Origin of the sequence: Streptomyces sp. NPDC038707, assembly GCF_040636485.1 — a bacterium.
Lineage (GTDB): Bacteria > Actinomycetota > Actinomycetes > Streptomycetales > Streptomycetaceae > Streptomyces.
In genome coordinates, this window is record NZ_JBEZUP010000007.1 from 1 (window position 1) to 57,671 (window position 57,671).

42 protein-coding genes and 2 pseudogenes are annotated in these 57,671 nt (G+C 72.8%); 23 read left to right on the forward strand and 21 right to left on the reverse strand.

Annotation, left to right across the window (positions count from 1 at the left end; genetic code table 11):
- The 4 genes and pseudogenes from AB0E62_RS11920 to AB0E62_RS11935 form a co-directional block, all read left to right on the forward strand.
- Positions 1-735 (forward strand): annotated as a pseudogene (locus tag AB0E62_RS11920) (glucose-6-phosphate isomerase); the annotation flags it as partial.
- 2 nt (positions 736-737) lie between these two features.
- A complete protein-coding gene (gene gnd / locus AB0E62_RS11925) occupies positions 738-1,616 on the forward strand; it encodes a phosphogluconate dehydrogenase (NAD(+)-dependent, decarboxylating) (RefSeq protein WP_362191343.1) in 879 nt (292 codons plus the stop codon).
- A gap of 6 nt (positions 1,617-1,622) precedes the next feature.
- Positions 1,623-2,210, forward strand: coding sequence for a histidine phosphatase family protein (locus AB0E62_RS11930; RefSeq protein ID WP_362191345.1), 588 nt, complete (start codon positions 1,623-1,625; stop codon positions 2,208-2,210).
- Between the two features lie 202 nt (positions 2,211-2,412).
- On the forward strand, positions 2,413-3,876 hold the full coding sequence (locus AB0E62_RS11935) for a membrane-associated oxidoreductase (RefSeq protein WP_362191347.1): 1,464 nt from the start codon (positions 2,413-2,415) through the stop codon (positions 3,874-3,876).
- Here AB0E62_RS11935 and AB0E62_RS11940 read toward each other — a convergent pair.
- The 4 genes from AB0E62_RS11940 to wecB are packed head-to-tail and all read right to left on the reverse strand — an operon-like array spanning position 3,863 to position 9,567.
- Complete coding sequence (locus tag AB0E62_RS11940; RefSeq protein WP_362191349.1) at positions 3,863-6,070, reverse strand: glycosyltransferase; 2,208 nt, start codon at positions 6,068-6,070, stop codon at positions 3,863-3,865. The genes AB0E62_RS11935 and AB0E62_RS11940 overlap by 14 nt on opposite strands.
- On the reverse strand, positions 6,067-7,881 hold the full coding sequence (locus tag AB0E62_RS11945) for a hypothetical protein (RefSeq protein ID WP_362191351.1): 1,815 nt from the start codon (positions 7,879-7,881) through the stop codon (positions 6,067-6,069). Before AB0E62_RS11945 ends, AB0E62_RS11940 begins: the two co-directional genes overlap by 4 nt.
- Positions 7,881-8,486 (reverse strand): class I SAM-dependent methyltransferase, encoded by a 606-nt coding sequence (locus AB0E62_RS11950; protein ID WP_362191352.1) that lies wholly within the window; start codon positions 8,484-8,486, stop codon positions 7,881-7,883. The genes AB0E62_RS11945 and AB0E62_RS11950 overlap by 1 nt, the downstream gene beginning before the upstream one ends.
- The gene (gene wecB, locus AB0E62_RS11955; RefSeq protein ID WP_362191353.1) at positions 8,479-9,567 is read right to left on the reverse strand and encodes a UDP-N-acetylglucosamine 2-epimerase (non-hydrolyzing); all 1,089 of its coding nucleotides are present in this window, start codon (positions 9,565-9,567) and stop codon (positions 8,479-8,481) included. Before wecB ends, AB0E62_RS11950 begins: the two co-directional genes overlap by 8 nt.
- Before the next feature lie 143 nt (positions 9,568-9,710).
- On the opposite strand from wecB, the gene AB0E62_RS11960 reads away from it, so the two are divergent.
- The 3 genes from AB0E62_RS11960 (at position 9,711) to AB0E62_RS11970 (ending at position 13,702) form a co-directional block, all read left to right on the forward strand.
- On the forward strand, positions 9,711-11,165 hold the full coding sequence (locus AB0E62_RS11960; RefSeq protein ID WP_362191355.1) for a glycosyltransferase family 4 protein: 1,455 nt from the start codon (positions 9,711-9,713) through the stop codon (positions 11,163-11,165).
- Between the two features lie 81 nt (positions 11,166-11,246).
- Positions 11,247-12,527 (forward strand): nucleotide sugar dehydrogenase, encoded by a 1,281-nt coding sequence (locus AB0E62_RS11965; protein WP_362191769.1) that lies wholly within the window; start codon positions 11,247-11,249, stop codon positions 12,525-12,527.
- Between the two features lie 47 nt (positions 12,528-12,574).
- A complete protein-coding gene (locus AB0E62_RS11970; RefSeq protein WP_362191357.1) occupies positions 12,575-13,702 on the forward strand; it encodes a glycosyltransferase in 1,128 nt (375 codons plus the stop codon).
- A gap of 378 nt (positions 13,703-14,080) precedes the next feature.
- On the opposite strand, the gene AB0E62_RS11975 is transcribed toward AB0E62_RS11970, so the two are convergent.
- Positions 14,081-14,671 carry a TetR/AcrR family transcriptional regulator gene (locus tag AB0E62_RS11975; RefSeq protein WP_362191359.1) on the reverse strand — a complete coding sequence of 197 codons (591 nt, stop codon included), beginning with the start codon at positions 14,669-14,671 and terminating at the stop codon, positions 14,081-14,083.
- Positions 14,672-14,790: 119 nt separating this feature from the next.
- Between AB0E62_RS11975 and AB0E62_RS11980 the strand changes: the two genes are divergently transcribed.
- The gene (locus tag AB0E62_RS11980) at positions 14,791-15,669 is read left to right on the forward strand and encodes an NAD(P)-dependent oxidoreductase (RefSeq protein WP_362191361.1); all 879 of its coding nucleotides are present in this window, start codon (positions 14,791-14,793) and stop codon (positions 15,667-15,669) included.
- A 37-nt stretch (positions 15,670-15,706) separates the two neighbouring features.
- Here the strand turns inward: AB0E62_RS11980 and AB0E62_RS11985 are convergent, their stop codons facing one another.
- Positions 15,707-16,147 carry a PPOX class F420-dependent oxidoreductase gene (locus AB0E62_RS11985; RefSeq protein ID WP_362191363.1) on the reverse strand — a complete coding sequence of 147 codons (441 nt, stop codon included), beginning with the start codon at positions 16,145-16,147 and terminating at the stop codon, positions 15,707-15,709.
- Positions 16,148-16,259: 112 nt separating this feature from the next.
- On the opposite strand from AB0E62_RS11985, the gene AB0E62_RS11990 reads away from it, so the two are divergent.
- The 3 genes from AB0E62_RS11990 to AB0E62_RS12000 are packed head-to-tail and all read left to right on the forward strand — an operon-like array spanning position 16,260 to position 19,442.
- Positions 16,260-16,841, forward strand: a complete 582-nt coding sequence (locus AB0E62_RS11990; RefSeq protein WP_362191365.1) for a TetR/AcrR family transcriptional regulator — start codon at positions 16,260-16,262, stop codon at positions 16,839-16,841.
- Positions 16,838-18,187, forward strand: a complete 1,350-nt coding sequence (locus AB0E62_RS11995) for an MFS transporter (RefSeq protein ID WP_362191367.1) — start codon at positions 16,838-16,840, stop codon at positions 18,185-18,187. Before AB0E62_RS11990 ends, AB0E62_RS11995 begins: the two co-directional genes overlap by 4 nt.
- A gap of 31 nt (positions 18,188-18,218) precedes the next feature.
- Entirely contained in the window at positions 18,219-19,442 is a 1,224-nt protein-coding gene (locus tag AB0E62_RS12000; RefSeq protein ID WP_362191369.1) for a serine hydrolase domain-containing protein, read from the forward strand.
- Positions 19,443-19,454: 12 nt separating this feature from the next.
- Here the strand turns inward: AB0E62_RS12000 and AB0E62_RS12005 are convergent, their stop codons facing one another.
- The 7 genes from AB0E62_RS12005 to AB0E62_RS12035 all read right to left on the reverse strand — a co-directional run bounded on the left by AB0E62_RS12005 (position 19,455) and on the right by AB0E62_RS12035 (position 28,103).
- On the reverse strand, positions 19,455-20,609 hold the full coding sequence (locus tag AB0E62_RS12005) for a saccharopine dehydrogenase family protein (RefSeq protein ID WP_362191371.1): 1,155 nt from the start codon (positions 20,607-20,609) through the stop codon (positions 19,455-19,457).
- Positions 20,606-21,661 carry a saccharopine dehydrogenase gene (locus tag AB0E62_RS12010; RefSeq protein WP_362191373.1) on the reverse strand — a complete coding sequence of 352 codons (1,056 nt, stop codon included), beginning with the start codon at positions 21,659-21,661 and terminating at the stop codon, positions 20,606-20,608. The genes AB0E62_RS12005 and AB0E62_RS12010 overlap by 4 nt, the downstream gene beginning before the upstream one ends.
- Complete coding sequence (locus AB0E62_RS12015) at positions 21,658-22,803, reverse strand: FAD-binding oxidoreductase (RefSeq protein WP_362191375.1); 1,146 nt, start codon at positions 22,801-22,803, stop codon at positions 21,658-21,660. The genes AB0E62_RS12010 and AB0E62_RS12015 overlap by 4 nt, the downstream gene beginning before the upstream one ends.
- 143 nt (positions 22,804-22,946) lie before the next feature.
- Entirely contained in the window at positions 22,947-24,236 is a 1,290-nt protein-coding gene (locus AB0E62_RS12020) for an MFS transporter (RefSeq protein WP_362191377.1), read from the reverse strand.
- Entirely contained in the window at positions 24,233-25,963 is a 1,731-nt protein-coding gene (locus AB0E62_RS12025; RefSeq protein ID WP_362191379.1) for an ABC transporter permease subunit, read from the reverse strand. Before AB0E62_RS12025 ends, AB0E62_RS12020 begins: the two co-directional genes overlap by 4 nt.
- Positions 25,964-25,966: 3 nt before the next feature.
- Positions 25,967-27,460, reverse strand: coding sequence for an ABC transporter substrate-binding protein (locus AB0E62_RS12030; RefSeq protein WP_362191381.1), 1,494 nt, complete (start codon positions 27,458-27,460; stop codon positions 25,967-25,969).
- Positions 27,461-27,524: 64 nt separating this feature from the next.
- Positions 27,525-28,103, reverse strand: a complete 579-nt coding sequence (locus tag AB0E62_RS12035; RefSeq protein WP_362191383.1) for a GNAT family N-acetyltransferase — start codon at positions 28,101-28,103, stop codon at positions 27,525-27,527.
- Between the two features lie 125 nt (positions 28,104-28,228).
- Here AB0E62_RS12035 and AB0E62_RS12040 point away from each other — a divergent pair, with 125 nt between their 5' ends.
- On the forward strand, positions 28,229-29,644 hold the full coding sequence (locus tag AB0E62_RS12040; protein ID WP_362191385.1) for a hypothetical protein: 1,416 nt from the start codon (positions 28,229-28,231) through the stop codon (positions 29,642-29,644).
- A 50-nt stretch (positions 29,645-29,694) separates the two neighbouring features.
- Here AB0E62_RS12040 and AB0E62_RS12045 read toward each other — a convergent pair whose 3' ends face one another.
- The 8 genes from AB0E62_RS12045 to AB0E62_RS12080 all read right to left on the reverse strand — a co-directional run bounded on the left by AB0E62_RS12045 (position 29,695) and on the right by AB0E62_RS12080 (position 40,766).
- Complete coding sequence (locus tag AB0E62_RS12045; RefSeq protein WP_362191387.1) at positions 29,695-31,560, reverse strand: discoidin domain-containing protein; 1,866 nt, start codon at positions 31,558-31,560, stop codon at positions 29,695-29,697.
- 114 nt (positions 31,561-31,674) lie between these two features.
- Complete coding sequence (locus tag AB0E62_RS12050; protein ID WP_362191389.1) at positions 31,675-33,039, reverse strand: GH1 family beta-glucosidase; 1,365 nt, start codon at positions 33,037-33,039, stop codon at positions 31,675-31,677.
- A 29-nt stretch (positions 33,040-33,068) separates the two neighbouring features.
- On the reverse strand, positions 33,069-33,908 hold the full coding sequence (locus tag AB0E62_RS12055) for a carbohydrate ABC transporter permease (protein WP_362191771.1): 840 nt from the start codon (positions 33,906-33,908) through the stop codon (positions 33,069-33,071).
- 13 nt (positions 33,909-33,921) lie between these two features.
- On the reverse strand, positions 33,922-34,908 hold the full coding sequence (locus AB0E62_RS12060; RefSeq protein WP_362191391.1) for a sugar ABC transporter permease: 987 nt from the start codon (positions 34,906-34,908) through the stop codon (positions 33,922-33,924).
- Positions 34,909-34,915: 7 nt separating this feature from the next.
- The gene (locus AB0E62_RS12065) at positions 34,916-36,232 is read right to left on the reverse strand and encodes a sugar ABC transporter substrate-binding protein (protein ID WP_362191393.1); all 1,317 of its coding nucleotides are present in this window, start codon (positions 36,230-36,232) and stop codon (positions 34,916-34,918) included.
- Positions 36,233-36,994: 762 nt separating this feature from the next.
- Positions 36,995-38,212, reverse strand: a complete 1,218-nt coding sequence (locus AB0E62_RS12070) for an MFS transporter (protein ID WP_362191395.1) — start codon at positions 38,210-38,212, stop codon at positions 36,995-36,997.
- A 219-nt stretch (positions 38,213-38,431) separates the two neighbouring features.
- Positions 38,432-39,031, reverse strand: coding sequence for a helix-turn-helix domain-containing protein (locus tag AB0E62_RS12075; RefSeq protein WP_362191397.1), 600 nt, complete (start codon positions 39,029-39,031; stop codon positions 38,432-38,434).
- A gap of 100 nt (positions 39,032-39,131) precedes the next feature.
- Positions 39,132-40,766 (reverse strand): RNase H family protein, encoded by a 1,635-nt coding sequence (locus AB0E62_RS12080; protein ID WP_362191399.1) that lies wholly within the window; start codon positions 40,764-40,766, stop codon positions 39,132-39,134.
- A 198-nt stretch (positions 40,767-40,964) separates the two neighbouring features.
- On the opposite strand from AB0E62_RS12080, the gene AB0E62_RS12085 reads away from it, so the two are divergent.
- From AB0E62_RS12085 to AB0E62_RS12135, 11 genes and pseudogenes are all read left to right on the forward strand, one after another.
- Positions 40,965-43,100, forward strand: coding sequence for an N-6 DNA methylase (locus AB0E62_RS12085; protein WP_362191401.1), 2,136 nt, complete (start codon positions 40,965-40,967; stop codon positions 43,098-43,100).
- 102 nt (positions 43,101-43,202) lie between these two features.
- Entirely contained in the window at positions 43,203-45,194 is a 1,992-nt protein-coding gene (locus AB0E62_RS12090) for a class I SAM-dependent DNA methyltransferase (RefSeq protein ID WP_362191403.1), read from the forward strand.
- Positions 45,191-46,408, forward strand: a complete 1,218-nt coding sequence (locus AB0E62_RS12095) for a restriction endonuclease subunit S (protein WP_362191405.1) — start codon at positions 45,191-45,193, stop codon at positions 46,406-46,408. Before AB0E62_RS12090 ends, AB0E62_RS12095 begins: the two co-directional genes overlap by 4 nt.
- Complete coding sequence (locus AB0E62_RS12100) at positions 46,405-49,587, forward strand: type I restriction endonuclease (RefSeq protein WP_362191407.1); 3,183 nt, start codon at positions 46,405-46,407, stop codon at positions 49,585-49,587. Before AB0E62_RS12095 ends, AB0E62_RS12100 begins: the two co-directional genes overlap by 4 nt.
- A gap of 251 nt (positions 49,588-49,838) precedes the next feature.
- Positions 49,839-51,992 carry an AIPR family protein gene (locus AB0E62_RS12105; protein WP_362191409.1) on the forward strand — a complete coding sequence of 718 codons (2,154 nt, stop codon included), beginning with the start codon at positions 49,839-49,841 and terminating at the stop codon, positions 51,990-51,992.
- Between the two features lie 332 nt (positions 51,993-52,324).
- Entirely contained in the window at positions 52,325-53,917 is a 1,593-nt protein-coding gene (locus AB0E62_RS12110; RefSeq protein ID WP_362191411.1) for a serine/threonine-protein kinase, read from the forward strand.
- A 34-nt stretch (positions 53,918-53,951) separates the two neighbouring features.
- Positions 53,952-54,167: pseudogene (locus AB0E62_RS12115) on the forward strand (3'-5' exonuclease); the annotation flags it as partial.
- Positions 54,168-54,327: 160 nt separating this feature from the next.
- Positions 54,328-55,059 carry an EcsC family protein gene (locus tag AB0E62_RS12120; RefSeq protein WP_362191413.1) on the forward strand — a complete coding sequence of 244 codons (732 nt, stop codon included), beginning with the start codon at positions 54,328-54,330 and terminating at the stop codon, positions 55,057-55,059.
- Between the two features lie 800 nt (positions 55,060-55,859).
- The gene (locus tag AB0E62_RS12125) at positions 55,860-56,069 is read left to right on the forward strand and encodes a hypothetical protein (protein WP_362191415.1); all 210 of its coding nucleotides are present in this window, start codon (positions 55,860-55,862) and stop codon (positions 56,067-56,069) included.
- The gene (locus AB0E62_RS12130) at positions 56,053-56,565 is read left to right on the forward strand and encodes a DUF6879 family protein (protein WP_362191417.1); all 513 of its coding nucleotides are present in this window, start codon (positions 56,053-56,055) and stop codon (positions 56,563-56,565) included. The genes AB0E62_RS12125 and AB0E62_RS12130 overlap by 17 nt, the downstream gene beginning before the upstream one ends.
- The gene (locus AB0E62_RS12135) at positions 56,562-57,395 is read left to right on the forward strand and encodes a helix-turn-helix transcriptional regulator (protein ID WP_362191419.1); all 834 of its coding nucleotides are present in this window, start codon (positions 56,562-56,564) and stop codon (positions 57,393-57,395) included. The genes AB0E62_RS12130 and AB0E62_RS12135 overlap by 4 nt, the downstream gene beginning before the upstream one ends.
- The last annotated feature ends 276 nt before the right edge of the window (positions 57,396-57,671 follow it).

Below are 57,671 nucleotides of genomic sequence, written 5' to 3' on the forward strand. Positions count from 1 at the left end.
ACCGCGCCCGCCGAGGCCAACGCCCCGCTGCTGCTGGGCCTGCTGGGCATCTGGTACGGCAACTTCCACGACGCCCAGTCCCACGCGGTGCTGCCCTACTCGCACTACCTGTCCAAGTTCACCGCCTACCTCCAGCAGCTCGACATGGAGTCCAACGGCAAGTCGGTGCAGCGCGACGGCAGGCCCGTGGACTGGCAGACCGGACCGGTGGTCTGGGGCACGCCCGGCACCAACGGGCAGCACGCCTACTACCAGTTGATCCACCAGGGCACCAAGCTGATCCCGGCCGACTTCATCGGCTTCGCCCGGCCCGTCGGCGAGCTGAGCGGCGAACTCAAGGCCCAGCACGACCTGTTGATGGCCAACTTCTTCGCCCAGACCCAGGCGCTCGCCTTCGGCAAGACCCCGGAGGAGGTCCGCGCCGAGGGCGTCACCGAGGAGCAGGTGACGCACCGCACCTTCCGCGGCGACCACCCCACCACCACGATCCTGGCCACCGAGCTGACTCCGTCCGTGCTCGGCCAGCTCATCGCGCTGTACGAGCACAAGGTGTTCGTGCAGGGCGCGGTGTGGAACATCGACTCCTTCGACCAGTGGGGCGTGGAGCTGGGCAAGGTCCTCGCCAAGCGGGTCGAACCCGCGCTCACCGAGGGCGCCGACGTCCCCGGTCTCGACCCGTCCAGCACGGCCCTCGTCGCCGCCTACCGCACTCTCAAGAACGCATCGGAGAACTGATCATGCAGCTCGGTCTCATCGGCCTCGGCAAGATGGGCGGCAACATGCGCGAGCGCATCCGCCGCGCCGGCCACACCGTCATCGGCTACGACCGCAACCCGGAGGTCTCCGACGTCAAGAGCCTCGCCGAACTGGTCGAGAAGCTCGACGCGCCCCGCCATGTGTGGGTGATGGTCCCGGCCGGCACCGCCACCCAGACCGTCATCGACGAACTCGGCGACCTGCTCTCCCCCGGCGACACCGTCATCGACGGCGGCAACTCCCGCTGGACCGACGACGAGAAGCACGCCGCCGCGCTCGGCATCAAGGGCATCGGCTTCGTCGACGCCGGTGTCTCCGGCGGCGTGTGGGGCCTGAAGAACGGCTACGCGCTCATGGTCGGCGGCGAGAAGGAGAACGTGGAGCGGCTGCAGCCGATCTTCGACGCGCTCAAGCCGGAGGGCCCGTACGGCTATGTGCACGCGGGCCGGGTCGGCGCCGGGCACTTCTCCAAGATGGTCCACAACGGCATCGAGTACGCCATGATGCAGGCCTACGCCGAGGGCTGGGAGCTGCTGGAGAAGGTGACTTCCGTGGAGAACGTCCGCGAGGTCTTCCGCTCCTGGCAGGAGGGCACGGTCATCCGTTCCTGGCTGCTGGACCTCGCGGTCAACGCCCTCGACGAGGACGAGCACCTGGAGGGCCTGCGCGGCTACGCGGAGGACTCCGGCGAGGGCCGCTGGACGGTGGAGGCGGCCATCGACAACGCCGTGCCGCTGCCCGCCATCACCGCCTCGCTGTTCGCGCGGTTCGCCTCCCGGCAGGACGACTCCCCGCAGATGAAGATGATCGCCGCGCTGCGCAACCAGTTCGGCGGCCACGCGGTCGAGAAGAAGGGCTGACCCGCCGTGGGGGACCTGCTGCTGGTCCGCCACGGTGAGACGGAGTGGAGCAGGTCGGGACAGCACACCAGCTGGACCGACCTGCCGCTGACCGGACAGGGCGAGGAACAGGCCAAGTCCCTCGCCCCGCTCCTCACCGGCCGGACCTACGCCCGCGCGCTGTCCAGCCCGCTGGGCCGCGCGCTGCGCACCGCCGAACTGGCCGGCATACCCGGGATCGAGCCCGATCCCGACCTGCACGAATGGGACTACGGCGGCTACGAGGGCGTCACCACCGCCGAGATCCACCGCACCCGCCCCGGGTGGGACCTGTGGACCGACGGCGTCCCGCCCGGCCCCGAAGGACACCCCGGGGAGAGCCCGGCCGAGATCGGCGCCCGCGCCGACCGGGTACTGGCCCGCCTGGCGGCGGACCTGACCGAGGGAGACGTGGTCCTCGTCGCCCACGCCCACTTCCTGCGGGTGCTCACCGCCCGCCGCCTCGGCCTGCCGCCCGCCGACGGCCGGCTGTTCCAGTTGGCCACGGCCACGGTGAGTCGCCTGTCCACGGAACACGGCCACCCGGTCATCGCGGAGTGGAACGTCCGCCCGTAGCCGCCGCACGTCCGTGCGCCCCCGGTCCGCCCCCGGTCCCCAGGGACCGGGGGCTCCCGTGTCCCTGGGGACCGGCGGCCGGCCAGGCAGCGTCGGGCGGTGGCGAACCGTCCCGCGCGCTTCGCCGGGTCCCCTCTCCTGAAGTGACCGGCGCGGAAGGCGTGTTTGACAGGCGCTCCGTCCGCGGGTGAAAGTCACGCCGGTGGAGATCGACGATCTGACGGCGGCCGAGGAGCGGGTGTGGCGGGCGTTCGCCCGGGGGGAGTTCACGGACTTCCGGGAGTCACCCGGCGAGGACCCCGCCGACGCCGGTGCGTGGGGACCGGAACGGACCGTGCGCGCCGGGGTGTTGCGGGCGCTGCTGCTCGACGGGGAGCGCGAGGACGGGGAGATACCGTCGCTGAGCGTGGCGGGCGCCCGGATCACCGGGCGGCTCGATCTGCAGTACGCGACGATCGACCACCCGGTGCGGCTGCGTCACTGCCACTTCGACGAGGCCCCGCGCTGCTACGCCGCCCGGCTGCGGGAGCTGAACCTCAGCGAGTCCGTGCTGCCCGGCCTGGTCGCGCACGCCGTGCACGTGGACGGGCTGGTGCGGCTGACCCGCGCCCGCTGCCACGGCCTGCTGCGCCTCGGCGGCGCCCGGATCACCGGCAGCCTGTACCTGGAGGGCGCCGAGGTGTCCGCGCCCGGCGCCGAGGAGCCGGTGCTCCAGCTCAACCAGGCGGTGCTCGGCGCCGACCTGTGGGCGCCGGGACTGCGCACGCACGGGCAGACACGGCTCAACGGCGCGAGCGTCGCCGGATCGCTGAACCTCAACGAGGCCCGGCTCGGCAACCCCGGGCACGCCGCGCTCGACGCGGAGACGCTCACCGTCGCGGGGGACATGCTGCTGCGGGCCGCCGAGGTGCGCGGCTGGACGGGGCTGCGCGGCGCCCGGATCGCGGGGCGGCTCGACCTGTCGTACACCCTGCTGTCGCACCCGGACGGTACGGCGCTGCGGGCCGGCAGCTCCGCCATCGGCGAGCTGTGGCTGCGCAAGGGCCCGCCCATGGAGGGCGCCCTGAATCTGCGCCGCGCCCAGCTCGACGTCCTGCTGCTGGAGCCGGGTTCGGTGCCGGAGACGGTGCTGCTCGGCGACCTGACGTACACCTCGCTCGTCCCGCACGAGCCGGCCGAGCGCCGGCTGCCCATGCTGCTGCGCGAGCGGGACGGCTATGTGCCGCACGCCTACGAGCAGTTGACGGCCGCGTACCGCCGGGTCGGCGACGATCACGCGGCCCGGCTGGTGCAGCTCGCCAAGCAGCGCCGGCACCGGCACACACTGCCCTGGTACGGGCGGCTGTGGGGCCTGGTCCAGGATGTCACCGTGGGCTACGGCTTCCGTCCGCTGCGCGCCGCCGGCTGGCTGCTGTCGCTGCTCGCGCTCGGCTCGCTCGCCTTCGCGCTGCACCCTCCCCGCCCGCTGAAGGCGGGCGAGGCACCGCCGTTCCACCCGGTGTTCTACACGCTGGACCTGCTGCTGCCGGTGATCTCCTTCGGGCAGGACTCCGCGTTCGCGCCGCGCGGCGGCCTTCAGGTGCTGGCCTACGTCCTGGTGCTCACCGGGTGGATCCTGGCGACGACGGTGGTCGCCGGTGTCACCCGTACGGTCAGCCGTCAGTGACCCGGCCGGTGACCAGGAGGTCCGTCCAGGCCGCCGCCACCCGGTCCAGCGCGTAGGTGCGCCGCACCTGGGCGCGGGCCGTCTCGCCGGCGGCCCGCCAGGTCTCCTGGCCGGCGCCGAGTCCGGCGACCGCCTCGGCCATCGCCCGCGGGCCGGCGTGGATCCACCGCCGGTCGTAGATCTCGTCGGCGCCGGGCCACGGCAGCAGCGCGGGCACGGCGCCGGAGGCCATGCCCTCGGCCGGGGCGAGGTGGAAGGACTCGTCGTCGCTGGTGGACAGCACATGCCCGACGCGGCGCAGCCAGTTGGGCACGTCGGCGCCGAAGTCGTCGAAGACTACGGCTCCTTCGAGCAGCGGGGAGGTCTGGACGCGGCGCAGGATCGCCTCGTAGTGGGCGCGTTCCTCCGCCTTGTTCCAGATCCACCAGTACTCCCACGGCGGCTTGGACTTGACCGACAGCTGCCAGCGCCGGTCCTCGGCCCGCAGCAGTTCCAGGACGTCCAGGCCGAGGTCGAGGCGCTTGCGGCTGGGCGCGATGCCGATCATGCCGAGGCGGAACCGGGCGCCGGGCGCCTTGGGCCGGTCGAGCTGGTCGGCGTCCACCCAGTTGGGCACGACGACGACCTTGTGCGCGGGCCAGCCGGTGTGTTCCAGGGTGCGGCGGGCGTAGTAGGGGCTGACGCAGACGACCCGGTCGACGGCGTCGATGTCGACCTGGCGCGGCCATGCGGCGTCGAGTTCGAAGCGGTGCAGGCGGATCACCAGCCGGCTGCCGCGCCGCTTGTGGCGGCTGTACCAGACGGCGGCCGGCCCGCACCACTCGACGACCACCACATCGGCCCAGTCGGCGAGTTCGCGGCTCGCGGCCTGGTCGTGCCGGGCCAGTGCGGGCCAGGCGTCCACCCGGACGTCGAGTCCGGGCGTCGCGCGGAAGTGGTCCAGCAGCCGGGTGAGGAACTTCAGGTCGTGGCCGGCGACGCCGACCCGCAGCGGGCGGGCGCGGTGGGCGACGGCGGGGGGCGCGGGCGGGAACACCCGGTCGAGGTGGCCGCGCCAGCGGCCGGCGGCGGCCTTCAGGGTGTGACGGCTCGCGGCCCGGCGGCAGCGGTCGGCGGCGAGCCGGCGGGCCTCGGGGTCGCGGGCGGCGCGGGCCACGGCCTCGGCGGCGTCCTCGGTCTCGGCCCGCCCGGGGACGTAGAGGGGGTAGTCGGGGCCCAGCAGGGCCTCGTGGGCGGGGGTGCGGTTGAGCACGACGGGCAGGCCGAGGGCACCGAACTCCAGTACCTTCGTGGACAGTTCGAGGCTGGCGTCGAGCCGGGGGTCGCGCCAGCCCAGGCCGATGTCGCAGCCGGCGGCGATGCGCATCGCCTCCTCGCGGGGCCGGCCGCCGTGGTGCCGGACGCCGGGGGTGCCCCCGTGCAGGGCCTGGTGCATGGCCTCCTGGAACTCCGGGTGGCCGGGGTCGTCGTGGATCTTGTCGCCGACGGTGTGGAGTTCGGCCCGGATGCCCCGTTCGGCCAGCAGGGCGGGCAGCCGGGTCATGGGCAGGGTGTTCCACAGCGGGGCGAACTTGCCGGTGTAGACGAGCCGCAGCGGATCGTGCGGCCGGTCGTGGTCCGGCACCGGGAAGCCGGGTTCGGGCACGGCGGGCGGGCAGAGCACGCTGCGGCCGCAGGCCTGGGGCACCCAGGTCTCCAGGAAGCAGCGCAGTTCCTCGGTCTGGCACAGCAGCAGCCGGGAGGCGGCGGCGATGCGGCCGAGTTCGGTGCGGGCCCGCTCGGTCATCGCGGCGGCGGACTGCGGGATGTCGGTGAGGTAGGCCCAGATCCGCCCGTCGAAGTGGCCGTCGGCGACGACCTGGCCGACGATCCGGCGCCCGCGCAGCACGAGCAGGTCGCAGGGCTCCTCCCCGTCGAGCCGGGTGAGCAGGCGCGAGGCCTGCACCGGGGACAGCGGCCGGCCCGCCTGCCCGTGGACCAGCCGCTCCTCGGCGGGCCGGACCACGCTCACCCCGGGCAGCCCGGCCAGCGGGTCGGTCAGCCGGCCGGTGAGCACCGGTGACTTGAGCACCAGCCGGGTCGCGCACCCGGCCAGGGACAGCGCCTGCACGGTCGACTGGGCCCAGACGGCGGAGCCGTCGATGAGGTTGAGGTCCACGTCGCCGTAGACCAGGGCCCGTATCACTCGGCTCATGACGGTTCCTTCCCGCGCACGGCGAACAGTCGGTACCCGCGGCCGCACCAGCTCTCCGCCGGGGCGCCCGTCAGGTGCAGGGAGCGGCGGACGAGCAACGGCCGGCGCAGCTCGGGGACGAAGGTGTAGTCGGCGCCGCCGGCCGCGTGGCCGAGCGCGTCGGCGCCCGAGTACTCCTGGGCGCACAGCAGGTCCAGCAGCAGGGTGTCCGGGCGGTCCTCGGTGAGGTCGCTCCAGTCGGAGACCCAGGCCGCGGTGGGCGGCCCGGTGCGTACGGCGACGCCCGCGGCGTCGAGTTCGTCCAGGGCCGCCGGGTCGGGGACGACCACCTCGGCGGGGCGGTGCTGCTGGCCCAGCACCTGGGCGGTCAGCCGGGCCGCCTCGTGCCGGTCCCGGGGGGCGGCGAGCACGGCGACCCGGCGTCCGGCCAGCGGGTCGGGGGCGCCGGCCAGCCGGGCCAGCTCGGCCAGCCGGACCCGGGTGCTGTCCCACTGGAACGCCTCCCGCAGCCGTTCCCGGGTGTCCTCGCCCGGGTCCAGCCGGGACAGCCGTACGCCGGTGCCGGCGTCCAGGACGGCGTCCCAGGCCAGCTGGGCGAGGCCGGGCGCGGCGGAGGCCGGGGCGTCCCGCCACAGCACGGCCCGCCGGCCCAGGGCCCGTGCCTCGGTGAGGAGTGCGGCGAGCCGGCGGTCGAGGTCGGGGGCCGTGCCGGTGCCGGTGAGGGCCCAGGGGCCGTGCCCGGTGCAGGCGCTCAGCTGGACCACGAGCGCGTCGGGGTCGGTGCGCCGTACGAGCAGGGGCCCGTCGTGCGGGAGCGGCCGGTTCACCACGGCGTCCGCCGCGAAGTCCTCGGCGGTCTCGTCGGTGAGGATTCCGGCGATCACCAGCCGGTCGCGGGGGGTGGCGGCGAACGCCCGGTGGACGAGGTGGAGGCGGTCGTCGGCGGCCCCGGGGGCGGTGCGGGCGGCGGACCGGGCGGCGGGCGCGGGGCCCCGCGCGGAGCGCGCCCGCCACAGCCCGTACAGCTCGCGGGGCAGGCCGGGCATCCCGCGCCGGGGCGAGCGGGCCGCCGACACCAGGGCCCGGCCCACCTTCAGGGAGGTGGAGCCCTCCAGCATGGCCACCCGTGCCTGGAGCACCTGGACCCGGTCACGGGCCTGGCACAGGGCGGAGGCCAGCTCCTCCTTCTCCCGCACGGTGGCGGCCAGCCGGTCGGCGAGGCCGTCCTCGCGGACGGCGTCCCGGGCGCGTTCGGCCTCCTCGGCGCGGCGTTCCAGGTCCTGGTGGCGGGCGCGCAGGGTGCGGGCGGCCAGGTCGGCGAGGACGTACTCGCCGGCCATCCGCAGCGAGGTGGCGAAGCCGTCGGAGGGCACCGGGCGGCCGGACCAGTCGTGCGGGGGCAGGAGTTCGGCGGTGGTGAGGCGGGTGAACACCGCGCCGGAGCGCAGATGGGCGTAGTCGAGCGGGGCGGCGCGCAGTACCTGGCAGCGCTGGGTCACCAGGTCGTCCAGGAGCCGGTGGTACGGGGGTGCGGGGTCGGGGTGGGCGGACAGCAGCAGGCCGCGGGCGCCGGGCCGCAGCCGGCGCAGTACGGCGCGCAGGGCGTCCTCGGTGCCGTGCACGGCGGGGTCGGGGCCGTCCGACAGGAGCACCAGGTCGCCCGCGTCGATGCTCTGTTGGCCGTCGTCGCGGTGCGGGGTCACCCCGTCGGGGAGGTGGAGGAAGGGTGCGAGGCGCAGGCCGGGGCCGGTGGCGTCGACGACCCTGGTGACGCCGTCCAGGTGCGGGTGGAGCAGATCGGTCAGACGCATCAGCGGATCCTCGTGAAGACGTGGAAGCCGGCCTCGACCTCGCGGAAGCCGTACGGACGGGACTCGGTGTGCCGCAGACCGAGGGGTTCGAGGGCGGCACGGCAGCAGGCCGCGGGCCGGTGCCGCACCCGGTCCCCACGGGTCCGGGGTACGGGCGTCTCCGTGTCGGTGACGATCAGCCGGCCGGTGAGCCGGACCTGGGAGGCCAGGTTGCGCAGGGCGGCCGTCCGCTCGGTGTCGTCCCGCAGCCGGCCCAGCACGTCGGCGCAGAGCACGACGTCGTACGGCCACGGGCCGCGCCACTCGTCGGGCCGGGCCCGGCTGTAGCGGGGGCCGTCGCCGGCGGCGCGGGCCCGTTCGACCGCCTCCTCGTCGGCGTCGACGGCGTCCACGCGGTGGCCGCAGCGGTCCAGGGCGCGGGCGAAGTACCCGGTGCCGCAGCCCGCGTCGAGCACGAACAGCGGGGCGGCCCGGTCGCTGAGGTCTCCGAGGAGGGTGAGCAGGGTGCCGAGCCGGAGGGCGTGGAACAGTTCGTTGCCGGCCCGGTCGAGGCCGGCCGGAGCGCCGCCGGGAGGGCCGGGGAGGTCGAGGGCGGCGTCAGTCATGGTGCTCCAGCCACTGGGTGATCAGGCGGGCTATCCGGGGGCCGGCCTTGCCGTCCCACAGCGGTGGTCCCTCCGCGGGCGCGGCCGGGGCGCCGTCGAGTGCCTTGCACAGGGCGGGGACCAGTTCGCCGGGGCCGACCAGGCGGTTGGTGCCGTGGGTGACGGTGACGGGGCGTTCGGTGGTGGTGCGCAGCGTCAGACAGGGCACGCCGAGCACGGTGGTCTCCTCCTGCACCCCGCCGGAGTCGGTGATCACGGCGGCGGCGCCGCACACCAGGCTCATGAACTCCAGGTAGCCGAGCGGTTCGAGGAGGTGCACGCCGGGCGCGCCGTCCAGTCCGGCCGCACGCAGCGCGTCCCGGCCGCGCGGGTGCAGCGGGACGGCCAGGTCGAGGTGGCGGGCCGCCTCGGTGAGCGCGCGGGCGGCGGCGCGGGCGGCGTCGGGGTCGTCGACGTTGGCGGGGCGGTGCAGGGTGACGACGCCGTAGCGCTCGGGCAGCCGGTGCGCGGCGCGGGCGGCGGCCGGGTCGAACAGGTCCAGGTGGGTGAGCAGGGTGTCGATCATCGGGTTGCCGACGAAGTGCACCCGGGCGGGGTCGGCGCCCTCGCGGGCGAGGTGGCCGACGGCCTCCGGGCTGGTGGCGAACAGCAGCCCGGCGAGCTGGTCGACCAGGCGCCGGTTGACCTCCTCCGGCATCGCCATGTCGAAGCTGCGCAGCCCCGCCTCGACATGGGCGACGGGGAGGCCCAGTTTGGCGGCGGCCAGGGCGGCTGCCAGCGTGGAGTTCACGTCGCCGTAGACCACGACGAGGGCCGGTGCGCGGGCGGTCAGCTCGGCCTCCAGGGCGACCAGCAGGTCGGCGGTCTGCCCGGCCTGGCTGCCGGAGCCGACGCCGAGGTCGGTGTCCGGCCGGGGCAGCCCCAGTTGGCGGAAGAACACGTCCGACATCCGGGCGTCGTAGTGCTGTCCGGTGTGCACCAGGGTCTGGTCGCAGCCGGCCGAGCGGAGCGCGGCGACGACGGGAGCCGCCTTCACGAAGTTGGGCCGGGTGCCGACCACATGGAGTACTGGGCCGTTCATGACGCCGTTCATGTCGTCGCCTTCCGCGGGCGGTCGGACGAGGGGCAGCGCACGGGGAGACGAGGGGAGCGTCGTGCCCCGGCCGGCGCCGGCGCGCGGTCGCGTCCGAGGCGCCGCGCGCCGCGTCGGCCTACCGTGGCGGCATGTCCCGTCGTATCCCCCGCGCTGTCAGTCTGGCCGCATCCGTGGCCTGGGGCGAGTTGCGCCAGGACCCCGCCCGGGCCGCGCTGCTGGCCCTGCGGCTGCTGCCGGCGCGGTTGCGGCGCCGGACGCGGCCGGTGGAACGGTGGCTGGACGGCCGGGCCCGGCCGGCCGGACCGGGCGCGCTGCCGTCGGCCGTTCGGGTGAGCGCGCCCGCCGGGCGGCCGGTGCGGCCGGTGCCCGGCCGGGTGCTGCACCTGGTGACCAACTCGCTGCCGTACGCCCACGCGGGTTACACCGTGCGCACCCAGAAGCTGGCCGAGGCGCAGCGGGCCGCCGGGCTCGATCCGCACGTGGTGACCCGGATCGGGTTCCCGGTGGCGCGGGGTGTGCTGGACGCCGGTGCGCTCCAGCTGGTGGGCGGGGTGCCGCAGCACCGGCTGCTGCCCTGGTGGCTGCCGTACGGGCAGGGGCCCGCGCTGGTCCGCAACGCCGAGCTGGCGGGGCGGCTGGTGGAGCTGCTGCGGCCCGCCGTGCTGCACGCGGCCACCGACCACGGCAACGGCCGGGTGGCCCTGGCCCTGCGCGAGGTCTACGGCCTGCCGGTGGTCTACGAGGTGCGGGGCTTCCTGGAGGAGACCTGGCTGAGCCAGGACCCGGCGCGCACTCCGGCGGACGCGGTCTACCGCGGGCGGCGGGAGCTGGAGACGGACTGCATGCGCCGGGCCGATCTGGTGCTGACGCTGGGTGCCGCGATGAAGGCCGAGATCGTGGCGCGCGGGGTGCCCGGGGAGCGGGTGCTGATCGTGCCGAACGCCGTGGACGGGACGTTCCTCGCGCCGCCGCCGGACGGGGCCGCGGTGCGCGCCCGGCTCGGCATCGCCCCGGAGGCGTATGTGGTGGGCACGGTCGGCAGCCTCACCCCGCACGAGGGGATCGGCACATTGCTCCATGCGGGTGCAGAGCTGCGGCGGCGCGGGGTGCCGCTGCGGCTGCTGATCGTCGGGGACGGCCCTCAGCGGGCGCGCCTGGAGCGGCTGGCGGCCCGTCTGGGCCTGGCGGACGACGGCACCGCGGTGTTCACCGGCCGCGTGCCGCACACCCAAGTCCGGGACTTCTACGCGGCGTTGGACGTGTTCGCGGTGCCGCGTGCGGACGCCCGGGTGTGCCGTCTGGTGACCCCGCTCAAGCCGGTCGAGGCGATGGCGAGCGGGCTCCCCGTGCTCGCCAGTGATCTTCCCGCGCTGCGGGAGCTGGTCGAACCGGAGGTGAACGGACGGCTTATTCCGGCTGAATCCCCACAAGCTTGGGCGGATGAACTCGAAAAGGTGCTTTACAGTCAAAAGCAGCGGCTCGAATGGGGAGCCGCCGCCCGCGCGAGAGTCGCGCGGGACCGCACCTGGGACCGGGTCGCCGCGACGACCCGCGAGGCATACCGCTCGCTGGGCTGCGTCTGACGCCCCGCGAGCCCCACCAGCGCAGCCGCGAAGGCCGGGTGAATCCCTATGCAGGTCGAACAGACCCCCTTCCTCGGGGACATGCAAGAGCCGCAGCCCTACGGAGAGGTGGAACTCGCCGTGATCGGGCTCGGCTACGTCGGACTGCCGCTGGCCCGCGAGGCGGCCTCGGTCGGCCTGCGCGTCGTGGGCCTGGACCGCGACCCGCGGGTGGTCGCGGGGCTCAACTCCGGGCGCTCGCACGTCGGTGACGTCCCCGACGAGGAGGTGCGCCGGATGCGGGCGGCCGGTTTCGCCGCGACCACCGACGACGCCTGCCTGGCGCGCGCGCAGACCGTGGTGATCTGTGTGCCGACCCCGCTCGGCGAGGACGGCGGACCCGATCTGGGTGCGGTCGTCTCGGCCACCCGCGCGGTGGCCGGCCGGCTGCGCCCCGGGCAGCTGGTGGTGCTGGAGTCGACCACGTACCCGGGCACCACCGAGGAGGTCGTACGGCCGCTGCTGGAGGAGTCCGGGCTGCGGGCCGGCGAGGACTTCGCGCTCGCCTTCTCGCCCGAGCGGATCGACCCGGGCAACACCCAGCACGGGCTGCGCGACACCCCCAAGGTGGTCGGCGGCTGCACCGCGTCCTGCGCGGTGCGCGCGGTCGCCTTCTACGCCAAGTTCGTGAACATGGTGGTCCAGGCGAAGGGCACCCGCGAGGCCGAGATGGCCAAGCTGCTGGAGAACACGTACCGGCATGTGAACATCGCGCTGGTCAACGAACTCGCCATCATCAGCCGCGAGTTGCGGGTGGACGTGTGGGACGCGATCCGCTGCGCCGGCACCAAGCCCTTCGGCTTCCAGGCCTTCCGGCCGAGCCCCGGGGTGGGCGGCCACTGCATCCCGATCGACCCCAACTACCTTTCCTACAAGGTGCGTTCCTCGCTGGGGTACGACTTCCGGTTCGTCGGGCTGGCCCAGGAGATCAACCGGCGGATGCCGGAGTACGTGGTGCGCCGTGCCCAGGACCTGCTCAACTCGGCCGGCCGCCCGCTGCACGGCTCCCGGGTGCTGCTGCTCGGCGTCACCTACAAGCCGGACGTCGCCGACCTGCGCGAGACCCCGGCGGAGCCGGTGGCGCGGCTGCTGCGGGAACGGCAGGCCGCCGTCGCCTTCCACGACCCGCAGGTGCCGCGGTGGTCGGTGGACGGGGTGGCCGTGCCCCGCGTCGACGACCTGACGGCCGCGGCGCGCGAGTACGACCTGACGATCCTGCTCCAGGACCACTCCGCCTACGACCTGACGGCCCTCGCGGACACCGCGCGGCTGCTGTTCGACACCCGCGGGCGGATCCACCGGCCCGGTGTCGAAGTCCTGTAGGCCCCTCACCCCCTCCGCGCGTCCTCGGGGAGTCGGAAGGCACCACCATGCGGATACTCGTCGTCACCGTCGTCCACCACCCCGAGGACGCGCGCATACTGCACCGGCAGATCGCCGCGCTGTGCGAGCGCGGCCACGAGGTGGTGTACGCGGCGCCGTACGCGGCCCGGGACGTCCTCCCCCGGCCCTGTGTCGAGGGCGTGGACCTGCCCCGGGCGGCCGGCCGGGACCGGCGCGCGGCGCTGCGCGCGGCCCGGACGCTGCTGGCCGAACGCGGCCCGGCGGCGGACGTGATACTGCTGCACGATCCGGAGCTGCTGCTCGCCCTGCCCGGCACCCTGCGCCGGCTGCGCCGGGCCGGGGCGGCGCCGGTCACCGTGTGGGACGTGCACGAGGACACGGCGGCGGCCCTGGCGATGAAGGGCTGGGTGCCCCGGCCGCTCAGGCCGCCGCTGCGGGCCGCGGTGCGGGCGGCCGAGCGGCTGGCCGAGCGCCGGCTGCGGCTGCTGCTCGCCGAGGACGCCTACCAGGACCGGTTCCGGCGCCGCCACCCCGTCATACCCAACCTCGCCGCCCCGCCGCCCGGTCCGCCCCCGCCGCCGGGTCACGACCGGGTGGTCTACCTGGGCCAGCTGTCCCGGGCGCGCGGCGCGCTCGAACTGATCGACCTGGCGCGGCTGCTGGCCCCCGCGGTGCGGGTCGAGGCGATCGGCACGGCGGACCCGGAGGTGCGGGACGCGCTGGCGGCGGCCGACCGGGAGGGGGTGCTGCGCTGGTACGGCTTCCTGCCCAACGACCGCGCGCTGGCCCGGCTGTCCGGCGCCCTGGCCGGCCTGTCCCTGCTGCACGACCAGGCCAACTACCGGCACTCCCGGCCCACCAAGGTCGTGGAGTACATGGCCCACGGCATACCCGTCGTCACCACGCCCACCCCCCTGGCGGCGGAACTGGTCGAACGGCACGGCTGCGGACTGGTGGTGCCCTACCGTGACCCACCGGCTGCGGCGCGCGCGATACGCCGCCTGGCCGACGACGCCGGGCTGCGCCTGCACACCGCCCGGCAGGGTCGCCAGGCAGCCATGACGGAACTGAACTGGCGTCACCGGGCGGCCGACTTCGTGGACCTGCTGGAGATGTGGGTCAAGGAGGAGACCGCCGGAGCGGGCACGGCCTGACCCGGCCGCCCGGGGACTCAGGTCGGGCGGCACGCCGCGGGCACCGGACGGCGGCACACCGGAAGCCGGGCCGGAACCGGTCGGGCCGGGCCGGGCCGGACGCCGTGGGCCGGGCGGCGGATCGGACCGTCGGCCGCCGGGCCACGCACCGGGCAGCGGGCCCGGGGGCGCGCGGGGCCCACCGAGCGGCAAACCCGTTCACGGACGCGCGACGGCACGCCGGCCAGCCGGCCCAACCAGCGCCGTGCAGGCGACGTACGCGCACACACCACCCAGCCACCGACGTACGCGCACACCCCACCCAGCCACCGGCGTACGCCCCCCGGACGGCAGGCCCAGCCAGCGGCGGGCAGCGGCACGCCGGGCAGCAAGGATCGGTCAGTGGTGGGCGGCGGCGTCGAGCAGGGGGCCGAGTTCGCGTACCGCGGTGGTGAGGGGGGCGGTGCTCCGCTCGGCCCGGGCCAGCAGGATCGCGCCCTCGATGGTGCTGATCATGAGCGTGGCCAGCGACTCGGCCCGGGCGGCCGGCACGCCCAGGTCGGTCAGCGCCGCGGCGAGCGGCCCGCGCCAGGCCGTGAACGCGGCAGCCGCCGCCCGGCGGGTCGCCTCGGCCGAGCCGGCGCGGTCGACCGTCGCGGCGGCGACCGGGCAGCCCGCCGCGAAGCCGTCCGCCGCGTACTCGTCGGTCCACTGCGCGGCCATCGCCGCGAACAGGCCGCTCGGCGTCGGCTCGTCCAGCCCCGCGAGAAAGCGGGCGATCCGCTTGCCCGCGTACCGCCCGGCCCACTGGACCGCCTCGTTGACCAGCTGTTCCTTGCCGCCCGGGAAGTAGTGCTGGAGCGAGCCGCGCGGTGCCCCGGCGTGCGCGGCGACCTCGCGCATACCGGTCCCGGCCACCCCGTGCCGCCGGATGAGCTGGGCCGCGCTGAAGACCATCCGCTCCCGCGGTCCGGGCCCCTCCTCGGTCATGCGCCACCTCCGTTCCTCACCCACCGCCTCACCCGCCACCTCACCCTATGACCGCCGTCATGACGCCCGCTACTATGACCGTTGTCATAAACGACGCGCGGCGCGAAGGGCGGCCGGCCATGAACGTCGGATTCATCGGTCTCGGAGTGATGGGCGGGCCCATGGCCCTGCGCCTGGCGCACGCCGGCGTCCCGCTCGTGGTCTGGAACCGGACCCCGCACCGGACGGAGCCGCTGCGCGCGGCCGGCGCCGAGGTCGCGGCGGACGCCGCCGAGGTGTTCGCACGGGCCGGCGTGGTGCTGCTGATGCTCGCCGACGAGGCCGCGGTGGACGCGGTCCTCGGCCGGGGCACACCGGAGCTGGCCGCGCGCGTCGCGGGCCGGACCGTCGTCCACATGGGCACGACCGCCCCGGAGTACTCCCGTGCGCTGGAGGCCGACATCCGCGCGGCCGGCGGCCGGTACGCCGAGGCACCCGTCTCCGGGTCCCGGGTGCCGGCGGAGCAGGGGCAGCTGGTCGCGATGCTGGCCGGCGAGGAGGACGCCGTGGCCGCCGTACGGCCGCTGCTCGCGCCGCTGTGCCGGGAGACGTTCGCGTGCGGGGCGGTGCCGGGCGCGCTGCTGATGAAGCTGTCGGTGAACCTCTTCCTGATCACCCAGGTCACCGGGCTGGCGGAGGCGTTCCACTTCGCCGAGCGGCAGGGGCTGGACCGCCGGCTGTTCCTGGAGGTGCTGGACGCGGGCCCGATGGCGAGCGCGGTGTCCCGGATGAAGGCGCCCAAGCTGCGCGAGCGGGACTTCGCGGTGCAGGCGGCGGCGCTGGACGTGCTGAAGAACAACCGGCTGATCGCCGACGCGGCCCGCGCGGCCCGTCTCGCCTCCCCGCTCCTGGACGTGTGTCACGCCCTGTTCCGGGAGACGGTGGCGCGGGGCCACGGCGGGGAGGACATGGTGGCCGTGCTGCGGGCGATCGAGGCCCGGACGGCGCAGGCGCCGTAGCCGGGCGGTCCTGTCCCGCCCGGCGCCGCGGCGCGGGTCAGCTCTTGCGGGGGACGCCGTACGCCCGCTCGACGTGCAGCCGCAGGACCAGACGGCGGTCGCGGACCATGGTGGCGCGGAAGTCGTCCCAGTCCGGGTGTTCGCCGAGGACGTCCCGGTAGAGCCGTTCGAGTTCCGCCACGGTGTCGTCGCCCGGGCCGGCGGCGACCGGGGTCAGTTCGGCGGTGCCCTCGGCGACGGTGTACGCCCAGCGGTCGGCGCTGGTGACGTGGTACGAGGCGCGGGGGTCGCGGCGCAGGTTGCGGGTCTTGGCGCGGTCGTCGGTGACCGAGACCCGGATGATCCGCTCCTCGGGGTAGTAGGCGTGGGTCACGTTGGACAGCTGGGGGCGGCCGTCGCGCCGCAGGGTGACCAGTACGCCGCCGTGGCCTTCGGAGAGCAGGCCGAGCAGCGCCTCTTGCGTGGGGTCCTGAGTCATAGTCCGGTCAACCCGCCCGGGTGGCCCGCGCATTCCCCGCCGCCCAGCCTCCGCGGACACTGCCCACGGAGGTTGGTAGACACTGTCTACGGAGGGCTGGTAGACACTGTCCATGACCGAGTCCGACACCAGCCTGCGCGACCGTCTCGTCGACGTCGGCGTGGAACTGCTGGCCGCCGAGGGCCCCCAGGCGCTGACCCTGCGCGAGATCGCCCGGCGCGCCGGCGTCTCGCACGGGGCCCCGCGCCGCCACTTCCCCACCCACCTGGAACTGCTGTCCGCCATCGCCCTGCGGGGCTTCGCCGGCCTGGCCGAGCGGGTGCGGCAGACGCTGGACCGGGAGAGGGGCGGGGCCCGGGACCGACTGGCGGCGCTGGCCCGGACGTACCTGGACTTCGCGCTGGAGCAGCCCGGCATGTACGAGCTGATGTTCCGTCACGATCTGCTGGAGAGCGGCCGGCTGGGGCTGCGGGAGACGAGCCTGCCGCTGTTCTCGCTGCTCACCGGGCTGGTCGCCACGGCCGACCCGGACGCCGACGCCCCGCGTGTGGCCGGCGCCCTGTGGGCCAACCTGCACGGACTGGCCCAGCTGTGGCGCTGGCGCAGTCTGCAACTCGCCACCGGCCAGGACGACTTGGCCCCCCTGCTGGAGACCGTGCTGGCCGCGCACCTGGGGCCCGGGGACGGCCGGTGAACCGGTCCTGGACGCTGGCGAGCAGCGTCGCGGGCGCGGTGGTCGTCGCGCTGGACGGTACGGCCCTCACGGTCGCCCAGCCCAGCCTCCAACGGGACCTGGGCGCGTCGTTCACCGAGGTGCAGTGGACCAGTACCGCGTACCTCGTCGCGGTGGCGAGCCTGCTGGTGTTCGCGGGGCGGCTCGGCGACCGGTACGGGCAGTGGCGCCTGTTCGGGCTCGGCATGCTCGGCTTCGGGGCCGCCTCGGCGGGCATCGCGGCGGCGCCCGGGGTGGGCTGGGTGATCGTGCTGCGGGCGGTGCAGGGGGTGTTCGGGGCGCTGGCGCAGCCGGCCACGCTGGGCGTGCTGCGGGCCGCGTATCCGCCGGACCGGCTGGCGTCGCCGCTGGCGGTGCGGACCGCCGCGATCGGGCTGGCGGCGGCCGCGGGGCCGCTGGTGGGCGGGGCGCTGGTGACCGGCCTGGGCTGGCGGGCGGTGTTCCTGGTCAACGTGGTGCCCGCGCTCGCCTTCGGCCTGCCCGCCCTGGTGCGCCGGAACCGGCCCGCCGCGCCCGCCCGGACCCCGCTGGACCTGCCCGGGGCCGCCCTGCTCGCGGTGGCGCTCGCCTTCCTGGTGTACGCGGTCACGGCCCGGCCGGTCTCCGGCGCGGGGCTGGCGGCGGCCGCGCTGACGGCCGCCGTGCTGGTGCGGCACGAGCGGCGCGCGGCGAGTCCGCTGCTGCCGCCGGAGGTGATCGGCGCCCGGGCGGCCGGGGCGGCGCTCGCCGTCCTGGTCACCGTCTCCGCCTCCCTGTTCGGCACCCTGTTCGTCACCACGTACGTGCTCCAGCGCCGGCTCGGCCTGGACCCGTTCCACAGCGCGCTGCGCGGCCTGCCGCTGGCGGTGCTGATGGTGCTGTCGGCGGCGCTGTGCCCGGCGCTGCTGCGCCGGCGGGGTGCGCGCGGCGTGACGGCCGGGGCCGCGGCGGCCCTCGCGCTCGGGATCCTGCTGCTGTCCCGGACCACCGCCCCGGCCGGGCTCGGCCTCGCCTTCGCGCTGCTCGGCGCCGGTTTCGGCACGGTGCTGGTGGCGGCCACGCAGGTGATCGTGCGCGGGGCGGAGGTGCGGACGGCCGGGGTGGCGGGCGGCCTGCAGCAGACCGCGCTGAACGTCGGCCCCGCCGTGGGGGTGGCGGCGGCGACCGCGCTGCTCGGCGCGGGCACCGGGGCCGCGCTGCTCGTCCTGGCGGCGGTGGCCGCGCTCGCCGTGCCCGTGGCCCGCCTGCTGCCGGGGCCGGCCGGTACCGCGGCGTCCGTTCCCGCCCCGCACGACCCTGTCCCGGCCGGTGGTCCTGAGCGACGATGAGAGGCGGGACGGACGCGACGGGAGGAGAGCCATGGGACGGCTGCGACAGGACGTCGACCCGGCGGAGGCGGGACTGGACCCCGGGGCCCTCGCCCGGCTGGACGGGCACTTCGCCCGGTACGTGGACGAGGGGCGGCTGCCCGGCTTCCTGGTGGCGGTGGCCCGCGGCGGCCGGGTCGCCCATCTGACCACGTACGGGCTGCGGGACGTGGCGGCCGGGCTGCCGGTCGAGCCGGACACGCTGTGGCGGATCTACTCGATGACCAAGCCGGTCACCGCGGTGGCGGTGCTGCTGCTGGTCCAGGACGGTCTGCTGTCCCTGGACGACCCGCTCGACCGCCATCTGCCGGCCTTCGCCGGGCCCCGGGTGTACACGGGCGGCTCGGGCGACGACGTGCGCACCCGCCCGGCCGCCGGCCCGGTCCTGATCCGGCACCTGCTCACCCACACCGCCGGCCTGACCTTCGGCTTCTACCACCGCCACCCCGTGGACGCGCTGTACCGCGCGGCGGGCCTGGAGTACTCGGTGCCGCCGGGCAAGGACCTCGCCGGGACCGTCGACCTGTACGCGCGGCTGCCGCTGCAGTTCGACCCGGGCACCCAGTGGAACTACTCGGTCGCCTCCAACGTACTGGGCCGGGTGATCGAGCTGGTCTCCGGGCAGCCGCTGGACGCGTTCCTCGCCGGACGGATCCTGGGCCCGCTCGGCATGACCGACACCGGCTTCCACGTCACCCCCGGACAGGCGGACAGGCTGGCGGAGTTGTACGGCGAGACGGACGCGGGCGGGATCGAGCCGGTGCCGGGGCTGCCGGTGCGCGGCCGCCCGCGCTTCCTGTCCGGCAGCGGCGGCCTGGTGTCCTCCGCGTACGACTACCACCGGTTCATGGAGATGCTGCGCCGGGGCGGCGAGCTGGACGGCGTACGGCTGCTGGACCCCGGCACGCTCGCCCTGATGACCCGCAACCAGCTGCCCGGCGGGGCCACCCTCCGGTCCTTCGGCGCCCCGGTCCACCGGGAGCCGGGCATGGACGGGCTCGGCTTCGGCTTCAACGTCTCCGTCGTCACCGATCCCGCCCGCACCCTGGCCCCGTCCCACCTCGGCACCTACGGCTGGACCGGCGTGGCCGGCACCGCGTTCTGGGTCGACCCGGCGCACGAGCTGACCGTGCAGTTCCTGACCCAGGTGCGCCCGAAGCGGCTGAAGGTGTTCCCCGAGCTGCGGCGGCTGGTGCACGAGGCGGTGACGGGCTGAACGCACCGGCGGTTACTGGCCCAGGGTCAGCGTGAAATCCAGTCCGTCGTCGACGAGTTCGGCCAGCCAGCGGTCCGCGCGCTGCGGGGTCTCGGCCGCCCGGTGCAGTCCGGGGGGCAGGCTGTCGTCCAGGATGTGCCGGACGCCGAGGGCGAGCGCACGGGAGACGCACCGGGCCATCGCGGACTCCTCGGCGTCGCCGGTCAGGTCGAGCAGATACGCCCCGGTCCACGCGCGGCCCTCCCCCGCGTCCACCTCCAGGCGGACGGAGAGCACCACCCGGTCCAGGTCGGCCTTGGTGGCCGGGTAGGCCGCCGCCAGCTTCCGGGCGAGCGCGGCGATCCGTTCGTCGTCGCCCTCGGTCAGCTCCGCGAAGACGGGTTCCCACGCCGTGCGCCAGCCGGCCGGCCGCAGGGTGCCGCGCACGAAGGTGTGCGGGGTCCAGGCGGCGGGCAGGCCGTACCGGGCGAGGAACGGGATGCTGTCGCGGTTGGGGTACGCCTCGAAGGTCTCGCCGTCCAGGACCAGCGGCCGGGTCGCCTCCCAGGGCCGGCCGGCCGTGGTCTCGGTGCCGCCGTGAAGGTAACGGGCGGGTGTGCGCAGGGCGTTGAGGACGCCGAGCGGGGACCAGCTGAAGCGGTACCTGAAGTCGCCCGGGACCGCCGGGAGGCCGCCGCAGTAGGAGGTGAGCCGGTAGGAGGCCGGGGTGCGCGCGCCGATCCGGGCCCGGGCCCGGCCGATCAGGCTGTGTGCGAAGAGGTGGTCGATGCCCGGGTCCAGGCCCGTCTCGGTCAGCACGGTGAGCCCGGCCGCGCGCGCCGCGTCGGTGTGCGCGAGCAGGTCCGGCGAGACATAGCTGGAGCAGGCGAAGTGCGCCCCGGCGCGCACACAGGCGGCGAGCAGTCCGGCGTGCCGGCCGGCCGGGAGCATCGACACCACGACGTCCCCGGGCTCCAGCGCGGCGGCGAGGGCGTCCGGGGTGAGGGCGCGGGGCTCGGCGCGTCCGGTCAGGCCCCGGCGGGCCATGGCGTCGGCCGCGCGGTCGGCGGTGCGGTGCCACAGCAGGACCCGGCCGGCCGTGCCGCACAGGGCGGCCAGTCCGCTGCCGGTGGACAGTCCGGCGCCGACCCAGTGGACGGTGCCGCTCGCCGGGACGCGGTCGGTCATGTGCCTGTCTCCCTTTGCTCGATGCCGAGTTCACGGCAGGCCTGGTGGTACCGGTCGAGACAGCGGCCCCAGGCGCCGCCGGGGCCGAAGGCGAGCAGCTGCGGCAGCAGGGCCGCCGAGAAGTCGGTGCTGGACTCCCTGGGCAGCAGGGACGGCAGGTTGTCGATGGCGATCAGGTCCAGCGGCGGTTCCTCGCGCAGCCGGCGCACGGGCTCCGCCCAGTCGGTCGTACGGTCGTAGAGGGGCAGCACGTTGAACGGGGAGCCCACGTCGCAGGTGACGTCGCACAGGGTGCGCAGCCGGCGGGCCGGGGCGTCCAGGTCCTCCTCGCGCAGGAACGGCGGGACGGGGGCGGTGGCGAGGACCGCGTTGACCAGCACGTCGTGCCCGAGCAGGGCCGGCCGGTCCAGGTCGCGGGTCTCCGCGAGGTCCCAGCGGGTGGGCTCGGTGCCCGCCGTGCGGAAGGCGGCCACGGCGCCCCGCCCGCTGCGGCCCAGGGCGCCGATGACCAGCGCCGTGCTCCGCGCGTCCCGGGCCCCGTGCCGCAGTACGGCGTCCAGCTCCTCCTTGGTGGTGGGGACGAGCGGCGCGGTGAGCCGGCTCCGGTGCTGGAGCACGGCGAGCGCGGCGCCGAGATAGCCCGCCCAGAACCCGAAGGCGGCGACTCTGCGGCCCTCGTCGTCCACCAGGTACTCCAGGTCCAGCAGCGCCCCGCCGCCGGCCGCGAACCTGCGCAGCAGCCCGGCGGCGCCCGGCTGACGCTTGTAGGCGTGGCCGAAGCAGATATGGCGGTGCATCAACTCGCCTGGACTGTCCGGGAGTTCCTTCAGGCCGATGATCACGGCGTCGCGGGGTGCGCCGGCCCAGGAGCCCGTCGGCGCGCGCCGGCAGCCGGCCGCCTCGTACTCCTCGAGCGGGAAGATCCGCTGCGGTGACTCCTCGACGGTCAGCGTCACCCCGCCGTCCACCAGGCGGCGGGCGTCGGCGGGGACGACCGGCGTGCGCCGTTCGGTCGTACGGGGCTCGTGGCGCAGCCACAGGTGGAGCGTCATACCAGGTTGGCCTCCGGGCGCGGGGCGTCGGCCGCGAACCGGCCGGCGCTCAGGGGGCTGACGTCCAGGAAGGGTACGCGCCCGAGGTACAGGTCGCGGATCACCTCGCCGACGGCGGGTCCCTGGAGGAAGCCGTGTCCGGAGAAGCCGGTGGCGTACAGGAACCTGGACACCGTCGGCGCCTCGCCGATCAGGGCGTTGTGGTCGGGGGTGTTCTCGTACAGGCCCGCCCAGCCGCCGGTGCGGGGCAGGTCGAGCAGGGCGGGCGCGCGCCCGCGCATCGCCTCGGCGAGCCGGGGGATCCAGCGGTCGTGGGTGCCGGTGGCGAACCCGGGCCGCTCGTCCGGGTCGGACATGCCGAGCAGCAGGCCGGGGCCCTCGCGGTGGAAGTAGAGACTGGTGGTGAAGTCGATGGTCATGGGCAGCGTGGCCGGCAGGCCGGGCACCGGCCCGGTGACGGCGATCTGCCGGCGCAGCGGCCGTACCGGCAGGTCCACGCCCGCCATCGCGCCGACCGCCCGCGACCAGGCGCCGGCCGCGCAGACCACCGTGTCGGTGGCGACCGTGCCGAGGGTGGTGCGGACGCCGGTGATGGTGCCGCCGCGCAGGTCGATGCCGGTGACCTCGGTGTGGCGCAGGACGCGGACACCGAGGGCGCGGGCGGCGTTCGCGTAGCCGTGGACGACGGCCTCGGGGGTGCAGTGGCCGTCGTCCGGGGAGTACGCGGCGGCCAGCAGGCCGTCGGTGGTGATCAGCGGGGAGAGCCGGCGGGCCTCAGCCGGGGTGATCAGCCGGCTGGGCACCCCGAGGGAGTTCTGCAGCCGCACGCCCGCCTCGAAGGAGGCCACCTGCTCCGGGGTGGACAGCAGGAACAGATAGCCGACCCGGTGCAGCCCGATGTCCTGTCCGACCTCCTGTCCGAAGCGGCCGAACGCCTCCAGGCTGCGCGCGCCGAGCCGGATGTTCAGCTCGTCGGAGAACTGCGCGCGTACGCCGCCGGCGGCCTTGGAGGTGGAGCCGGCGGCGAGTTCGTCCCGTTCCACCAGGATGACGTCCCGCACTCCGGCGCGGGCGAGGTGCCAGGCGATGCTCGTGCCGATCACCCCGCCGCCGACGACGACCACCCGGGCCCGGAGCTCCATCGCCGCCTCCCTCCTGGTCGTCCACGCGTTCCCGTGCGGTGCGCAGATACGTGATGCTGCTCCCGCACGGCCCGATCGGCAACGGCACCCGCTCGGCCACCTGGACGCGCCCTGCGACCCACCGGCCCGTGACGGCCGGCCCGTCATCTCGGCGGCAGCCGCCGGACACCGGTACCCCGGCGAGCGGTCCCACCCGTTCCGAGGCTGTCGGTGCCCGGCCCCGGGGCCCGCTCGCCCGGAAGGACCAGTACCGCCGCCGGCGGTAGCGTCGCCAGGACGGCCCAGGGCAGGGCCGGGGGCAGCCCGAGGTCGAGGAGCGCGCCGGAGGCCGTGCTGCCGAGCAGGACCAGCAGGCCGGAGACGGAGGACAGGGCGCCGGTGTAGAGGCCGATGCGGCCGGGTTCGGCGAGGTCGGGCAGCCAGGCGCGGGCGACCGGGGCGACCAGCATCTGGCCGGCGGTGAGCAGGACGACCAGGACGGCGAGCGGGGCCAGTCCGGGCAGGCCGGTGAGGCCGGCCGGCCGGGCCACGGCGACGGCGGCGAATCCGGCGCCGGTCAGCAGCAGCCCGGCGGCCAGCGAGCGGCGCGGGGTGAGCCGGCGGCCGGCCCAGCGGGTGACGGGCAGTTGGGCGCCCACCACCAGCAGGGAGGACAGCGCGAACAGCCAGGCGACCGGCGCCTGGGAGCCGGTGGTGCGCCGGACCTCGGCGGGCAGGGCGAGGTAGAGCTGGTTGTAGGCGAGGAGTTGGGCGCCGTAGCCGCAGCACAGGGCGAGGAAACGGCGGTTGCGCAGCAGCGGTCCGAGTCCGCCGCGCACGGCGACTGGTGCGCGGCCGGGGAGGTGCCGGGGCAGCAGGACGGCGTGCCCGGCGAGGACGGCGGTGAAGACGGCCGCGCCGGCCAGGCAGACCGTGCGGAAGTCGGCGGTCAGCAGCAGGGCGCCCAGCAGCGGGCCGGTGAAGGCGCCCGCCTGCCCGGCGACGGTGAACAGGGCCAGCACCCGGGCCCGCGGCCCGCCGCCCGCCTCCTCCCGCAGGACGGCCTGCCGGGCGACCTCCGACTCCACCGCCGGGGAGAACAGCGCGGCGGCGCAGCCGATCAGCAGCACGGAGCCGATCACCGACCAGGTGCGTTCCGCGTGTGCCAGCCAGGCGAACCCGGCGATGCGCAGCGCGCAGCCGGTGAGGACGACGGGCCGCACGCCGTACCGGTCGGCGAGGGCGCCGCCCACCACGAACAGTCCCTGCTGGCTGAAGGTGCGCAGCCCGAGCACGACGCCGACCAGCCAGCCGGCCATGCCGATCGCCGTGCCGAGGTGGTCGGCGAGGAACGGCAGTACGGCGAAGAAGCCGATGTTGAAGGCGAGTTGGGTGAGGATCAGCAGCCGCAGCAGCGGTGTCAGCGGGGTCCGGTCGGTGCGCGGGGCGCTCATCGGGCGGACTTCTCCCTCGCCGCACCGGGGAGTTGGGCGGGACGACGGTGCAGGGCGCCCGCGGAGGTCACCACCAGCGCGCCGAGGACGGCGAGGACGGCGGCGGGCGCGAGGACGGCCCAGGGGGCACGCTCGGCGTAGGGCTGGTTCTCGGCGAGCAGCCGGCCCCACTCGGGGGACGGCGGCTGGGCGCCGAGGCCGAGGAAGCCGAGCGCGGCGAGGGCGAGGGCGGTGCCGGGCAGCCGCAGCAGGGCGTGCCGGGTCACCGACGGGACGACGGCGGGCAGGAGTTCGTGGCGCAGCAGGTACCAGCGGCCGGCGCCGAGGGCCCGGGTGGCGGTGAGGTGCTGGGCGGCGCGTTCCTGGCGGAGCAGGGCCGAGGTGTGGGTGGCGAGCGGTGCCCAGGCGACGGCGGCGACGGCGAGCGCGGGGGTGGCCGGGCCGCCCCCGGTGACGGCGGTGACCAGCAGCGCGGCGAGCACGGGCGGTACGGCGTTGACGGTGTCGGCGAGCGGTCCGGACAGCCGGGGCAGGAGGCCGAGCAGCAGTCCGGCGAGCAGGGTGCCGGCGCTGATCGCGAGCGCGAGCAGCAGGGTGTCCAGGGCGCCGTGGGCGACCCGGGCGAGCAGGTCGCGGCCGAGCGCGTCGGTGCCGAGCGGGTGGGACCAGGACAGGGGCCTGAGGCGGGCGGTGGTGTTCAGGGCGAGCGGGTCGCGGGGCAGACCGGCCGCGAGGACCGTGAGCAGTGCCCCGCCGAGCAGCAGCGGCGGGGTGCGGCGGACCGCCGGGGTGAGCCGGGGCGGGGCGGGCAGGGCGCCGTCGCGCAGGGCGGGGCCGGTGAGCAGCCGGACGGCGAGCCGGGCCGCGCCGGTGGCGAGCGCGGCGAGCAGCAACAGGGCGAGGGTGCCGGCCTGGAGGACGGGCAGGTCCTGGGCGAGGGCGGCCTGGAGGGTGGTGCGGCCGAGGCCGGGGATGTCGTAGAGCTGTTCCACGGCGACGGCGCCGCCGGTCATGCCGACGACGAACAGGGCGGTGTTGGGCAGCAGTCCGGGCAGGCAGCGGCGTACCGCCTGGCGGGCGACGCGCGCCCGGGGCAGTCCGCGCGCGGCGGCGGCGCGCGCCCAGGGTTCGGCGAAGGCGCCGGGCAGCTGGTCGTCGAGGAGCCGCCCGAGGACGGCTCCGGCGGGCAGGCCGAGGGCGAGCGCGGGCAGCACGGTGTAGCGGGGCCCGTACCAGCCGAGGGCGGGCAGCCAGCCGAGCTGGACGCCGACGACGGTGGCGAGGACGGAGGCGGTGAGGAACTCCGGCAGGGTGGCGAGCATCGCGGAGCCGGTGCCGCCGGGCCGGGTCCGGCCGCCCCGGTACAGGGTGCGGGCGCAGACCGCGGCGGCGGTGCAGGCGGCCACCAGAAGGGCGACCGCCATGAGCAGCAGGGAGGCGCCGAGTGCCTGTACGACGACCGGTCCGGCCTCGGCCCCGGAGATCCAGGACCGGCCGGCGTCACCGCGCGGGAGCCCGCCGAGCCAGCGCCCGAGCAGGGACAACGGACCTGTGTCCAGGCCGAGTTGGTCGCGGATGGCGGCGAGCACGGCGGGGTCCGGGTCGCGGTCCTGGGCGCGCGCCCTGAGCACGGTGAGCGCGGGGTCGGTGCCGCTGAGCCAGGGCAGCAGGCCGATCCCGCACACCAGGGCGGAGGCGAGCGAGGCCCGCCACAGCACGGTCCGCACGGGTCAGCGCCGGGTGCCGGTGCCGATGAGGGTGCGCTCGTAGGGGTCGAGCAGCACGCCCTTGACGGAGCGGCCGACGCCGGTGATGACGCGCTGGTGGACCAGCGGTACGACGGAGTCGGTGCCGAGGACGCGGGCCTCGGCGCGCAGTGCCGCGTCCTGCCGCTCGACGGTGCCGGCGGTGCGCTCGGCCTCGGCGACGGCCCGGTCGACGTCCTCGTCGCAGAGCCGGGCCAGGTTGTAGTTGCCGTCGCAGGTGTAGTCGCCGGCGAGGATGGCGACCGGGTCGCCGGTGTCGACGAGGCTGTTGCGGGCGAGGACGAAGGCGTCGAACTTCCCGGCGAGGGCGTCGCTCTCCAGCCGGGCGTACTCGCGCACGACGAGCCGGACGCGGAAGCCGGCCTTCTCCAGCTGCTGCTTCAGGACCTGGGCGGCCTCGGGGAGTTCGGGCCGGTTGTCGTAGGTGGCGAGGGTGATCCGGGTGCCGTCGGGCCGCTTCGGGGCGGCCCTGCCGACCGGCTGGGGGTGCCGTCCCTCGGCCCAGGTGACGGCGGGGCCGTAGATCCCGGTGCCGCGGTCGGCGTGGCCCTCGTAGACGCCCTTGGCGAGGGCGGCGGTGTCGACGGCGGCGCGGGCGGCGGCGCGCAGACGGGCGTCCTCGAACGGACCGGAGCGGTGGTTGAGCAGCAGGCTGGTGGTGCGGGTGGTGGCGGTCTCCCGGCGGGTGTCCGGGTCGAGCGTGGCGGCCTGGGCGACGGGGACGGCTTCGGCGATGTCCGTGTCGCCGCCGCGCAGGGCGTTGGTGCGGGCGGTGCCGTCGGGGACGAAGCGGACGTCGATGCCGGCGGCCTGGGCGCGTCCGCCCCAGTAGGCGTCGTAGCGGTCGAGGGTCGCGGAGGTGGCGCCGGTGACCTTCTTCAGGACGAAGGGGCCGGTGCCGGCGCCGGCCGGGTCGACGTGGTCCTGGTCCCGGTAGGCCTTCGCGGAGAGCACGGCGAGGCTCGGGCTGGACAGCCTGAGCGGCAGGATGGGGTCGGGCCGGGCGGTGGTGACCCTGATCCGGTGCCGGTCCACGGCCTTCGCGGTGAGCGTCACCCCGGACAGGGCGGCCGGGGCGGGCCGGGCGTGCGCGGCCCGGCCGAGAGAGGCGGCCACGGCGTCGGCGGTGACCTCGGAGCCGTCGTGGAAGGTGGCCTCGCGCAGGGTGAACTGCCAGGTGCGCGGGTCCTGCCGGCGCCAGGAGGAGGCGAGGGCGGGTGCGGCGGTGCCGTTGCCGTCGAGCGCGGTGAGGCCCTCGGTGACGCCGAGCCGGCTGAGGATCGTGGCGTCGGCGCCGTACGGGGAGAGCCGTTCGGCGGGCGGGAAGGCGAGCGCGACACGGAGCCGCGAGCCGTCGGCGGGCTTGCCGTCCGCGTCGCCGGAGGAGGCGAAGCAGCCGGCCAGGAGGGGCGCGGCGAGCAGGGCGGCGAGCAGGCGGGAAGGGCGCGGGGCAGGCATGGTCCTCGGTTCGTGCGGGGTGGGGGTGGCGTGCGGGTGGCTCGGTCGACAGATTACATGGAAATCATTTCCAATAAGTCGCCGCAAGCCCGAGCCCGTCCGCGGTCCGCTCCAGGGGGATCTCGAAGTGGACGACGCCCTGTCCGCCCCCGGCGTCCTCGCGTTCGTCGTGCACGACCGTGCCGAGCGAGCGCCAGAAGGGTTCGGCGCCGGGCACGGCGGGGTCGGTGTGCAGGTACACGGAGCGGTAGCCGCCGTCCGCCGCGGCGAAGTCCAGCAGCCGCGCGACCAGTGCGCGCGCGATGCCCCGGCGCCGGTGCCCGGGGCGCACATACACGCGGCGCAGCTGCGCGGTCCCGCCGGAGGGGTACCGCTCGGCCAGCCGGGGCGGGTTGGGCGGCGACTGGGGGCCGCGCGAGTCGAGGGCCCCGGTGCCGACGACCCGTCCGTCCGCGTCGACGGCGACGAGCAGGGTGTGCCGGGCGGGCGCGAGGTAGTACGCGGCCGGGTCCACGATGTCGGCGTGCCACCGGGGCACGTACCCGGTGCCGAAGTCGTGGTAGACGGTGTCGAGCATGACGGACCTGGCACTGTCCAGGTCGTCGGCGGTCGCGGGCCTCACGCTATACATACGCACTTGCACATCATATGCATCAAGCGGCAGGTGGTGATCATGGGGCAACCTTCCCGCCCGCTCGGTCGTCGCCTCTGCGGAGGCGACGCCTCCGGGTCGCGACCCGCGGCCTCCGGCCCTCTGAGCGAGACACCTTGACCGAGAGCACCACCACCCTCCGGGGCGGGCACGCCCCTGCCCCGCCCTCCCCCGCGGAGATACGCGCCGAGCGCCGACGGCTGATCGAGTCGGTCCGCGCCCTGCGCCGTCTGCTGGACGGACGCCGGGCCTTCGAACTCGCCGACCGGCGGCGGCTGAACCGCCAGGCCCGGGACCGCGAGCGCGCCGAGGCGGCCTGCTTGAAGACCCTGCAGCGCGTCCACGAGCGGCGGCTGCGCCGCGAACGGTCCCTGGCCCGGCGGCTGAACGGCCTCGACGGCAAACGGGAGCACCAGGAGCGGCACGCCCTGACGGTGCTGCGCCGGGAGTCCGTCGAGAACTCGCTGCGCGCCACCCGGCTCACCACGAACGACGTCAACGGCATCGGCGCGGGCCTGATCCGGGACCTCGCCGCGGCCGGGATCCGCACGGCCGCCGACTTCACCCGGGTCAGCTGGGGCAAGGCACCGGGCGGCAAGGGCGGCGAGGTGCTCTACATCCACCGCCCGCACGGCCGCAAGGTGCACATCAACGGGATCGGGGAGCACCGCGGCCGTCCGCTGATGGAGTGGCGCCGGGCCGCCGTGGCCCGCGCGAAGGCCCGGGCGCCGCAGGAGCTGCCGGCGGACCAGCGGCATCGCATCGCCGAGATCATCGAGGCCGAACGCGCGCGGCTCCAGGCGGAGGCGGCCGAGCTGCCCCGGGAGGCGGACGCGGCCCGCGAGGAGGCGGTACGGCTGCGGACCGAGGCGCTGTCCCGGATCGCCGGGGCGGCGCGCGAGGCCGGCCGGGCCGCCGCCGAGCGCCGGGCGGAGTTCGACGCGATGGCCGAGCGGCTGATCGCCCTCCAGGCGGAACTCGCCGCCCACCGGGACCGGTACGGCGACGCGGGCCGTCGCCTGCGCCGCGCCCAGACCCGCGCCCTGCGCCCGCTCCCGGCCGTCCCGGCTCCCCGGACACCCGGCGCCCCGGCCGGGGCCGCAGAGCCCGGCAGCGGTTCCGGGGAAGGCACTCCGGCGGACGACCCGTGGGCCGTGGGGGCGCCCGGCACGCACGTGCGCGCGAGCCTCGCCTGGCTGCTGCCCGTCCTCCTGTTCGCCCTGTTCACCGTGGCCGGCGTCGGCGAACTGGGCGACACCACGCCCCCGCTGTGGCTGCGGGTGGGCTCCCGGCTCACCGCGCTCGCGGTCACCGCGGAGCTGCTGCGCCTGTGGGTCCCGCGCCGGCGCCCGAGGACGGCGGGCCCGATGCCGCCCGGCACCGGCACGCAGACCACCGCGATGTTCCTGGCGCTGGTCGCGGCGGGCATGTTCGGCTCCGGGGACCCGGACGTCCGGGTGGCCGCCTGGGTGACCGCCGCCCTGTCGGCGCTGCTCCTGGCAACCGGCACCGGGCGCCGCGGGAAGGGCTGAGCCGCCGGGGAAGCCGGCCTCCGCCCCGCTCCCCCGGCGCGGAGGCCGGGTCAGCCCTTCTGCTCGACCCGCACCCAGTCGACCTCGGCCCGCACTCCCCCGGCCGCGATCCTGTCGACACTGGACTGGGGCAGCCCCCAGTAGGGCGCGGTGACCTTGTTCCAGCCGGCCGGGTAGGCACCGCCGAGGGCGAGGTTCAGGATGAGGTACTGCTGGTGGCCGAAGACCCACTGGCCCCGGGTGGATTCCAGCTTGTTCCGGGTCGTCTCCTGGACCGGGCGGTCGTCCACGAAGAAGCGCATCGCCGTCGGGGTCCATTCGACCGCGTACGTGTGCCACTGGTCGGCGGTGCCGCCGTTCGGGTAGGTCTGGCGGGCGCCGATGTTGCCGTCCGCCGAGTAGCCGGGGCCGTGCAGGGCGGAGCTGGTCCAGTCCCGGTAGCCGATGTTCTCCATGATGTCGGTCTCGCCGGAGGCCGGCCAGGACACCGAGGGGTCGTCGACGTCGCTGCCGAGCAGCCAGAAGGCGGGCCAGAACCCGTCGCCGACCGGCAGCCTCATCCGGGCGCTGACCCTGCCGTAGGTGAAGTCGAGGTGGGTGTGGGTGTCGACGCGGCCCGAGGTGAAGTCGTAGGTGCCGCCGCCCGCCCGGGTGCAGCCCTTGCAGTACTTCGCCTTCAGGAGCAGGCTGCCGTCGCTGACGCTGATGTTGTCGGACGAGTCGGCGTACGCCTGCGACTCGCCGTTGACCGGGCCCATCTCGGTGCCGGTGCGCACCACCCGCCACTTGGAGCGGTCCAGCGAGGCGCCGGTGAAGTCGTCGAAGAAGGTGGTGCGGTAGTCGCCCGGCGGGTCGGCCGGGAGCGCCGGGTACGCCGCCGAGGCACTGCCGCCGGTGCCCCAGACCTCGAACTCGTAGAGCGAGTAGCCGAACTGGGCGGTGGCGGGTGCCGGGTTGTAGAAGGAGCGGCGCTCCTTGCCGAGCATGCGGACGTAGCGGCCCGTCACCGGCGTGGGCAGCCGGACCGAGTCGTGCAGACCGGCCGCTTCGGACGGTGACCTGACGTCGGCGCGGCGGGCGGCGATGTCGGCGGCGGAGGGCTCGTGGACCGTGCGCCAGGTGCGGTTGTCGTCGGACACCTGGAGGAGGTAGTCGACGGCGTAGGCCGCCTCCCAGTAGAGGTCCACCGTGTCGATGGTGGCGGATGCGCCGAGGTCCACGGACACCCAGCGGTCCGTGTTCCAGTCGCTGGACCAGCGGCTGGCGTCGCCCTTGAGGTCGGCGGGCCGGCCGCCGTCGGTGAGGAACGCCGGTGAGTGGCCCGCGTCCTGGTAGCGGTTCGCGTACGCCGGGTGGTTCAGGGCGAGGTTGGTGCGGGTGGCCGAGGCCGGGGCGGGTTCCCCGCCGTAGACCTTGAAGTTCCACAGCGAGTAGCCGTAGGGCGTGGCTCGTTCCAGGCCGCGCAGCCGGACGTAGCGGCCGGTGACCTCCTGGGGGTAGGTGTGCGCAGTGACCGAGCCGCCGGTGCCGGCGGTCTCGGTGTAGAAGGGCGTCCAGTCGGTGCCGTTCTTCGACACCTCCAGGACGTAGCGCTTGCCGTAGGCGGCCTCCCAGTCGAGGGTGACGCGGTCGACCCGGAGCACGGAGCCGAGGTCGACGCGGATCCAGGCGGTGTCGGTGAAGTCGCTGGACCAGCGGGTGCCCGCGTCACCGTCGAAGGCGAGGCCGGGGCCGGTGCCGGCGTTCTCGCTGCCGGAGGCGGTGACGGCGGCCGGGTTCAGCGCGTAGGCGGCGGCCGCCCGGTCGGTGTCCCAGCCGACGGCGGCGGGGGCGGCGGAGGCGGGCGCGGTCAGCAGCGGGCCGGAGCACAGCAGGGTGGTGGCCGCGAGGGCGGCGAGCAGGGTGCGGGGTCGCATGCGCTCTCCTTGTGGGGTGGATGTGTATTTGTCGTGCTCATGACACATACGGGGCGCGGCGCGCCGGTGGACACGGACTCCCCTGCCGTGTCCACCGGCCGTCCGGGCCGGGGCTCAGGCGGCCCGGCGTGTGAGGCCGCGGTGGGCGCGGACGAGGTCCGCGTACCGCCGGCCGCTTCCCTTGATCGTGCGGACCTGGGTGCGGTAGTCGACGTGGACCAGCCCGAACCGCTTGTCGTAGCCGTACGCCCACTCGAAGTTGTCCAGCAGGGACCAGGCGAAGTAGCCGGCCAGCGGGGCGCCCCCGCGGACGGCGGAGGCGCAGGCGGCGAGGTGGCGTTCCAGGTAGTCCTGCCGCTCGGGGTCGGCCACGCTGCCGTCGGGGCGTACGACGTCCGGGAAGGCGGAGCCGTTCTCGGTGACGTACAGCGCGCGGGCGCCGTACTCCTCGGTGAGCCGCAGCAGCAGCGTCTCGATGCCGGAGGCGTCGATCTCCCAGTCCATGCCGGTGCGCGGGACGCCGTCGCGCCGCACCGAACGGGCGTACGGCGCCGGGCCGTCCGGGTCGTCGGCGATGTACGCCGGGAAGTAGTAGTTCAGGCCGAGCCAGTCGAGCGGCGCCGCGATGGTCGACAGGTCGGCGTCGTCCAGCGGGAGTTCGACGCCGTAGGTGTCCCTCATGTCGGCGGGGAAGCCGCGGCCGTGCACGGGGTCGAGCCACCAGCGGTTGACATGGCCGTCGTGCCGGCGGGCCGCCGCGACGTCCTCGGGACGGTCGGTGGCCGGGTGCACGGTGGAGAGGTTGTTGACGATGCCGACCCGGGCGCCGGGGGCGGCGGCGCGGATCGCCTCCGTGGCCAGGCCGTGGCCGAGGAGCAGGTGGCAGGAGGCGCGGACGGCGGCGGTGAGGTCCGTCCAGCCGGGCGCCATGGTGCCTTCCAGGTGACCGATCCAGGCCGAGCAGGAGGGCTCGTTGAGGGTGGTCCACAGGGTGACCCGGTCGCCGAGGCGGCCGGCGACGACGGAGGCGTACTCGGCGAACGCCTGCGCGGTGTCCCGCTCCGGCCAGCCGCCGCGGTCCTGGAGCGCCTGGGGCAGGTCCCAGTGGTAGAGGGTGACGGACGGGGTGATGCCCGCCGCCAGCAGGGAGTCCACCAACTCGTCGTAGAATGCGAGCCCCTTGGCGTTCACCGGTCCGGTTCCGCCGGGGATCACCCGGGGCCAGGCGACCGACAACCGGTAGGCGTTCAGGCCCAGTTGCCGCATCAGGCCGAGGTCCTCGCGCCAGCGGTGGTAGTGGTCGCAGGCGACGTCGCCGTTGTCGCCGTTCGCGATCTTCCCGGGGGTGTGCGAGAAGGTGTCCCAGATCGAGGGCGCGCGGCCGTCCTCGGCCACGGCACCCTCGATCTGGTACGCCGCGGTGGCCGCGCCCCACAGGAAGTCGGGCGGGAAGGCGGCGAGGTCGATGGGTTCGGACACGGAAGTCCCTCCGGGATCAGGGGTGGGGGTCACTTGACGGCGCCCGCCGTCAGACCCGCGACGAGATAGCGCTGGAGCAGCAGGAACCCGGCCACCACGGGCACGCTGACGACCAGCGAGGCGGCCATGATCTGGTTCCAGTAGACGTCGTTGAGGGTGGAGTAGGCCTGGAGGCCGACGGCGAGGGTGCGGGTGGTGTCGTTGGTCATGACCGACGCGAACAGCACCTCGCCCCAGGCGGTCATGAACGCGTAGACGGCGACCGCGACGATGCCGGGGATCGCGGCCGGGACGACGATCCGCAGCAGCGCCTTCAGCGGGCCGCAGCCGTCCACCAGCGCGGCCTCGTCCAGGTCGCGCGGCACCGAGTCGAAGTACCCGATCAGCATCCAGATGGAGAACGGCAGCGAGAAGGTGAGGTAGGTCAGGATCAGTCCGCCGCGCGAGCCGAACAGGGCGATGCCGGTGGCGTTGCCGATGTTGACGTAGAGCAGGAACAGCGGGAGCAGGAAGAGGATGCCGGGGAACATCTGCGTCGACAGCACGGTCACCGTGAAGACGCGCTTGCCGCGGAAGTCGTAGCGGCTGACGGCGTAGGCCGCGAACACCGCGATGACGACCGAGCAGACGGTCGCCGCGCCCGCCACGATCAGCGAGTTCACGAAGTACCGGGCCAGCGGGACGGTGGACCAGATGTCGACGTACGGGCGGACGGTCAGCCCGCTGGGCAGCCAGTGGAACGCGCCGGAGACGTCCGCGAGCGGCTTCAGCGAGCTGGAGACCATCACGTACACCGGGACCAGCACGAACCCGGCCAGCAGGGTGAGGAAGATCCGCCGCAGCCACAGGAACGAACGCGCCGGTGCCATGGGCGAGCGGGGGCTAGACATCGGCGGCCCTCCGTCCGCGCGAGGTGAGCAGCAGATAGCCGCCCGTGACGACGAGCAGGAAAAGCAGCAGCAGGACGGACATGGCGGAGCCGGTGCCGAAGTTCCAGGTGACGAAGGACGCCTGGTAGATGTGGACGGAGACGAGGTCGGCGGCCTCGGGCGCGGACTTGCCGAACAGCACGTACGGCGTGTTGAAGTCGTTGAACGTCCACAGGAACAGCACCAGGACGAGGACCTGGTTGACCGGGCGCAGCGAGGGCAGGGTGATGCGGCGGATCCGCTGCCACGTCCCGGCACCGTCCAGCGCGGCGGCCTCGTACAGCTCCTTGGGGATGTTCTGGAGTCCGGCGGTCAGGATGAGGAACGCGAACGGCCAGCCCTTCCACACCGAGACGGTCAGCAGGGCGTAGAAGCTGTTGTCGCCGATGAGCCAGAAGGAGGGCTTGTCGGTGAGGTGCAACTGGTCGTGCAGGACGTGGTTCACCAGGCCGTTGTCGTGCTGGAACATGAACACCCAGGTGATGACGGCGGTGTAGACGGGCAGCGCGTACGGCACCAGGAACAGGGCGCGCAGCAGTCCGCGCCCGCGGAAGGTGTCCTGCATGAAGACCGCGGCGGCGGTGCCGATGAGCCAGCACAGGCCGACCGACAGCAGGGTGAAGCCGACCGTGACGAAGAAGGAGTGCAGCAGGGCCTCACCGACAGGGGCGTCGAAGTCCACCGACACCCGGTAGTTGCCGAGGCCGGACCAGGGTGCGGCGCCCCAGTCGCGGATGTAGAACTGGGTGAGTTCCTTGAAGCTCATCACCGCGCCGATGACCATCGGCACCAGGTGGACGAGGAGTTCGAGCAGCAGGGCGGGCAGGAGCAGCAGGTACGGCAGCGAGATCCGGCGCAGCGGTCCGGGGCGGCGGGGTGCGCGCGCCGCCGCCCCGGACGGGGCCTGGCGCACCGGCTCCTTGAAGGCGGTGGTGGTCATCGTCGGCTCACGCCGCCGGCATCTGCTGCTGGGCCTTGCGCAGCTTGGCCTCGACCGAGCCGGCGGTCACCGGCCGCCCGGCGGCGGCGTCGGCGAACAGTTCCTTGACGGCCGTACCGACCGTCGTCTCGAACTGCGACTCGGACGGGACCTGCGGCAGCGCGGCGGCGCTCGTGGCCAGGGTGTTCTTCAGCACCGCGGTGTCCTGGGCGCCGAACGCGGGGTCGGCCTGCGCGGCCTTGACGGGCGGGATGGCGCTGTAGGCCTTGTTGAGGATCTTCTGCTCCTCGTCGGACGTCATGAACTTCACGAACTTCCTGGCGCCGTCGAGGTTGTCGGTGTTCTTGAAGACGGCCATGTTGATGCCCATGACCGGGGAGTTGACCTGGGTGCCGGCGCCGGGCGTGCCGGAGAGCACCGGGACGGGCGCGATGCCGTAGGCGTCCTCGCTCATTCCCTGGGACTTGAGGTTGGCGGAGGCGGTCTGCCAGAGCAGCATGGCCTGCTTGCCCTTGGCGAAGTCGCTGACGGACTGGTTCTGCGCGTACTCGGCGTCACCGGCCGGGATGACCTTGTCCTTGGCCATCAGGTCGACGTAGCTCTTGACCGCGTCGACCACCTTGGGGTCGGTGAAGTCGGGCTTGCCGTCGGCGGTGAAGAAGTCGGCGCCGTGCTGCTTGGCGAAGACGAAGACGTGGTGGATGTTCTCCGACAGGTTCGAACCCTCCGCGCCCAGCGGGGACACGCCGTTCGCCTTGATCTTCTTGCCGTCGGCGACCAGTTCGGCCCAGGTGGCCGGGGGCTTGGAGAGACCGGCCTCGGCGAAGATCTTCTTGTTGTAGTAGAGGGCGTACGCCATCGAGTACAGCGGGACCGCCGCCGGGTCCTTGCCCTGGGCTCCGGTCGAGCCGAGCGCGGTCTCGGCGAACCGGTCCCGCCCGCCGATCGCGGCGAAGTTCTTCTCGTCCCAGGGCAGCAGCGCACCGGTCGCCTGGAGGGAGGCGCTCCAGGTGTTGCCGATGTTCAGCACGTCCGGGCCCTGTCCCGACGTGGTGGCGGTCAGGATCCGGTTCAGCAGGTCGGACCAGGGCACGACCTCCAGCTCGACCTTGATCCCGGTCCGCTGCTCGAACTTGTCCAGCTCGGGCCGGAGCACCTTCTTGTCCGCCTCGATGCTGGCTCCCTGATTGGATGCCCAGTACGTCAGCGTCTTCGGCGAGTCGTTGGACCCGCCGCCGGTGGCCGATCCGCCTCCGCAGGCCGTGGCCGCGAGGGCGAGTGACAGGGTGACGGCGCCTACGGCCGCGGATCGGATGCTGCGCATGCGTCCCGGTGTCCCTTCGGGGGTTGCACTCATGACTTAATTTAGGACGTGAGTTAATCCGCCGGAAGGGCGATCGTCAAGGGATGCGACAGGTGATCGTCGGGATTGCGGGGCACGGACGGACCGGGCCGGGAGGCGGGCCGGGGCGGAGGGACCGGTGGGCCGCCCGGCGTGGCGGGTCGCGGATGGCCGGTTGGAGAGGTGCCGGTGGTCGGGCTGGGGTGGCTCCGGTGGCCGGCCCGGGGGGTGCTGGTGGCCGGCCCGGGGAGGTGCCCGGCCCGGGGAGGTGCCGGTGACCGGCCCGGTGAAGTGCCGGTGACCGGCCCGGTGAAGTGCCGGTGACCGGCTCGGTGAGGTGCCGGTGGCCGACCCGGCGACGTACCGGTGGCCGGTTGGCGACGTGCCGGTGGCCGACCCGGCGACGGACCGGTGGCCGGTTGGCGAGGGGCCGGTGGCCGACCCGGCGACGTACCGGTGGGCGAACCGCGAGGTGCCGGTGGCCGGTTGGCGAAGTGCCGGCAGCCGACCCGGCGCAATCCCGGCGACCGACCCGGCGGGGCCTCGGCGACCGACCCGGCGGGGCCTCGGCGACCGACCCGACGGGGCCTCGGTGGCCGGCCCGGTGTGCCGCAGTTGGCCGGCAAGGCGCCGACGGCCGGTCCGGCACGTGACCCAGCCGTGCCCGCCCGGAGCCGGCGGCACGATATCGGGGCCCCAGGGCCGGCGTCCGTCGACGCGGCCGGACCGGCGTCCGCCGGCCGGTCAGCTCTCGCGCACCGTTTCCCGCAGGCCGGTCGCCGCTTCCTCGGCACTCCTGGCCGCCGCCGCCCCCATGCCGGCCGACGCCCCGCCGGTGCGCCCGAGTTCGGGCAGGACCGTGACCAGACCCACGGCGGCGAGGCCGGCGCCGAGCCAGAGCGGGGCGCGCAGGCTCCACAGGTCGATGGCGGCGGCACCGAGGGACGAGCCGAGGATGACGCCGAGGGTGATGAAAGAGGAGTGGACGGTGTTGACCAGCGGCCCGGCGTTGCCCGCGCGCTGCACCCGGGTGACCATGGCCGGGTTCATGGTGACGCCCACCAGGCCGATGCCCAGCAGGCAGACCACGGCGGGGGCGGGCGCGCCGGCGAGGAGGGCGAAGCCGGTCAGGAAGAGCACGTTGAGCACCAGGCCGGCGGCGAGGACCGGCAGGGTGTACCGGTCGGCGAGCCGCCCGACGACCGTGTTGCCGACGACGGTGGCGGCGCCGTAGGCGATCAGCAGCAGCGGGACGGTGTCCGAGGAGAAGCCGGAGAGACCGGTGAGGATGGGGTTGAAGTAGCTGAAGGCGGAGAAGGTGGCACCGATGATCAACGTGCTGGTGGCCAGCGCCAGCCACAGTCGGGGCCGGGCGAACACACCCGCCTCGGCGCGCAGGCCGCCGCTCGGCGCGGCGTCGAGGCGCGGCACACCGGCGGCGGTGGCCGCGGCGGCGGCCACGGCGAGCGCCGAGACGGCCCAGAAGGCGGCCCGCCAGCCGAACCGTTCGCCGATCAGGGTGGACAGCGGCAGTCCGAGCAGGGTGCCGAGCATCAGCCCGTTCATGACCACGGCGACGGCCCGTCCCCGGACCTCGGGCCGGGTGAGCCGGGCGCACAGCGAGATGGCGACGCCGAAGAACGCCTGGGAGGCGACGCCGGTCACGACGCGGGCGGCGAGCATGGTGGCGTAGCCGGTCGCGGTGGCGGCGAGCACGTTCCCGGCCACGAAGACGGCGAACAGCACCAACAGGGCGGTGCGGGGCGGGAGTTTCATCACCGCCACGGTGAGCACCGGGCCGCCGAGGGCCATGGCGGCGGCGAACGCGGTGATGAGGTAGCCGATCTGCGGCACGGTGGCGTGCAGTCCGGCGGCCATCTGCGGCATCAGGCCGGCGACCGCGAACTCGCTGGTCACCATGGCGAAGATGCCGAGCGCCAGGACATAGACGGCACGGGGCACGGGCACACTCCTTCAGGACGGGCCCGCGCTGCGCGACGGGCGGTCGAGTTATGGATGGAGCTGTCCAAAACGAGGGCTCGTTTTGGACAGGTCAGTTCAAAATTAGGGCAGCCGCGAGGGTGGCAACGCGCCTATCCCTGACCGGCCCTGCCGGACCAGTCCGGCAGGGTGATCCGGCCGGCCGGTCCGGCAGGACGGGAGGAGGCAGCCCGCCCCGAGTCAGGCGGCGGTCAGGGCATCGAGGGCGACGGCGGCGACGGCGTCCAGGGCGGCCCGGTCGGCGCCGCCCTGGGCGGCCACGCGCAGTCCCGCGATGGTGGCGTTGATGAAGCGGGCCAGGTCGCCCGCGTCCCTGGTCGAGGTGATGCTGCCGTCCCTGCGCCCCGCCTCGACGGCGGCACGCAGGGAGTCCAGCCGACGGGCCGTGTCACGCTCCAGCATCCCGGCGGCGACGGCGTCCCGCCCGCCGAGTTCGACGGTGGTGTTCACACCGAGACAACCGAGGCTGCGGCCGGTGGGCCGGTTCTCGGCGTCCCCGTCGAGCACCCGGGCGATCAGGGCGCGGATCCGGTCGGCACCACTGAGTGCCGGATCCTCCAGCACGGCCAGCTGCCCCGCGTTCATGGTGGTCAAGTAGCGGTGCAGGACGCGCTGGAACAGGGCGTGCTTGCTCTTGAAGGCGTTGTAGATGCTGCTGCGCCCCAGCCCGGTGGCGGCACACAGATCCTCGGTGGAGGTGGCCTCGTACCCCTTCCGCCAGAAGGTCCGCATCGCAGCGTCCAGAGCCTGCTCCTCGTCGAACGTCCTCGGTCGGGCCATGCGCAGAGCCTACGGTTTTGGACTGCCCATTGCAATACAAGCGGCTCCGACGAAGCGTTCGGCCTCGATCGGGTTCCGGCTGACGTCCTGTCACCTGGACTCAGGCAGCGGCCGGGAGGCGGCCGGCCCCGGAGTCGAGCGAGCGCAGGAGCCGTGTCTCCTCCTTCCGGGCGGCAGCGGAAGAGATGCGGCCGGTGGCGCGACGCAGGGCGAGCCGGGCCAGGGCGTCGGCGGTCTCGTTGAGGTCGTGTCCGATGTGGCCCTTCAGCCAGCGGACCTGGACCCGGTGACGGTGGCGCACCAGGGCGCCCAGCAGCTGTCGGCTCTCCGGAAAGAGAAGGGTGCGGTGGCCGGCCGCCGCAGTACCGGAGCGCAGGGCCGCGTCGACCACGCCGACCGCCTCGGTGCTGTCGCACAGGAGGACCACGGGTGCGTGCCCGTGGCGCTCCAGAAGGCTGAGGGCGGCCGTACAGACACCGATGACTTCGGCTTCACCACTGCCGGCGGCGAAAGAGTCGCCGTGTCCGGTGGTCCCGTCCTCGGCCGCCCACCCGTAGCCGCACCGTGCGGACTCGTCGCCGACAGCGGCGTCGGCCACGGCCACCACGGCGGTCTCGGGGAGGTCGGCGAGCAGGGCGTAGCGGTCCGCGTCGGCCGGAATCCCCGCCGCCGTGAGTTCGTCGTCACCGTCCTCGTCCGTACCGGCAGGAGGGGCGTCGGCGGCGAGGACGGCGGCGAGCGCGTGATGGCAGCGCGGGCAGCCGTCGGCCTGTTCCGGGCAGTCCGCCCGGTGCCGCGCGGCCAGCTCGCGCACGCCGCGCCACGCCGCGGGCTCGGCGCCGGTGAAGCGCGCCAGGGCCGCGGCCCGGCACTGCGCGACGAGCTCCGCGAAGGGTCCCGTGGTGACACCGGCCCGCATCCGGTCGTGGAGATCCGTGACCAGGAGCAGGGCTTCGCGGGAGCGGGCGGCGAGCACCGCGCTGTCCTGGTAGGCGTCATCCAGGGCGTCGAGCCGGGTGCGCCGCGCGGAGAGGGGGCGGGCGAGCACGTCGCGTTCGGCCCGGCCGATCGCATAGCGGCCCCAGGCCTGCGCGACGCGGGCCTGACGGTTCCACCGTTCGACCACCGCATCGTGCGGGAGGTACGGATTCTCCTCCTCGCGGGCGTCGCGCAGAAGGGCCGCCACGAAGGTGTCGTCGTCGCACTCCCGCAACTCGCGCACCGGCGCCGGCAGTTCGCCGTCGGCCGTCTTCCGGTGCCAGGCCCACTGGGCGAGATCGCTCTCCGGCGCCTGCGGCGTGCCGTCCGGCAGGCCCCTGGCGCGCAGTTCCTGCCTCAGGGCCGCGTCGAAGGACGGCGTGAAGGCCGTCCGCGCCACTCTCCACTCCAGTGGGGCCACCGGCCGGGAGCGGCGCCCGGGCCGACGGGCACGCTCCTCCCTGTACCGGGTCTCCGCCTGGGACCGGGCGCGCCGCACCCTGCGCGCGTGCGCGCGCAGCCGGCGCAGCCGCTCGGGAGGCTGCGCCGAGAGTTCCGCACGCCGTACGGCTCCACGGGCGAGGACGTCGGCGTGGGCGAGGACGACGGTCACGGGACCGACGAGCGAGGCGTGTTCCAGCACCGCGGCGGTCTCCGGAGTGCGGACGCCGTGCACCTGGGAGAGCACGGCCTCCTGCAGGGCGGTGAAGTCGTCGGCGAAGCGACGGATCAGCTCGGTGTGCTCTGCGGTCGTCATGGGTGTCCTCCCAGGCAGGTCGCGGGCGGGGTGGGCAAAGGCCGCACAGGGTGTGTCCTTCACGCCGCGGGAGCCACGCTCACCGACGGAAGCAAGCAAAGGTAAGCATGACCGTGAAAGCGTTGTCCAACAGCTTCTCAAAGTTGACGCGTGCTGTATGGTGTGATCACGCCGACCGTAGGAACCAGGACCACACCCATGCCGCAGCCACCCGCCCCATCCGCCCAGGTGACAGCCGCCGAGATCTCCCGCATCGCGGGTGTCACGCGCGCCACCGTCAGCAACTGGCGACGCCGGCACGACGACTTCCCCGCGCCCTCGGGCGGCACGGACAGCAGCCCGCTGTACGACCTGGAGGAGGTCCGGGTCTGGCTCGCCTCCCGCGGACAGCACACGGCGGCCACGCCCAGCGGCGAGTTGCGCACCACCCTGCGCCTGCGCGAGCGGGCCGACGCCGGCACGTCCGACCTGCTCCTCCTGGTCCTCGCGGCGGCCCGCCGCCCCGCCGGCGGCCTCACCGCTCTGCTCGCGCTGCCCGACGACGACCTGGTGAAGCACGCGAACAACGCGGCCATCGAGGTAGCGGACGTGGTGCCGGACACCGAACCGGTCCGCTTCACCGGCGCCGACACCACGGTCCTGCGCGCCCTGCTGCTCTGCGTCCGCGACGAGGGTGCGCAGACGGCGCTCGGCGTCCTGGCGGAACGGGAACTGGAGGACAGTGCCGCCAGTGGCGCCTACCGGACCCCGGCCCCGCTCGCGGACCTGCTGGCCCGTCTGGTCCCGGGCTCCCCCGCCCGCGTCCTCGACCCCGCCTGCGGCAGCGGCACCCTGCTGACGGCCGCCGCCGCGCGTGGCGCGCGCGAGCTGTACGGACAGGACAGCCTGCCCGTCCAGGCACGGCGCACCGCGGTCGGCCTGACCCTGACGGCCGGGGAGGGCGCGGACGTCACCGTGCGCACGGGCGACAGCCTGCGCGCCGACGCCTTCGCGGACCTCACCGTCGAGGCCGTGCTGTGCAACCCGCCCTACGGCGACAGGGACTGGGGCCACGACGAACTGGCCTACGACTCACGCTGGGCGTACGGTTTCCCGCCCCGCGCCGAGTCCGAACTGGCCTGGGTCCAGCACGCGCTGGCCCACCTCGAACCGGGCGGCCACGCCGTGCTGCTCCTTCCGCCGGCCACGGCGTCCCGTTCCTCCGGCCGCCGCATCCGCGCCGAGCTGATCCGCAGCGGCGCGCTGCGCGCGGTGGCGGCCCTGCCACCAGGGGCGGCGATCCCGCTCCACATCGGTCTTCAGGTGTGGGTGCTGCAGCGCCCGGAGCCGGCCCGGCCGGCGTACCAGACGGTGCTCTTCGTCGACACGGTGGGCGAGCCGTCCGTGCCAGGACGCGGCGGTACCCGTTCGGGTGCGGTGGACTGGGCGCGGGTGACCGAGCAGATCCTCTCCGCGTGGACGGCGTACGCCGCGGCCCCGGACCGGTTCGAGGCGCAGGCCGGTGTGGCGCGGGCGGTGAGCGTGGTCGACCTGCTCGACGAGGTCGTCGACGTGACCCCGGCCCGGCAGGTGCGCACCGCCCAGGCGGACATCGCCCCGCAGGCACTGGCCCACGAGGCCGCGGCGGCCCGCGAGGGGCTGGCGGCGGCGGTGCGGACGGTGGCCGAACTGGCCGGCACCACGTCGTGGGACGCCGCGGGGGCTTCGGCCCGCGACTGGCGCACAGCCACGGTGTCGGACCTGGCCCGGGGCGGGGCGTTGAAGGTGCTGCGTGCGGTTCCGGTCTCGCCGCGGGCGGTGGCCGCCGAGGCGGAGGACGCTAAGGCGGCAGCCGGCAGCGGGGCGACTCGCCCCGTCCTGACGGGCGGTGACATCGCCGGCGGCACCGGACCGACAGGGCAGGCCTCGGACGTGCAGGCCGGGCAGATGCCGGAGATCGCCGAGGGGGACGTCCTGGTCCGCAACCTGGTCGGCGGCACCGGCCCCGTGGCCCGGGTCGCGGACGAGGCGGAGGCCGGTGCCCTGCTGGGGGCCGGCGTCCATCTGTTCCGCCCGGACCCGGCGCGCCTGGACCCCTGGTTCCTCCTCGGTTTCCTCAGCTCCGAGGCCAACCTGGCCGGCGCCTCGACCGGCAGCTCCACACTCCACCTCACGCCGGGGCGGCTGCGCGTACCGCTGCTGCCGCTGGAGGAGCAGCGCCGGTACGGGGAGGCCTTCCGGCACGTGGAGGCACTGCGTGAACAGGCGCGGCGCGCACGGGACTTGGCCGAGGAGACGGCGCGGCTCGTGAGCGGGGGGCTCACGGGCGGACAGCTGGTGCCGGAACCCGCCTAGGCTCCGGTACCACCCCCACTCCAGATGCGGACGGACGAGGTCCCACCCTCCCCCGCACGCACAGTCATCCGGACCATCCCCGGAAGGGAAGCGGAAGAAGTCTTGAACAGCAGCAAGCACACGGAGTTGGCGAACCACGCGTGGTCCGTCGCCGACCTCCTGCGGGGGGACTACAAGCAGTCCGACTACGGCAAGGTCATCCTGCCGTTCACGGTGCTGCGGCGACTGGAGTGCGTGCTGGAACCGACCCGTGAGAAGGTCGCCGGGATCGCGGAGCAGTACAAGGACAGCGACATCGACCCGGACCGCTTCCTGCGCCGGGCCTCGGGACACTCCTTCTACAACCGGTCGAACCTGACCCTGAAGAAGATCGCGGCGGACCCGCAGAACGCGGCGAAGAACCTCGCGGTGTACGTGGGCGCGTTCTCCGACAACGCCCGCGGCGTCCTCGACCGTTTCGAGTTCGCCCAGCAGATCAAGCGGCTGGACGGCGCGGGCCTGCTCTACCAGGTCATCGGCAAGTTCACCGACCTGGACCTGCGTCCCGAGGTCGTGCCCAACCACAACATGGGCTACATCTTCGAGGAACTGATCCGCCGCTTCGCGGAGCAGTCCAACGAGACGGCCGGTGAGCACTTCACCCCGCGTGAGGTCATCCAGCTCATGGTGCGGCTGCTCGTCGCCCCCGACGGTGACGCGCTCCAGCTCCCGGGCGCGGTGCGCACGGTCCTCGACCCGGCCTGCGGCACGGGCGGCATGCTCTCCGCGATGGACGACCTGATCACGGAGCTGAACCCGGACGCCACGGTGGAGGTCTACGGACAGGAACTCAACCCCGAGTCCTGGGCGATCTGCCGGTCCGACCTCATGATCAAGGGGCAGGACCCGGAGAACATCGCCTTCGGCAACTCCTTCTCCGACGACGGCCACGTGCGCAAGACCTTCGACTACATGCTGGCCAACCCGCCGTTCGGCGTGGAGTGGAAGAAGGTCAAGGACGAGGTCACGGCCGAGCACGAGAAGCTGGGCGAGGCGGGCCGCTTCGGCGCGGGCCTGCCGCGCGTCAACGACGGCTCGCTGCTGTTCCTCCAGCACATGGTCTCGAAGATGAAGCCGGTGGACGTGGACGGCGGCAGTGGCTCGCGCCTGGCGATCGTCTTCAACGGCTCGCCCCTCTTCACGGGCGCGGCCGGCTCGGGCGAGTCGGAGATCCGCCGCTGGATCCTGGAGAACGACTGGCTGGAGGGCATCGTCGCCCTGCCGGACCAGCTGTTCTACAACACCGGCATCTCGACGTACTTCTGGATCCTGACCAACCGCAAGAGCCCGGACCACAAGGGCAAGGTCGTCCTGCTGGACGCCCGCGACCAGTGGCAGAAGATGCGCAAGTCGCTGGGCGACAAGCGCAAGGAGCTGGGCAAGGACCACATCGCCACGGTGGTCAAGCTCTACGGCGAGGCCCTGGCGGTGGCGGACGACGCCGAGCACCCGCTGCACGCCAAGGTGAAGGTCTTCCGCAACGAGGACTTCGGCTACCAGCGGATCACGGTGGAGCGCCCGCTGAAGCTGCGCTTCGAGATCACGGAGGAGACGCTGGCGGCGCTGGAGGCGTCCAAGCCGATCCAGAGGCTCCCGCAGGCCCCGGCCCTGATTGACGCCTTCAAGTCCCTCATGGGCACGAGCTGGGGCACGAAGCAGGAGGCCTGGCTCGCGCTGAAGGACGCGGTCGTGCGGGCCGGCGGAACATGGCCGACGGGGGCGCCGTTCAACAAGGCCCTGCGCGAGGTCGTCGGGGTGCGGGACCCGGAGGGCGAGGTGCAGCGCGTCAAGGGGGAGCCCGAGCCGGACTCCGAACTCCGGGACTACGAGAACGTGCCGCTGGGCGAGGACGCCGAGGAGTACCTGGCACGGGAGGTCCACCCGCACGTGCCGGACGCGTGGATCGACCACAGCAAGACGAAGACCGGGTACGAGATCCCGTTCACGCGGCACTTCTACGTGTACGAACCGCCGCGGCCCCTGGCGGAGATCGACGCGGAGCTGAAGGCGCTGGAAGCGGAGATCCAGGAACTCCTCGACGAGGTGACGGAGTGACCCTCTGGCCGGACATGAAAGTAGGACGCGCCGCCCGGTTGATCAGTGGCGTCGGCTTCCCTCACCACTTCCAGGGCAGGACGTCGGGAGCGCATCCCTTCCTCAAGGTTTCGGACCTCAGCTCGGTAGCGTCCGGACAGCGCCTGGTCACCGCGCAGAACTGGGTCGACCAGGGGGACCTCGTGGCGCTCGGCGCCCGGCTGGCACCGCAAGGAGCCATCGTGTTCCCCAAGGTAGGAGCCGCCCTGCTGAAGAATCCCCGCCGGCTCCTCGGTGTCCCGGCGGCCATGGACAACAACCTGATGGCCGTCGTCCCGCTCCTGGGCGAGCCGCGGTTCTGGTTGTACGCCCTCAGTACCGTCGACCTGGGCGAGATCGCGGCGGGCGGCGCACTCCCCTATGTCAACGAGGGACAGGTCCGCGACCTGCGTATCCCGTTTCCGGACCCCGAGGAGCAGCGCCGCATCGCCGACTTCCTCGACACCGAGTCCCGCCGCATCGGGAAGGTCCTGCGGCGCACGGAGGCACAAGCCGATCTGCTGCGAGTCCGGCGACGAGCGTTCATCGACGCCCACCTGGCCGAGCGCGACGGAGACCACCGCATGGTTCCGTTGCGCTACCTTCTGCGGCCCTCGTTCGTATCCGAGCGACCTGACCTGCAAGTACTTTCTGTCTACCGAGACTACGGCGTCATTCCCAAGAACTCTCGCCAGGACAACTTCAACAAGACACCGGAGGACGTGAGCCGCTACCTCGTCGTGCACCCTGGTGACCTGGTCGTCAACAAGATGAAGGCATGGCAGGGGTCGCTCGGCGTGTCCCGGCATCACGGCATCGTGAGCCCGGACTACCTGGTGGCGAAGGTGACCTCCGATGCCTACGACTCCTCGTACCTTCACTACCTTCTGAGGTCACCTCGACTTGTGGGCGAGTACGCGGTCCGGTCGCGCGGAATCCGGCCTTCCCAGTGGCGTCTCTACTGGGAGGATCTGGCGGCCATCCGTGTGCCCGCCATCCCGAAGGCCGAGCAAGAGGCGAAAGTGCGTGAACTCGAGCGCGAGGACGCCTGGGTGGAGAAGTCGCTCGAGGCCATGCAGCTCCGTACACGCTTGCTGGTGGAACGCCGCCAGGCCCTCATCGCCGCCGCCGTGACCGGCCAGTTCGACGTCACCACCGCCGGCGGGCGCGACGTGACCGAAGGAGTCTCCGCATGAGCCCCGCACACGACGAGTCCTCCTTCGGCTCCGCGATCGTCGCCGCCCTCCGCGAGCGAGGCTGGCGGGAGGCGAACCCCGAGGACTACCGGGCCGACCTCGGTCTCGACACCGACGAACTGTTCACCTTCATCGACGCCACCCAGCCCGACGAGTGGGACGAACTGCTCACCGTGTACGGCGGCGATCCCCACGAGGCACAGCGCGGTTTCGCCCAGCGCCTCGACCGGGCCATCGCCGAAGACGGGTTGCTCCACGTCCTCCGCAACGGCGTGAAGGACCGTGGAGTCCGGCTCCGCGTCGTCTTCTTCAGGCCCAACCTCATCTCCGCGGCCTCGGTCCTCGACGGCTACCGCGCCAACCGCCTCACCGTCGTCCGCGAGCTCCCCTACGCCACCAAGCAGGCCGACCGGGGCCACCGCCTCGACCTGACCCTGTTCCTCAACGGCATCCCCGTCGCCACGGCCGAGTTGAAGAACCCGCTCACGGGTCAGGGCGTCGAGCAGGCCAAGGAGCAGTACCGGACCGACCGCGACCCGACCGAGCCGATCTTCACGCGCCGCGTCATCGCGAACTTCGCCGTCGACCCGGATCTGGTCTTCGTCACCACCCAGCTCCGTGGCAAGAACACCCGCTTCCTGCCGTTCAACACCGGCTCGAACGGCCCGGGCCGGCCCGGCGGCGCCGGCAACCCGGCCCCGACCGCCCCCGGCAAGTACGCCACGTCCTACCTCTGGGAAGAGGTCTGGCAGCGCGACAACTGGCTCGACCTTCTCCAGCGGTTCGTCCACCAGCAGAAGGAGAAGACGCCCGGCGGCGGAACCACCAGGACGACGGTCTTCCCCCGCTTCCACCAGTGGGACGTGGTCCGCAAGCTCACCGCGCACGCGTCCGTCCACGGCGCCGGCCAGAACTACCTGATCATGGCCTCCGCCGGCTCCGGCAAGTCGAACACCATCGGCTGGCTGGCCCACCGCCTCAGCGATCTGCACGCCCGCCAGGACCCCGCCGTCCTGCGGCCCGACGCGCTCGCCGACGGCCGTATCAAGCCCGGCGAGCCCGTCTTCGACAAGGTCGTCGTCATCACCGACCGCCGCGCACTGGACGCCCAGCTCTCGGCGACCGTCGGCAGCTTCTCGCAGACCGACGGCCTGGTCGTGAAGATCGACGAGAAGCACGGGGCGAAGAGCGAACAGCTGGCCCGTGCCCTCTCCCGGGACACCGGCAAGATCGTCACGGTCACCCTGCACTCGTTTCCCGCGCTGCTGGACTACATCAAGCGCAACCCCACCGAGATCAAGGGCACCCGCTTCGCGATCATCGTCGACGAGGCGCACTCGTCCCAGTCCGGCGACGCGGCCACCGCCGTGAAGTCGGCCCTGCGCGACCTCGGCCTGGACGCCGACTCGGACGACGAGGGCGCGACCACGGTCACCGTGGAGGACAGGCTGAAGGCGAAGGCGGTCGAGCGCTCGCGCGCCTCCGACCTCTCCTACTTCGCCTTCACCGCCACCCCGAAGGCCAAGACGCTCGAACTCTTCGGCACGGAGGCGGTGGAGAACTGCAAGACCGTCTACCGCCCCTTCCACACGTACTCCATGCGGCAGGCCATCGAGGAAGGCTTCATCCTCGACCCCCTGCGCAACTACGTCACCTACAACACCTACTGGAAGCTCGCGAACCTCAACCGCGACGAGAAGGAGGTCGACCCCTCCAAGGCGAACAGCCTGCTCGCCCGGTTCGCGCTCATGCACGAGCACACGGTGTCCCAGCACGCCCAGGTGATCGTGGAGCACTTCGTCGCCCACACCCGCGGCCGGCTCGGTGGCCGGGCCAAGGCCATGGTGGTCACGGCGTCCCGCCAGTCCGCCGTACAGATGGCCCGCGCCATCAAGAGCTACGTCGCCGACCGCGAGTACGACACGAAGTACCCGGACCTCGGCGTCCTGGTCGCCTTCTCCGGTTCCCTCACCCTCGACGGCGAGGAGACCACCGAGAGCAAGGAGAACGGCGGTCTGCCGGAGAGCGCGCTGCCGAAGGCGTTCGCCTACACCCGCGCGGACGACAAGGCCGCGAAGGCCGGCGGCCGGGGCCGGCCGGAGTACCGGATCCTCGTCGTCGCCGAGAAGTACCAGACCGGCTTCGACCAGCCGCTCCTCACGACGATGTACGTCAACAAGACGCTGACCGGCATCGCCGCCGTGCAGACGCTCTCGCGCCTCAACCGCACCGCGGACCGCAAGTCGCAGGCCGACCTGGCAGTCCTGGACTTCGTCAACGAGGCCGAGGACATCCAGGACGCGTTCCGCCCGTACTTCGAGGAGGCGCACACCCTGCCCTCCGACCCGAACCTCCTGTACACGGCCCAGAGCCGCGTCATGTCCGCGCCGGTCGTCTCGGAGCAGGACATGGACGAGTTCGTCGCCGCGTACTTCGAGGCACAGGAGAGGGCCGGCGGCTCCCAGGCCGCGTGGGAGAAGCTCCACGCCGAGCTGTACCGGCTCCTCTCCCCCGCCGTCACCCGCTTCAGCACCCTCCTGGAGAGCGAGGAGGAGGACGACGTCGAGACGGCCGAGGAGTTCCGGGCCCACCTCAACGACTACGTCCGCAAGTACGGCTTCCTGGCGCAGATCGTCCCCTACCAGGACGCCGACCTGGAGCGGCTGTATCTGTACGGGCGTCACCTGCTCAACCGGCTGCCCCGCCGCGCGGACGGCGGTGTCGACATAGGCGAGGTCGACCTCAGCCACCTGCGCGTCGAGAAGACCGGCGAGCACGACAAGTCGCTCGTGTCCGAGGGGCCGGCCGAACTCAAGGGGTTCGGCGACGGGGTCGGTGGCGGGACGGACCCCGAGAAGTCGCTCCTGTCGGAACTGATCGAGAAGTTCAACGCGAAGTTCGGCACGGAGTTCACGCAGGAGGACATCCTCCCGGCCTTCAACGCCACCAAGGAGGACCCGAAAGTCGTGGCCGCCGCCCTCGTCAACGACGAGGAGAACTTCGGCATCGTCTTCGACAAGAAGTTCGAGGAGAACATGATGGACCATGTCTCCACGATCGACACGCTCGGCAAGCGGTACTTCGGGGCGGATCGGGGCTTCAAGTCCAACCTGGACCGGAGTGCGCGCCGCGCCGCGTGGCGGATGATCCGCCGGGAGAAAGGGCTGGACGACTTCTGACGGTGGCTGGGGTTACCTCAACCCGGGAACGGGCTTGCGCCGCTGCTCCGCACTCCGTGATCGAAGAATCAGGGGCTCCATCACCCGTGCTCACGCCCGAAGCAAGTGAGGTCCGATTGTGACGGGCAGGTACCCAGACCGCGGAGCCAGCCACACTCAACCTGCTTCTCGGGCGATCCGCCGTATCCGCCGGCGGATACGGCGGATCGCCCGAGAAGATCGACGCTAAACTCCGTCAGGAGACACAGCGCATGACACTGGGGGAAGACTTGAACGAAGCAGAGCGCAAGGCCGCGACGGCCCCTATCCGCATCCATCAGATTCGCACTGCGCTTCTGCAGCAGTACCAAGGGCTGATCTACGACGAGGACCTCAAGGGGTACAACCAGCAGGGATACGAGCAGCGCTTCCTCTCCCGCGCGTTGACCGCGGCTGCCGTGCGCGAAGTGACCGGCTGCGACCACAAGGCCGCCGGCGCCTCCGTCATCGACGGAGAAGATGACCAAGGCATCGATGGCGTGGCAGTTACCGAAAGCACACAAGAGGTCTGGCTCGTTCAGGCCAAGTGGAGTGACGAAGGCAAGGGAAAGCTCGACACCAACGCCGCCCACAAGCTCGTCGCCGGTCTCCGTCTTGTCGAGCAACGAAGTTTCGATCGCTTCAATGACCGCCTGGAGCCGATCGCAGCTCGTGTCAACGCGGCAATGCATGACGCCCGGTTGAAGGTCACTCTGGTCATTGCCGTCATGGGGACGGGAACCCTCAGCAACGAGACTGTCAATGTTCTGGAAGACGCTCGTGCCGAGTTCAATGGCCTCGGGCCAGTTCTCGAGTACCGTGTAGTCCACGCCGGGCACATCCTCCGACAGATTCGTGAGGATCTCTCACCCGAACCCGTACGGGTGTCCGTGCGCATGACGAACTGGCTGCGTCGGAACACCCCACTCACCGCTTACCAGGGCACTGTTCCTGCCAGCAATGTGGCCGAGTGGTATAAGATTCATGAAAATCGTTTGTACGAGCAGAACTTGCGACAGTCCCTCGGCACTACACCTGTCAACTCAGGCATGTTGAGCACCTTGGTGAACGAGCCGGAGAACTTCTGGCTGTTCAACAACGGAGTGACGGTCCTGTGCGATCAACTCGAGGAGGAGTGGCCGGGGCGCCGCCGTCCGGACGAACCCGTGCATTTGCACCTTTCAGGGGTCAGCGTCGTCAACGGCGCACAGACCGTCACGGCGGCACACCGCGCTATGGAGACATCCTCCGATACTGTCGAGGATGCCGAGGTCACGGTCAAGGTGATCGTTGTCGACAAGAAGATCCCGGGTCTCGCACAGCGGATCACAGAGACAACCAACACCCAAAACCACGTCGAGCAACGAGACTTCATCGCCTTGGACGAGGTACAGGCGATGATCCGCGAAGACTTCATGCTGTCCCTGCAGAAGTCCTACGTCTTCAAGCGCGGTGAGCCCGACCCCGCACCGGACGAAGGCTGCTCGGTAGCACATGCCGCCATCGCCCTGGCTTGTGCGCACCGCAGCACAGAACTCACTGTGCGGGCGAAGCGGGACATGAACCTGCTTTGGGAGCGCGGCAGTAAAGGTGCCTACCCTCGTCTTTTCGGGGAACGTCCCAGCGCCTTCCAGATCTGGCGCTCAGTACTCGTGCATCGCGCCGTTGGTGCTGCTCTCAACGAAGAACGCAAGCAGTTTCAGAAGCGCGCCGCCGACGTGAGTCAGCGAGGTGACCTGCTCGTCACCCACCTGGTTTTTCAGCTTCTCGATCAGGATCGCATCGATGATCCTGAGTACGACTGGGACGTGGCACTGCGAGAGGTGCCTGCACTCACCAATCGAGTCCTGACCTGGTTGATCCACCACATCGATGCGGAGTACGGGCCGACCTCCTTCCTCAGCGGAACGCTCACCGATGCCGGGCGGTGCAAGCGGCTTGCGGAGCTCGTGCTACGCGACGCCGAACGCGAAGGCGTAATCCCAGAACTGCCGAGCATCTACAAGGCCACCAAGAAGGGCAAGCGCAAGTCACGTCGCCCAAACGCCGTGCCCACTCTCGTGGACAGTGGGGCGATCAAGGACGGCACGCCGCTCCGGCTGCGCCTGTGGAACAAGCCCGAGATCGAAGCGTTGACGCCTTGGCTAGCGGAGGATCCTCGGCGCGGCGAAGCTACATGGGTGAACGATCGGACTCGGTGCCTCGTGTGGGCGGTCGACGGACTTGCCTACTCACCGACCCGCCTGGTATTGAACCTTTACGAGCTCGCCGGCTGGGAGCAGGCCCCTGTGGCAGTACAAGGACCCGCACGGTGGACGCTGGACGGTACCGCTACTCTCTCCGATCTCGCGCGAGCGCTGCACGATGAGCAGATCGAGCAAGAGTGAGTACCGTTTGTGCCACAACCATGCTGCGGCGTCCCGTTGCTCAGTGCGTGATCGAGTAGTAGTGACACAGAAGAACCAGAACGCACTTCAGCTCCCGTCCCGAGGCACGTCTGGCCCGCCGGTCCTTCGGGGAACGATTCACTTCTGAGGTGCGCAGTACGGCAGCGAGAGGCACGACGCGGTCTGGACCACGATGGCGCGATACGGCCCGTCCGCCGCGCCATCGTAGGACCTGGCTGGACGCAGTGATCCGTTTCCGGGGAAACTGGCCGCATCCGAGGGGGGCTCGGCGGAACGGGCGAGCGCGAGTGCAGGACGCGGGGCGGGGACAGGTGCCGGACAGACCGATCGCGGGTCGCTACGAGTTGCTGGAGCGGCTCGGCAACGGCGGTATGGGCGACGTGTGGCGGGGTTACGACGCGGTGCTGGACCGGCCCGTCGCGGTGAAGCGGATCCGGCCGCAGGCCGTGGCCGCCACCCCGCAGCTGGCCGAGGAGTTCGAGCGGCGCTTCCGCCGCGAGGCACGGATCACCGCCCGCATCCAGCATCCCGGCGTGCCGCAGGTGTACGACGCCGTCCTCGACAGCACGCACGAGCACCTGTTCCTCGTCATGGAGCTGGTGGAGGGCACGCCCCTCACCCGGTACGTGCACGAGGAGCGGCCCCTCCCGGTCAGCTGGGCGGTGGCGGTCGCGGCGCAGGTCGCCACCGTACTGTCGTACGCGCACGACGTGCCCGTGGTGCACCGTGACCTCAAGCCGTCCAACATCCTGGTCGCGCGGGACGGCACCGTGAAGGTCCTCGACTTCGGTGTCGCGGCGATCCTGCAGACCGATGCCACCAGGCTGACGGCCTCCGGCCGGCCCATCGGCACACACCAGTACATGTCGCCCGAGCAGGTGCGCGGCACCCGGGTCACCCCGCACACCGACCTCTACGCCCTCGGCTGCGTGCTCCACGAACTCCTCTGCGGCAGGCCGCTGTTCAGCGCGCACAGCGACTTCGAGCTGATGGACCAGCACGTCCGCGCCGCGCCGGCCCCGCTGCGACGGCTGCGGGCCGACGTGCCGGAGGAGCTGGAGGCACTGGTCCTGCATCTCCTCCGCAAGACCCCGGAGAGCCGGCCGGTGGATGTGCAGGAGGTGTACGAGCGGCTGATGCCCTTCCTGCCCGCGCCCGGTGAGTCCTCCGCCCTCGGGGAGGCCGGGCCGCCCGGTGCGCCCGATCCGACCGGACTCTTCCGCCGCCCTTACGCGCCTCGCGCCCGGGCCGAGGGCCGTCCCCGTGCCGCCCCGGACACGGCGGCTCCCGGCCGGGTCGCCGAGCACGTGGTCTCGCCGCCCGAACGGGAGCTGCTCAGGGCCCGGTTGCGGGAGGTCGACGAGCACTACATCGCCCTCATGGAGGAGGAGCGCTACACGCAGGCCGCCGAGGTGGCGGGCGAGATGATCGAGCCGCTGGCGCGGGCCCTGGGTGCCGAGAACAAGGCCGTCCTGCGGCTGCGCCGCCACTGGGCGGTCAGCCGGCAACTGGCGGGCGATCACCGGGCGGCCCTGCCCGAGTTCGAGACGCTGGCCGAGGCGTACGGCCGTATCGACGGGCCGGCCGACGAGGCCGCCCGTTACTGCCGTGCCCAGGCCGCCCGCTGCCGTGGCGAACTCGGCCAGACGACGGAGGCGCTGGCGGAGCTGCGGGCGGTCCTGGAAGTCGAGCGGGCCGTCGAGAGCGATGTCAGCGACGCGGCCGTGGAGTTGCGCCGCGACATCGGCATGCTGCTGCTCGGTCAGGGCAACCCGCGGGAGGCGCGGGCCTGCCTGGAGGCCCTCTACGAGGACATCGTGCTCGTCCACGGTCCGCGCCACGATGTGGCCGCCGAGGCCGCGGAGGTCCTGGCGATGCTCCGCCGGGAACTCGACGGCGGATGACCGGCACAGTCCCGCCGGCCCGCCAGCGGACGCCAAGGGGCTCGAGTACCGTTGCCCGGCCGTCGCATGCGTCAACGACCGTGCGCTGCCGAACCCTTCGGCCATCACCCCGCAGGAGGTCGACCGGCTCCAGCACGAGGCCGACCTCGCCGCGGAACGCTGCCTGCTGTTCGTCGCCTGCACCCGGGCCCGGGACGGCCTGTACGTCTCGTGGTCCGGGCAGCCCAGCCCGTTCCTGGTGGAGGCAGGCTGCGGGGCGGAGCAGCCGCCACCATGCGCTCATCTCACCCAAGTTGAGCGCGCGTTACCCACCAGAGACAGTTTGACGACGCTTTCATCAATATGGGAAGGTGCACTCGGTTCAGCTCTCGGGATGCCCCTCGGTAGGGCGCTCAAGGAAGGGGCGTGTGATGGCTGACGAGAAGGATTCCGGCGAGGGAGCGGTCGAGAAGGCCGGGCAGTGGCTCGCCGACCTCGCGGAGAAGGTCATGGTGAACGGCGTGGGGCCGGTCAGCGGGTCGGCGACCTGGGCCGAGGACCGCCTTTCGCGCAGGCAGGGTGCCGGCTACCGGGCGCCGGACGACGACGAGCGCCGTCCCCCCGAGGACATGAGGGACGACATCGACGCGGTCGTCGCCCGCCTCATCAAGGAGTCGGTGGCCGCGGCCGGGACCCAGGGGTTCATCACCGGCCTCGGAGGCCTGATCACCGCGGGCGTGACGATACCCGCGAACGTGGCCGCGTCCGTCGCCATCAACCTGCGGCTGGCCGGCGCCATCGCCCACCTCCGGGGACGGGACATCCGTGATCCGCACGTACGGACCGTCGTGATGATGCTCGCGATCGGGATGAGCACCCAGAACGTCCTGGCGGCCTTCGGGGTGAAGGTCGGTCAGAAGTTCGGCGAGCAGATGCTCAAGAAGATACCGATCGCGGTGCTCCGCGCGGTCAACAAGAAGGTCGGTTTCCACCTCGTCTCCAAGTACGGGACCAAGCGCGCCGCGATCACCCTCGCCAAGGGCATCCCGATCCTGGGGGGCGTCGTCGGAGGAGCGGTGGACGCGGGCGCGACCGCCGTCATAGGCCGCGCCACGGACAAGGCCCTCCGCGACGACACCCTGTGGGCCGAGGGTTCGCAGTAACGGACGGGGGGACTGTTCGCAGGTGTGTCCGGCCGGCGGACCGGGAACGGACGTGCGGAGCCTGAAGAATCCGGGCGGGCTCGACCGGCACCGGACGCTCGTCCTGATGGATGCCGCGCGGCGGGGGCTCCGGACACGATCTGGAGGCGCTGCGTCGTCACCCGGGGGCCGGGCCCGTGGACGTGTTGGCGCACTCGGCAGGCGCCCTGACCGCCCGGCACTACGCCGCCTCGCGATGGGGTGCGCCGTCTCGCACGGGTCACGCCCACCGGCCGCATCGGGCGAGAGGCCGACGAGGCCGATGAAGCGGGCGGCGAAGGGCCCCTTTGCCGAGGACTGCGCCGCCGGCACCGGCCGGCCATGCTGACCGCGTCGCTCTGTCGGCGCGGCCGGCTCGAAACCGTTCCGGGAGCCGGGCACCATCCTTGGCTGGACACGCCGGAACACTTCCGGGACTTGATCGAGAGCTTCCTCAGGAACTGACTCAGGTCACATGGTCGGCCACGTCACACCGCGAGAAACAGAAAGACCCCAGATAACTGGGGTCTTCGCTGGTGTCCGAGGGGGGCCTGAACTCTCCACGCGTCCGTCCCTGGTCAGGCTTCCCGGACGGCGCCACGTGGCTAGGCCTAGTCTGCACGGGCGCGTACGTGACCACGTACCGGGGGTTGACTGGGGTGGTCGGGAACCTGTTTATGCAAGGACACGCATAGTCGCGTTCACGCATAGACGCGTAGCGCCACCCCCTCTACTGTCGGTGGACAGGCGGCTCAAACAGGGCCAGAGCAAGGGGGTTTGGCATGTCCGAACGTTCGACACTCACCCGGCTCACAGGCAATGGCAACGGCGAGTGCGGAGAGAAGGACTGCCCGAACGTGTACCGCACGGCCACGGGGTCGTTCGTCGTGCAGGGCGACGTGTCCGAAGCCTTCACCCCGCCCGCAGGGGAAGGGCTCGTGGAAATTCCGGAGGCGGTTCTCAGGGAGGCATTCCGTGCACTTGGATGGTGACGCGTGGAATAACTGCTTTGATTCCATGAAGCGTGAGGCGTGGCGGCTGGAAACGCTTCCCGTCTACACCATGCCCCAGGAAGCGGAGAAGTTGAAACGCTTCCTCGCCGGGGAGAAATCCCCGGACGATTACACGTCGGCCTGGATGGACGAGGTTCGACAATGGGCTTCGGAAGGAAAGAACGTCGGCAGGGTGCATGTCGTGACTTGCCCGCTCTCGGACTACCTCCGGTTCGAGTTCGAGTATTACTACCGGCACCACGTGAAGGCGGGCGAGGATATCCGTATTCTCGACCTCACCGACCGAGAGAACCCGGGGCTTCCGGATCAGGACTTCTGGATGTTCGATGATTCCAAGGTGGTCCTGATGAACTACCGGGCGGACGGGACGCAGATAAACCGAGAACTGTACGAGGGTGAACCTGAGCCGTATCGGCAGTGGAAGCGGATTGCCGTTGCCGAGTCGGTTCCATTCCTGGAGTACGTGAGCGGGTGACGTTCGATCCTGAACAGTTGGGGCAGCCGAAGCAAGAACTGGCCGCCCTGCTGAAAGAACTACGCAAGCGAGCCGGCCTCACTGGGGACCGGCTCGCTCGGCGTTGCAACATGTCCCAATCGAAGATCAGTCGGATCGAGAACGGGAAGGCACAACCGAGCCTGCTCGACCTAGAGAGAATCCTCCGGGCTGTCGTTGCTCCGCCTGAGGTCATCGAGGAAGTCATTGCCCTCGCGAGGCTGGCCAATACCGAGTGGCAAGACCTGCGCTCGCTGCGCCGCAGAGGACTGGAAAAGAAGCAGACCGAACTTGCTGCGCTCGAATCCTCCTCCACCGAGTTCCGTTTCTTCCTGCTCTCGATGATTACGGGACTGCTCTCCACCCCTGAGTACATCCGGGCCAGCCTCGCCCATTCCCCGGCTGATGTCACTAAGACGATCGCGCGGAAGCTGGAACGGCAGGAGATTCTTTACGACACGAAGAAGCAGTTCACCTTCATCCTCACCGAACAGGCCGTGAGGTGGCCACTCCTGCCCCCCGCCACGATGGCGATTCAGATTGACCGGCTGGCCTCACTGACGCACTTGTCGAACGTGAAGCTCGGTGTTATCCCAATCGCGGGATATAAGCCAATGGCTCCGATGGACACCTTCACTGTCTACGACAACACCCTGGCCACTGTGGAGAACACCACCGGTATCGTGATCCTGAGAGATCCACGCGACATCGAAATACATTTGGAACTTTTCTCCACGCTGGAGGGGTACGCGCTGTTCGGGGCCGAAGCGCGAGCCTTGTTGACGGAGTGGGCTGCCGCCTTCCGCTCATGATCTTTAGTCCATGACGGGAAAGAACTACACAGCCCCCGCTTTCTGGGCCAATGATTTCCCCCATGACAGCGACCGAGCGAAACGAGAAGCGAGACCGCGTCGGCGTGGGCCGGTTGCTGGACTACCGGCAGACGTTCGGCCCTGATGGTGAGGTGCGGTCATGACCGCGCGTATGACTCTGCGGGTGTCGCACGACGGCGGCCGGACGTATGGCTTGGTGCGTGAGGTTCAGGTGGAGCCGCGCAATGCGGTGATCCTGGGTTCACCGACCAAGTA

What these genes read in the sequence shown, in the direction of transcription:
- AB0E62_RS12020 (WP_362191377.1), bottom strand. Translation starts at nt 24,236, where the DNA reads ATGAGCGCCCCGCGCACCGACCGGACCCCGCTGACACCGCTGCTGCGG.
- AB0E62_RS12060 (WP_362191391.1), bottom strand. Translation starts at nt 34,908, where the DNA reads ATGACCACCACCGCCTTCAAGGAGCCGGTGCGCCAGGCCCCGTCCGGG.
- AB0E62_RS12125 (WP_362191415.1), top strand. Translation starts at nt 55,860, where the DNA reads ATGTCCGAACGTTCGACACTCACCCGGCTCACAGGCAATGGCAACGGC.
- AB0E62_RS12000 (WP_362191369.1), top strand. Translation starts at nt 18,219, where the DNA reads ATGGGACGGCTGCGACAGGACGTCGACCCGGCGGAGGCGGGACTGGAC.
- AB0E62_RS11940 (WP_362191349.1), bottom strand. Translation starts at nt 6,070, where the DNA reads ATGAGCCGAGTGATACGGGCCCTGGTCTACGGCGACGTGGACCTCAAC.
- AB0E62_RS11980 (WP_362191361.1), top strand. Translation starts at nt 14,791, where the DNA reads ATGAACGTCGGATTCATCGGTCTCGGAGTGATGGGCGGGCCCATGGCC.
- AB0E62_RS11960 (WP_362191355.1), top strand. Translation starts at nt 9,711, where the DNA reads ATGTCCCGTCGTATCCCCCGCGCTGTCAGTCTGGCCGCATCCGTGGCC.
- AB0E62_RS12100 (WP_362191407.1), top strand. Translation starts at nt 46,405, where the DNA reads ATGAGCCCCGCACACGACGAGTCCTCCTTCGGCTCCGCGATCGTCGCC.
- AB0E62_RS12105 (WP_362191409.1), top strand. Translation starts at nt 49,839, where the DNA reads ATGACACTGGGGGAAGACTTGAACGAAGCAGAGCGCAAGGCCGCGACG.
- wecB (WP_362191353.1), bottom strand. Translation starts at nt 9,567, where the DNA reads ATGAACGGCCCAGTACTCCATGTGGTCGGCACCCGGCCCAACTTCGTG.
- AB0E62_RS12015 (WP_362191375.1), bottom strand. Translation starts at nt 22,803, where the DNA reads ATGGAGCTCCGGGCCCGGGTGGTCGTCGTCGGCGGCGGGGTGATCGGC.
- AB0E62_RS11965 (WP_362191769.1), top strand. Translation starts at nt 11,247, where the DNA reads ATGCAAGAGCCGCAGCCCTACGGAGAGGTGGAACTCGCCGTGATCGGG.
- gnd (WP_362191343.1), top strand. Translation starts at nt 738, where the DNA reads ATGCAGCTCGGTCTCATCGGCCTCGGCAAGATGGGCGGCAACATGCGC.
- AB0E62_RS11975 (WP_362191359.1), bottom strand. Translation starts at nt 14,671, where the DNA reads ATGACCGAGGAGGGGCCCGGACCGCGGGAGCGGATGGTCTTCAGCGCG.
- AB0E62_RS12045 (WP_362191387.1), bottom strand. Translation starts at nt 31,560, where the DNA reads ATGCGACCCCGCACCCTGCTCGCCGCCCTCGCGGCCACCACCCTGCTG.
- AB0E62_RS11985 (WP_362191363.1), bottom strand. Translation starts at nt 16,147, where the DNA reads ATGACTCAGGACCCCACGCAAGAGGCGCTGCTCGGCCTGCTCTCCGAA.
- AB0E62_RS11970 (WP_362191357.1), top strand. Translation starts at nt 12,575, where the DNA reads ATGCGGATACTCGTCGTCACCGTCGTCCACCACCCCGAGGACGCGCGC.
- AB0E62_RS12065 (WP_362191393.1), bottom strand. Translation starts at nt 36,232, where the DNA reads ATGCGCAGCATCCGATCCGCGGCCGTAGGCGCCGTCACCCTGTCACTC.
- AB0E62_RS11950 (WP_362191352.1), bottom strand. Translation starts at nt 8,486, where the DNA reads ATGACTGACGCCGCCCTCGACCTCCCCGGCCCTCCCGGCGGCGCTCCG.
- AB0E62_RS12005 (WP_362191371.1), bottom strand. Translation starts at nt 20,609, where the DNA reads ATGACCGACCGCGTCCCGGCGAGCGGCACCGTCCACTGGGTCGGCGCC.
- AB0E62_RS12055 (WP_362191771.1), bottom strand. Translation starts at nt 33,908, where the DNA reads ATGGCACCGGCGCGTTCGTTCCTGTGGCTGCGGCGGATCTTCCTCACC.
- AB0E62_RS11945 (WP_362191351.1), bottom strand. Translation starts at nt 7,881, where the DNA reads ATGCGTCTGACCGATCTGCTCCACCCGCACCTGGACGGCGTCACCAGG.
- AB0E62_RS12120 (WP_362191413.1), top strand. Translation starts at nt 54,328, where the DNA reads ATGGCTGACGAGAAGGATTCCGGCGAGGGAGCGGTCGAGAAGGCCGGG.
- AB0E62_RS12085 (WP_362191401.1), top strand. Translation starts at nt 40,965, where the DNA reads ATGCCGCAGCCACCCGCCCCATCCGCCCAGGTGACAGCCGCCGAGATC.
- AB0E62_RS12075 (WP_362191397.1), bottom strand. Translation starts at nt 39,031, where the DNA reads ATGGCCCGACCGAGGACGTTCGACGAGGAGCAGGCTCTGGACGCTGCG.
- AB0E62_RS12030 (WP_362191381.1), bottom strand. Translation starts at nt 27,460, where the DNA reads ATGCCTGCCCCGCGCCCTTCCCGCCTGCTCGCCGCCCTGCTCGCCGCG.
- AB0E62_RS12080 (WP_362191399.1), bottom strand. Translation starts at nt 40,766, where the DNA reads ATGACGACCGCAGAGCACACCGAGCTGATCCGTCGCTTCGCCGACGAC.
- AB0E62_RS11990 (WP_362191365.1), top strand. Translation starts at nt 16,260, where the DNA reads ATGACCGAGTCCGACACCAGCCTGCGCGACCGTCTCGTCGACGTCGGC.
- AB0E62_RS12010 (WP_362191373.1), bottom strand. Translation starts at nt 21,661, where the DNA reads ATGACGCTCCACCTGTGGCTGCGCCACGAGCCCCGTACGACCGAACGG.